Raw genomic sequence first — 57671 nt, forward strand, 5'->3', positions numbered from 1 at the left:
TTTTCTTCAGCCATCATTCCCACTCCTTTGTCTTGAAGCCTTCTGTTCTATTATGACCTTCTTGGTTTTATCCTATAAAATTTATAGGAAAACGTCCAAGTTTTTGCTCAACGAAGGTATTCATTCAATAATCGCAAATATTTTCTTAAAGTTGAGGTAGAGATTCCGAAATTTTTTGCAATTGTTGCTTGTGATACAGTCTCATTTCTTAGCTTATGCCAAGAGTAAGTGATTGCACCGGCATATGCATGAGGATTTTTAATCGTCACGCCAGCTTGGGTTAACTGTAAATACGCAGAAAACCACATTAAATACAAACTTGCTTCTTTTGCCCCAACAGGTGAGTAATTTTCATAAAGCAATCCAGCTATATCATGCGCTGTAGAGGTATCTTGAGATGCCTCACCAAATTTTAGATAAGCTAAATAATCCCTCTCTAACGCAGAGAACTTCCTATTTCCTTTTAAACGGTCAGATTCTAGTAATTGTTCTTTTTTACCTGAAACTGCTGTTAAAAACAAGGCAAACAGTCGTTCTTCTGGATAGTCACTTTCTAGCCTTTGTTGAATAGAAGAAACATGATCCTCGAATCCTTGAGCACTTTTTGAGGTATCGCTCCAAGGCTCCAATCCTTCTTTTTCCGGATTTAATTCAACAGCCCTTCTCCACGCCACTTGAGCCACTGACTCTTTACCAGTATGATAGGCAGCGTATGCGAGCCAGTAGTAAAAAGACGCGTCCCCATTAAACCCTAGTTTATAGAGACGACCGAGCCATGCATATGCTTTATCATATTCCCCTATAAGTGCTAACGTTGCCCCTAATTTAAATTGATGCTCAACAGAGATTGGATGTACTTTTAATAAAGCATCCTTTAGCGCTCGCACCTCTTTAAAGTCGTTTTCGTAAAAAGCAAAAACAAGCTTATTACAAAGGGCATGCAAATTCCCCGGATTGTCTTTAAATACTTGTTTCAACACATCCGAGGCTTTATCTGTTTCGCCTAGATAAAAATAAGCTAGGGCTAGATTATTATAAGCCGACCAATATTCTGGGTACTCTTCAATGACACCATTGAGCAGTTCCACAGCTTTTGGAAAATAACCGGTCTCAAGTAACTCCCTTGCTTGTTCTTGTTTGACCATTAAGTCGTCCTGCTCATATAGATGTTCGTTTAGATCGTCATCCTCTAACGTAAGGAGCTCCAACAACTCTTCTGTATCTTCAACAAACTCGCCTTCTGGATCTAGTTCTATATATAATGTAGCATGATGGTATGCGTCTTTGAAAAAGCCTAAATGTGCATAGTTATTAGCTAAAAAATAGTGGCATTCAATCATCTCTTCATCTAATTCCTCTAATATTAATCGGAGTAGCTGATTAGAATCTTGATATTCTCCCATTTCGGCATGCACCACTGCCAACTGACAAACAATCATCGGTTCGCCTGGCTCTAAATGCATCGCACGTTGGAGGTACTTCTTCGCTCTATGAAAATCCCTGCGGTGGTAAGCTTTAATGCCTTTTGAAAAATAATACTCACCCGTAGGGATAAATGATAAAATTTTTCCTTTATTGTCTCTTGCTTTAGAGTCTTTACGCATGGAATCCTCCATAAAATATATTAACTAATTGAGTATAACATACGACTAATCGCTCGAGAAGGGGGTGACAAGATAAGGAAAAAACTAATGATAGCATGATTATCTAACTCAGCTTAAAAAATCAACACTTTCAAAAATGTGACTATTTTATGATTTTTTTATTAAGAAAGTGTAACATGCTAGTAAAGCGCACGGATTTCTCGAACATCACTCTTTAATTAGCATTCATATAAATTGAACGAGAAGATAATACGAGACAGAATAAGTTTTGTATGTGCATATAATTGAGGTATATTTTGCTAATTTAAAAGTGGAGAAATAGTATTTGACCGTCCTTCTTGCCCGATTAAACTCATCTTAAAAACCCCCAACACCAGGCGCACTCAAAAAAGACGATTTCTATTCACAGAAATCGTCCCATTCTATCATTTATGAAACTGGCTTCTTCTCTTCATGCCTTTTATTCAAGACGTTTAATACTTCGGCAAAAGGCAGTTCTTGTTCACGTAAAAGCACCATTAAATGGTAAAGTAAATCCGCAGATTCCCATTTAAGTTCTTCACGATCACGATTTTTAGCTGCAATGATTACTTCTGCAGATTCTTCACCGACTTTCTTCAATATTTTGTCGACACCACTCTCGAATAAATAGGTCGTATAAGCTCCTTCAGGACGTGCCTGCTCGCGCTCAGCAATAACTTCTTCCAACCGTTTTAGAATTTGATAATCTGCAATTTCAGCTTGCTCTTCCCCCGTATAAATCGTTTCATGAAAGCAGCTAACTTCTCCTTTATGGCAGGCAACACCATTTGGTAAGACCTGTACTAAAATGGCATCCTGATCACAATCCCACTTCATTTCTACGACCTTTTGCGTGTGACCACTGGTTTCACCTTTATGCCAAAGTTCTTTACGTGAACGGCTGAAAAACCAAGTTTCCCCTGTTTCAATCGTCTTTGCTAAAGATTCTTTATTCATGTACGCAAGCGTTAAGACTTCTTTCGTTTCACTATCTTGGATAATTGCTGGCACAAGGCCTTGATCATTAAATTGCACTTGATCAATCATCTTACATACACTCCCTTATCTTTTATATATGCCTTCACTTCTGCGACGGAAGTTTCTTTATAATGAAAAATAGAAGCAGCGAGGGCTGCATCTGCCTTACCTTCAAGGAATATATCAGAAAAATGACTAGCTCCCCCTGCACCTCCTGAAGCAATGACAGGAACAGTTACTGCCGTACTTACAGCTTTTGTTAAGGCAATATCAAAGCCTTTCTTTTCACCATCACAGTCCATGCTTGTGAGAAGAATTTCACCAGCACCTCTTCGCACAGCTTCTTTAACCCAATCAAGCACTTTCCACTCTGTTTTTACTCTTCCACCATGTGTATAAACAACCCATGTACCGCAATCTTGATCGTACTTAGCATCGACAGCGACAACCATACATTGTGCCCCAAAAAAATCAGCACCTTCTGTAATTAACTCTGGCCGATTGACAGCTGCCGTATTTAATGAGACTTTATCTGCACCCGCTCGAAGAATCTTCTTCATATCATCAAGTGTATGAATACCACCACCAACTGTAAAAGGGATGGCTAGTTCTGCCGCTACTGCTTGAACAACATCAACCATTGTTTTTCTTCCCTCATGTGAAGCAGAGATATCAAGAAATACAAGTTCATCTGCTCCTTGCTCGTCATAAAAACGTGCTAATTCCACCGGGTCACCTGCATCTCTTAATTGAACAAATTGGATACCCTTTACGACCCTTCCTTCTTTTACATCGAGACAAGGAATAATTCGTTTAGTAAGCACGAAAAGTCCCCCCTTCCAATGCTTCCTTCACAGTAAAACGCCCCTCATAGATGGCTTTACCTACAATAGCTCCAGGAATACCTGCTTGGTTAATTAATTTTAAATCAGCAAGAGAACTGACTCCACCAGAAGCGATGACCTCTTTTCCTGTCGCTTGTGCTAATTGGACAGTTGCTATAATATTCGGCCCAGATAACGTACCATCTGTAGCAATATCTGTAAAAATAAACGTTTCGCAACCGACGTCAGCGAATTGTTTGCCTACCTCAACTGCGGTTGCTTGTGATGTATTCAACCAGCCATTTGTTGCAACAAAACCGTCTTTAGCATCTAAACCAATAACAATACGCTCTTTATACTTCTTAATCATTTCAATAGCAAATTTAGGGTTTGAAATGGCTACACTGCCGATAATTACTCTTGAGACCCCAGCATCTAGATAAAAATGTATATCTTCCTCGGTCCGAATACCGCCACCAATTTGGATATTTGCATTTAACTGCTTTGCTGCTTGAATGACATAACGATCGTTCTCCGGTTTACCGGCTTTTGCTCCGTCGAGGTCCACCATATGCACCCAGCTAGCCCCATCTTCTACAAAGGTTTTTGCCATATCAAAAGGAGAGTCCCCGTATACCGTTTCCTTATCATAGTCGCCTCGTAATAAACGAACACATTTCCCGCCCCGCATATCAATCGCAGGATAGATGGTCAGACTCATTTTAAACTCACCCCTTCTGATACAAGCACTGTAAAGTTTTCTAAGATTTTCATGCCAGTCATACTGCTTTTTTCCGGATGAAATTGAGTACCAAAGACATTATTTTTTCCTACAACTGCTGGGACACAAACATCATATAAGCTATCGGCCAAAATAATTTCATCTGTCTTTGTTGTTACATAATAAGAATGAACAAAATATGCAAACCCCTCTTCGACATCCTTTAAAATCGGTGATTGTCGTCGTAACTGTAATAAGTTCCAGCCCATATGCGGGACTTTATACATTTCACCTTGATTTGTTACACCAGGTATTTTCACAACCGTTCCAGGAAGCAATCCCAATCCACGGCATCCACCGTTTTCTTCACTTGCTTCAAACAGTAATTGCATCCCTAGGCAAATGCCTAATATTGGTTTACCACTAGCTGCATAGTCTCTGAGGACATCTGCTATACCCGTCTCATTTAAAAGTCGCATGGCATCACTAATTGCTCCAACTCCAGGGACAATCACACCATCGGCTAAAAGAATCTCATCCTTTTTATTTGTAATAAGATAAGGTTCGCCTAACCTTTCCAGTGCTTTACTGACACTGAATAAATTTCCCATTCCATAATCAATGATCGCAATCATTTATAACATCCCTTTCGTGGAAGGAATGCCTTTTATTCTTGGATCAATCGTTGTTGCTTCATCTAAGGCTCGACCTAGTGCCTTAAAGACTGCTTCAATCATATGATGGGTATTCTGACCATAGTGAACGATCACATGAAGATTCATTCTCGCCTCAAGTGCGAATTTCCATAAGAATTCATGCACTAGTTCGGTATCAAATGTACCTACCTTTTGATTAGGAAAGATAGCACGCATTTCCAAATGTGGTCGATTACTTAAGTCGACAACCACTTGTGCTAGCGCTTCATCCATCGGAACAAAGGCATTGCCGTACCTTTTAATTCCTCTTTTTTCACCAAGACTCTCTCGCAATGCCTGCCCGAGACAAATCCCTATATCCTCTGTCGTGTGGTGATCATCAATTTCGACATCGCCTTTTGCATCAATCGTTAAATCGAATTGCCCATGCTTAGCAAATAAATCAAGCATATGTGTCATAAAAGGAACACCTGTCTCCAAATCACTTGTTCCTTCTCCATCAATATTGAGTGATAGTTGAATTTCTGTTTCATTAGTCTTTCTTTGCAACTCAGCCGTTCTTGTCATTTCCCTTCTTTCCTTTCACTTTGGAGTCTTTTTTCAATCGATCTTGCATGAGCTTCTAAACCTTCTAGTCTTGCAAATGAAGCGATTTTTTCCGCATTTGCTGTAAATCTACTTTCACTGTAGTAAATAATGCTCGATTTTTTTCGAAAATCATCCACATTCAACGGGCTTGAAAATCTTGCTGTGCCGTTAGTTGGTAAGACATGATTAGGACCAGCAAAATAATCACCAACAGGCTCAGGGCTATATCTACCTAAGAATATTGCACCCGCATGGCGGATAGCTCCTAAAAGTGATAATGGATTGACTGTTAAAACCTCCAAATGTTCAGGAGCAATTGTATTAATCACTGCTATCGATTCTTCTATCGTCTCTGTCACATAAATACGACCAAATTGTTGAATCGATTGGCTGGCAATATCGTATTTTGGTAGAGTAGCTAACTGTTCTTCCACCTCGATGGCAACTTCGTTAGCGAGTTGTTCGCTATTCGTCACAAGGATGCTACAAGCCATTTCATCATGTTCTGCTTGTGATAATAAGTCTGCTGCTACTTCAGTTGGAATTGCTGAGTCATCAGCAAGAATAGCAATTTCACTTGGTCCAGCAATCATATCGATATCGACCTCACCATACACTTCTCTCTTCGCCAATGCGACGTAAATATTACCTGGGCCTGTTATTTTATCCACTGGTGCGATTGTCTCTGTACCATAGGCAAGTGCAGCTACCGCTTGAGCTCCACCTACTTTATATATATCTGTTACCCCGGCAATATTCGCTGCAACAAGGACAGCAGCTGGTATTTTTCCTGTTTTGCGCTCTACAGGAGAAACCATCACAATTCTTTCTACTCCTGCTACTTTTGCCGGCAAAACATTCATTAACACAGAAGATGGATAAGCAGCTTTCCCACCAGGCACGTATACACCAACAGAATCAAGCGGCGTTATTTTTTGTCCGAGCAAGGTGCCATCGACTTCAGTCGTCATCCATGAATTTTGCAATTGCTTCATATGATAGTTTCTTATATTTTCTGCTGCTTCTTTTATAATTGAAATGGTTTCTTTAGATAATTCTTTATAAGCTTGGTCTATTTCTGCTGCTTTCACTTGATAATCATCTAATAGAATCCCATCAAATTTTTGTGTATAACGAATGACCGCTTGATCACCTTCTTGACGTACAGCTGCTATGATTTCCTTTACTGTTTGCCTTTGTTCTTCTGTACCACCGTCTATGGAACGCTTAATAGAAAGGTCGTTTGTTACTTTTAATATGTCCACCTTTACTTAACCACCTTTTCCTGCTCGATCACTTCTGTCAGTCTCTCAACCACATCACTTATACGTGCGTCTTTCATGCGGTAACTAACCGGATTGACGATGAGCCTTGATGTAATATTGACGATGTCTTCATATTCTATTAATCCATTTTCTTTTAAGGTTCTTCCTGTAGAAACAATGTCAACAATCCGATCAGCTAAACCAATAAGCGGTGCCAATTCAATCGAACCGTTCAATTTAATTATCTCGACTTGCTCGCCTTGTTCACGGAAATACGCTGCTGCTACATTCGGGTATTTCGTAGCGATTTTCGGTGCGACATCATTCATTTGCGTATGAGGCAAGCCAGCAACTGCTAAATAGCAAGCACTAATCTGTAGATCAAGCAATTCATATACATCACGTTCTTCTTCAAGCATGACATCTTTCCCGGCTATTCCAAGATCGGCAACACCATATTCCACATATGTGGGCACATCCATCGGTTTAGCTAAAATAAAGCGGAAACACTCTTCAGGTACATCGATAATTAATTTCCGCGAATCATCGAATTCAGGTGGCAACTCGAAGCCAGCCATTCTCAACATCTCCACTGCCTCAGTAAAAATTCTTCCTTTTGGCATCGCAACTGTTAACCAATCCTTCATCGCGATCCCTCCTTCTGTTTACCAACTAAATAAGTGATATCTTCATAAAGTGCTGAACAGGCATCAATATCTTCTACGCCATTAATATCTTGCAAAACGACTTTCTTCCCTTCAAGTCGTTGCTGTTCAGCTAACATAAAAGCTTCTTTTCTTCTTTCTAAACTAAACACAATACAGGCAAGAGGTGGTTGTTCAAATGGTTTGTCTAACGATTCAAGTAAATGATCTAATCGAATGGCAAAGCCAGTTGCACTTTTGGCTTTCCCAAACTTTTCTAGTAATAAATCATACCGCCCACCGCTGCCAATTGGAAAACCAACATTACCTGCATACACTTCATAAACAATACCTGTGTAATAACTCATATGACTGACTAATGTTAGGTCTAATTTTATGAGGGCATCCTGTTGATAGTCAGCTATAATTCCCCATAAGGTTTTCAATTCATTTAACGCTTCAACGCCTGCGTTGCACTCTAATAAGTCTTCTGCTTCCTTAATGACTTCTGGTCCGCCTCTTAATTTTAGAAACTGTTTTAACCTTTGTTTATCAATAGATGACAATGATAGCTGATCTACATGTACACGATAACCAACATAATTTTTCTCATAGAGGAATCGCATCAATTGCTCCACTCTTTCATCTGTACCGAGTATCTCTTGGAAAAAACTCCTTACAAAGGCAATATGACCAACGGAAATCTGGAACTGCTCCAATCCTGTTTTCATTAGAGCGAAGGATATTAATCCTAAGCACTCTCCATCCGCACTAACTGTTGGATCACCAATACATTCGACACCGATTTGCTCAAATTCTGCCGGTCGTCCACCTTCTCGCTGTTGTGCCCGAAACACATTAGCTGAATAAGCTAAACGCTGTGGCAACTTTTCCTTTAATAACTTAGACGCAGCCACACGAGCAATAGGGGCTGTCATATCTGGTCTTAGTACAAGTGTATGTCCCTCATGATCCAGCAGTTTAAACAATTGTGTATCGAGAATAGCTGAAGCTGTACCAACTGTCTCGTAATATTCCAACGTAGGAGTTTCAATAAATTGATAGCCCCAGCGTTTCATTTCATTGGCCATTGTCACCCGTACTTCTTCTTTCATCATATATAGATTAGGCAATGTATCCCTCATGCCTAAAGGCTTTTCAAACATAAATAACCGACTCAACCCGTTCACCTCATTTTTACTTTAGTTCGCTACCATGCTAATAAATTGAAGTTACTTAGTAGTGTACGCTTCTCACCTTTAAACGTCAACCCTAAACACTTAATTTTGAGAAAAATGAAAGAAATCCACAACAAAGGGGTGTAATCTAAAATATTCTAATGGGGGATGTAAAGATTCCGCCTGTTGGCATATCTCAACTTCAGGGCGTTTACGATAATGGAGGGTTCTGGTTCTACTTTTGTTCGACGTCCTTATCTTTAGAGGGGCAGGTATGAGAAAATAAAACAGGAGGAGTGCAAAAGCTCGTTTCATTGCTAAAAAGGGGGACGAGGGAATCAGATCCTTATTTACGATAATTTAAACGGTCAGTAGGAATTTCCCTTTTGCGTTGCTCTTAGCTTCGATCGACCTCACGAAACTGGTGAATCTTCATGTCATGTGATAGCATGGCACCTTGGTGCTGAATCTCTCCGTAAAAATCTTTTTACGTACTGTAGTCTTTTTTCTTGTTACCATCATCCGTAACAAAAAAACATCCGCTATCCCACTTTCTTTTCGAAAGCGAAGTTAGCAGATGCTTATGACCGTTGTTCCATTTCTTCTTTTGTAAATATGATTTGCATTGGGTTACCACCGACGAAAGCACCAGCGGGTACGTCTTTATGTACAAGTGTACCAGCGGAAACAATCGCACCATCTCCGATTACTATTCCTGGAAGTATCGTGCAGTTGGCACCAATCATGACTTCGTTACCGATTTCTACAGTTCCCAGGCGATATTCTTTAATCAAATATTCATGGGCTAAAATAGTAGTATTGTATCCAATCACACTATTGCGCCCCACACTGATTTTCTCTGGGAACATGACATCGAGCATTACCATAAGCGCAAATGACGTCTGTTCACCGATTTTCATCCGTAAAAAGGTACGATAAAGCCAGCTTTTCATCCCTAAGAACGGGGTATAGCGTGCCAGCTGAATCACAACAAAGTTCTTTACTACTTTCAAAAAAGGGACCGTTTTATACACATGCCAAAGGGAGTTCGCTCCTTCAACAGGATAGCGTTCGGTTCTCCTCATCTGTTCAATTCCTCTAAGATTGTTAATAAATCCGGCATTGTCTCTAACATATAGTCAGGATCGAATTGAAGAAGATGATCCCTTCCTTTACTTGACCAAGCAACACCTGCTGTCACCGTCCCTGCATTTCTGCCACCTATAATATCATGATGATTATCACCAATCATGATGGCTTCATGTGGTTCTGAGTCCAATAGTGATAATGCTTTTAAAACAGGCTCAGCATCCGGTTTCGGCTTTTCTACATGATCAAGGGCAACAATCACTTCAAAAAATTCATCCAGCTTTGTTAAGCGTAAACCCTTTTCAACAACGTCTAGCATCTTTGTTGTTACGATGCCCAATTTATAACCCGATTCCTTTAGTGTGCGGACCGTCTCATACACGCCTGAAAACTCTTTCACTAATACATCATGGTTTTCTTTATTAAATGTACGATACATATGAACCATCTCATCCGCACGGTCACTATCAATTGATGTAAATGTCTCGACTAATGTTGGACCCATAAAAGGTAGTACATCCTGACGCTGATAGCTATCTGGATAATAATGATTTAATGTATGCAAAAATGAAGAGATAATTAGTTCATTCGTATCTATTAACGTTCCATCTAAATCGAATAATATTGTATCAATTTTAGCCATAATACGCTTCCTTTCTCGGTGTTGCTTCAAGCTTCCTCCAAATCATCCCGACAATCATTGTTAAAATCACAGCGACTACGACGCGAATAAGAAGAAGGGGTAACACAGGTATTCCTAAAGGTATAAAGATAAGAGTATCCTCAACAACCGCATGACAAGCTACTAAGAAAATAAACGCTAAAGTGACATCTTTTTGACTAACGCCATCCTCTTCTACTGCTTGAATCATCACACCGGCTCCAAATGCTAAGCCAAACAATAATCCTGATGCTAAAGTTGTCGATGTATTTTCTCTCATCCCTAGCTTTCTTGTTAATGGAGCCATCCATTTAGAAAATACTGCAAGCCATTTACGGTCTTTCATAATCTGTACGATTACCATTAATGGAATTACAATGATCGCTAATTGAAAAATACCAAGACCTGCTTTTTCTACTGCATTCCATACAATTGGCCATATGCCTTCAATCGTTTCTTCGCTTGCTCCAACAAAACCATACTCTGCCATCTCTGAACCGCCATTCCAAACGAGATTAATAATAATCCCCGATAGAAAGGCTAAACCGAGCCGAACAGCGAGCACAATCCATAGTTTAACGCCTACTTTCATGGCTACACTTGTTTCAATCAGTAAGTTATGAGAAAACGACAGCATGACTGCTAATATAAATACTTCTTTAACGGTTAAATCCAACGTGAGAATCGCACCAATACCAGCATAAACATTCAAGAAGTTTCCTAAAACTAAAGGAATGGCCGCATCCCCCGATAGACCAAATATTCCCATAATCGGTGCGATTAATTCAATCACCCATGGTAAAACTGGCGTATGTTGCAATAACGCCACAATTAACGTAACAGGAAAGATAATTTTCCCCAATGTCCAAGTCGTCTTAAAACCAACCTTTAATCCTGCTTTAACAGAATGTATCACCTGGTACTCCCCCTCTGCTGACCCTTACTTTGCTTTTGCTTGTTTCTGTGGAGGATCTAAATACCTCTCTTTTGCATTCCCACTTACTCTTCTATATATAATAATTACGATAGCCCCAACTATTAATATGATCGATAGCATTTGCGCTGCTCTTAACATTTCAGTCACCATTAAGCTATCGGTTCTCATTCCCTCGATAAAGTATCTACCGATAGAGTACCAAATCACGTAGCTAAGGAATAATTCCCCTCTTTTTAAATTAGCACGTCTTAGTAGTAGTAGCAGTGCAAATCCAGCGAAATTCCAAACTGACTCATATAAAAATGTCGGATGATAATAAGCCCCATTAATATACATCCCGTTAATAATGAATTCTGGTAGATGCATGTTTTCTAAGAATTGTCGACTTACTTCACTACCATGCGCCTCTTGGTTGACGAAATTCCCCCAACGTCCAATGGCTTGACCGAGAATAATACTAGGTGCAGCAATATCCGCTAATTGCCAAAAGGATACACCACGCTTCTTTGCAAAAATAATCGCAGTGACAACTGCTCCGATTAATGCACCGTGAATGGCGATGCCTCCGTTCCAAATTTTAATGATTTCACCTGGATACTGAGAATAGTAGTCCCATTCAAAGATTACATAATAAATCCTTGCACAAATAATCGAAATCGGAATAGCCCATAACAATAAATCAGCAAATAAATCCTTACCTAGTCCCCTTTTCTCTGACTCTCTCATCGCCAAAATAAGACCGAGTGCAATGCCGATACCGATGATTAAGCCATACCATCTAACAGACAATGGCCCTAAACTAAAGGCAACCGGATCAATTGGCGCCACTGTTAACAACATAGTCATATCTCCTTTAATTATGTATTAATAAATCTCAACGATCTTCATGATCGCCATCTTCAATTACATCCGTTAAACGATTTGTAAATTGCTCTGCTGCATTTACACCCATACGCTTTAATCTAAAATTCATTGCCGCTACCTCGATAATGACCGCTAAGTTTCGACCTGGGCGGACAGGAATGGTCATTTTAATTAACTCCGTATCAATAATTTTCATCTTTTCTTCTTCTAAACCTAAACGATCATACTGTTTTTGAGCATCCCATATTTCTAAGTCCATCACAAGAGAAATCTTTTTAAATCGGCGAATGGCACCTGCACCAAATAAAGTCATGACATTAATAATACCGAGTCCCCGAATTTCTAATAAATGCTCAATGAGTTCTGGTGCACTACCGACTAATGTGTCCTCATCTTCTTGTCTAATTTCTACACAATCGTCCGCTACTAAGCGATGTCCTCTTTTGACAAGTTCTAATGCCGTCTCACTCTTACCGACACCACTCTTTCCTGTAATGAGGACTCCCACGCCATATATATCGACTAACACTCCATGAATGGCAGTAGTAGGGGCTAACTTACTTTCTAGGAAATTCGTCAAAAGGCTAGAAAAACGCGTCGTTTTTTGCTTTGTTCTTAAAATCGGTACGGCTTCTCTTTCAGCCGCTTCAAGTAATTCTTCTGGTACTTCTAGCTCTCTCGTAATAATGATTGCTGGAGTAATGTCAGAGCATAGCATCTCCAGTCTTGCTTCTCTCTCTTCGTCATTTAGTTTTTCAGCAAATGACAGTTCTGTTTTCCCTAATAATTGTATGCGTTCTGCCGGAAAATAATCAAAATAGCCAGCCAATTCAAGGCCTGGTCGAGAAATATCACTCGTAACAATCGGACGGTTGATACCTTCTTCACCGCTTAGTAATTCTAACCCGAATTTTTCGATAACATCCTTTGTGCGAACCTTTGCCACTCTTACCCCTCCTTATCCTGTAGTTATCTATTCTTCTTTCATCCATTCTCATCTGATACGTTTTTTATTTTAGCACTTTTTACGCGAGAACCAAACGCTTTAAATTGAAACTGTCATTGTATACGAAAAAACCCGTTCCATATCATTGTCGACTCTCGTTGTTTATTATACACTGAAACGAAATAAATGGAGAGAATGACTAATCAATACATTGAACAAAAGGGAGGGATTTTAGTTAATGGATAAGAAGACCCTTTTTATTAATGCCGATATTATTTTTCAACATTATGTTTCACCAAACAGTTATCTGACATTAAATGGCCATCTGATTGAAGATTTCGGTGAAATGGCTTCATGTCCACAGACTACTCGCTACGATTACATTTATGATTTAAAAAACAGTAGCTATATAAGTCCTGGCTTTATTGATCTCCATATACATGGTGTGGCTGGTGCGGATGCAATGGATGGGACAGTCACTGCCTTAAAGACCATTTCACAAATATTACCTAAAGAAGGAACAACAAGTTTCTTAGCAACAACCATTACTTCTCCAACAAAAAAAATAAGTCAAGCCATTGAAAGCATCGCCCATTTTCATTCTTATAAAGGGGCAAAAATTCTTGGCATACATCTAGAGGGCCCTTTTATCAATCTACATCAGGCAGGTGCACAGCCAAAAGCAGATATACAAGAGTCCAATCCCCATTTATTTTCCTACTGGCAATCACTCGCTCAAGGTCAAATAAAACTGGTTACATATGCACCCGAAATGGATCCACGCCAAAGGTTATTACAACAAATAATTGCAGACGGAGCCATCCCATCAATTGGTCATTCAGAAGCTACTTACGAACAAGTCGAAACCGTTCATTCTTACGGCGTATCCCATATGACTCACCTATTCAATGGTATGCTCGGCATACATCATCGCGAAATTGGGACAGCAGGTGCCGCACTTTTGCTTGATTCCTTTACTGCCGAAATCATCGCTGATGGTCTACATATTAGCCCAGAAATGATTCAACTGCTGTTGAAGGTTAAAGGATATCAAAGCCTGATATTAATTACTGACAGTATAAGGGCAAAGCATATGGAAGATGGAGAATATGAGTTAGGTGGACAAACAGTTCATCTGCAATCAGGTGTAGCGACATTAGTCGATGGAACGCTTGCTGGAAGTATACTAAAGATGAATGATGCGATTAAAAATATGATACATTTTACTGATATCGCTTTGCATGAAGCCGTCCATATGGCTACCGTCAACCCAGCAAAGAAAATCGGACAGTTTCATTGCATCGGTAGTATCGATCGTGGCAAGGAAGCTGATTTAGTGATTTTAAATAGGGAATTAAATGTAATAGATACCTTTTGTAAAGGTGAAAGGATGTAATTAAGGCATTCTGCCCTGGGATTCAAAGACTATTCTATATTGTACGGTGATTTATAGGCTCTTTGGTAGTCGACGTGGTTTTTGCTTGAAACGAAGGTGTTATTAGATTTTAAGCTCAAAAAAGCAGGAAGATGTCTCATCTCCCTGCTTCATTCATCATTATTAATATTTATAAGATTGTCCACCATCGATCGGTACAACCGTTGCATTAATGAAGTCTGCTTGGTTTGATAGTAAGAATGCTACTAGGTAGCCGACTTCTTCTGGTTTACCAAAGCGTTTCATTGGATTGACGCTAACAAATTCTTTTCCTGCTTCTTCCCAATTGTCTCCGCCCATTTGTTTCAATGATCCTTCAACCATCGGCGTCATAATCGCACCAGGAGCGATTGCTTTAATACTTACACCAAATTGGCCATATTCGATTCCAGAGTTTCTTGTTAAGCCTACTACACCATGTTTACTTGCAGCATACCCTGATTGATTACCAACTCCACGGATTCCACCAACGGAAGCGGTATTAACAATTGAACCATGACCTTGTTCTTTCATCACTTTTAACACATGCTTCATACCGTAAAATACACCGTTTAAGTTAATATCAACTACACGTTGGAATTCTTCGATACCGAAGTCTTCTGTTAAGTTTTGTTTCCCTTCGATGCCTGCATTATTAAAGAAGCCATCGATTTTACCAAATTTCTCAACAGCAAACGCCACGTATTTTTTTACATCTTCTTCATTCGCTACGTTCGCTTCGATTGTTTCTATCTCTGCTTGAGGTGCTGCTGTAAGTATTTCTTGTTTACTTTCCTCTAAGCCTTTTGCATTTAAATCTACTAAAACAAGTTTACCGCCTTCTACTGCTACTTGTTTTGCTGCCGCTCTACCAAGTCCAGATCCCCCACCTGTAATGATAACGACTTTATCTTCAAAACGATTCATATAAAACTACCCCTTTCATATGCGTTGTGGTACTATTTTCACAACTTCTCTTTTAGTGTAAACGGATTCATAATTAGCAACAATCAGTAATTCTTTTGAATTTGTCGATAGAATCTACACATTACTATAATGTGTTTATTTTAGGAGGAAAAATACATTGGTTGAGTATAAAAGTAGTATCTCTAAGCAAAGTGAGCGGACGAAATCCTCTTTCAAAAAAGCTTTCATTGACCTTATTCATGAAAAAGGCTATAGCCATGTAACAGTGACGGATATTATTAAACGAGCCGATTATAATCGCACGACTTTTTATCTTCATTTTCAAGATAAGCAAGGTCTAACGGATGAATTGCAAAGAGAAATGTTCGAACAAGTAAAAGAAAAAAGCATGAATAAATATGAAAAAGGCAAAGCCATTAGTATTACCGAGATGGATCCAAAATCATTCGAACTAACACACTTCATATACTCTGAGCAAGCTTATTTCAATCTTTTATTAAAAAACGATACCATCCCAGGATTGCATCGAGATCTACCTAAAGCGATTTATGAAGTATTGGAAGAGAGCTTTATCTTATCAGCGATTAATCAACTAGATATTAACTACTCGGTCCATAAACTCTATATGGCCCATGGGACAGCAGGACTACTCGTCAACTGGATTGAAAATGGTTATGATGTCAGCCCTGATAACATGAGTCTCCGCTTAATTCAAATATTACATTCATTTGCTAAGGAGTTTTCAATTGCAACTAAAAGCAAAAACACACCACCCATTTAAAAAAGGCGGTGTGTTTTTACTTAATCCCAGAGAACCTTTTGTATAATTAAATTTGCTACAGACATAATAATTGCCACCAGAATAGCTGTGCCAAAACCGGCAATCTCAAAAGTATCTCCCATTAATCCACTCGTAATCATTAAGGTTACTGCATTGATAACGAATAAAAATAACCCTAACGAAATGACCGTAATTGGTAATGTCAATAAAATCAATATCGGTCTAACAATTATATTAAGAATGGATAGGATAAAACTAGCTAACAAGGCAGACCCGAAGCCTGATAAATAAAAAGAATCTCCTATAAAGCCAGATAAAGCAATAAATAATATGGCATTAATAACAATACCAATTAACCATTTCATACATATGACACCTTTCCATTAGAAAACTGAGCTAGATTTTTTTACTGTGACAGACCCTGTTTTTGTATCTGCATTTAACCTTAAACCACCTTGAGGATCTTTAATAGAGCGGAAACGAAGCACCTTCTGAATAACATCACTCTTTTCCTCTAATATCTCAATTCCCTCAATATGAATATCAAAACTTCCTAAATTCGTTTTTAGTTCACCACTTACTTCTGCAAATGGGGGAAGCGTTACTTCTACATTGCCAGTTGTTGCTTTTGCTTCAATCGATTCACAACGGGAACCCCCAACAGCACAAGCTACATTCCCATTAAAAGAATGTGCATTCACTCTCTCATAATCTCCATCTACATGTACAGCACCGTTTATCGTCTCTGCTTCAAGTATATCAACCGTACCGTTTTCAACATGAATTTTTCCATGAACGGTTTCTAACTCTGCATGTTTACTTTGTAATTGCTTTGCTGTAATTTTACCGTTTGCCGTTTTTGCCTTAAAGGTTTTCGCTTTTAGCTTTTCACTTTCAATCGGTCCATTAAAGGTACGAAGTTTTAATTTATTATATTCCTTCTCAGGTACATATAGTACCGCATCTAACTTTATCCATTTTTGTTGAGTAGAGAACTTCAGTTTATCATCTACAACGGTAAATACAGCATCCTCCAAGAATTTTTTCCGAGCCTCATCTTGAGACTCCGCACGATACACTTTTACTTCACACTCTGCTCTTACATCAGTCTGTGACCACGGTACAACTTTGATAGCTCCGTTTGCGACATCTACTTCAATTTCATTAAAGGTACCGTCAGATTGATGGAAAATATGGGATATACTATGTGACTGTCCGAAGTTAAAGTCTAAATCGACATCTTTAATCTTTTTAAATGCAGAGTCGACAAAATCAATGATCTTATCTTTTGCTGAATTAAATTTATAATTAAAAGGCTCTTCTTTTTTCTCTTCTTCAAATTTTACTGCTGTAGATAATTCTTTAATAATTTCTTCTTGCTTTTGCTCAGCCGTATCTTCGGCTTTTTCTAATTTCTCTAATAAAGTTAAAGCTTCTTCAACAGATAATTTTCCATCCTCCACCATTTTTAAAATGCGTTTTCTTTCTTCCTTCATTCTATTCCCTCCATAAGGTTCATTTTGTCTATGCCCTATTATCCTTTTTATCTTAGGCTAAATAAGTATCAATATCTAATAAGTATGCTTAGGACAATCTCCAGCATGATTAGTATTGAAAAATGAAAGTTGGTTATATTTCATTTTTACCCTTAATCAGCGAAAATTAGGCTTATACTTCAATTTTTCTTTACTCAATTGTACGATAGTCAGGGGCAAAAGTTTCACTTAAATAAAAAAACCAGTCTCAAGTCTGACTGGGATTTATGTCATGAGGTCTAGATTTGAAGGTTCGTTTTCTGTGGTATAGGGGAAAATGAAGAGTAAAGAAGGTAAATCGTTGCTAATTAAATTTTAGTAAAACCCAAACAGGTCCTGGATATTTATGACCTAGGACCTGCTTAAGCTATGTACCTTTAAAAATTTATTGATAGGCCGCCAAGTCAGTTGTGCGAGGAGATTCCTTACGCTTAACCTCATCAATCTTGTTAACGAACATTTGAAATACTTTTCTTTTTTCTTCCAAATCTTTTGCATGCTCTTTCAAATCATTATACTTCTCTTCAAACGGTCTGTGATAACGTTCTCTTATACTTTCAATAATCTCATCGTTGACAGTAGATTGAATGACTTGTTTAGTTATTCCATATTTATAGGAGTAAAGTTTTAGCTCAAGCTTAATTTGATCATATTCCTCATTAATTTGACTAAGCACTTCAGAGATATCTTCTTTCCATTCCTCTAATGATTTAGCTAAATAATCTTCCATAATCGTATAGTCACCCTCTCCCCTTATAATACTATGATTATAACGAAGGATAGTTACATCCCTTTTGCTATAGAGTTACAAATCTTTATCTTTTTTAATAGGAAATACCACGAGCCGATAGACCCGTGGTATTTTCTATTAAAACCATTAAGCATTCGTTACACTTGCTTCTTTATGCTCAATTTGCTCTTTCATTCTTTTGCGATCACGTTCAAGAATCGGTTTTAAATATTTTCCTGTATAAGACTCGGCTGTTTCTGCAATCACTTCAGGGGTACCTGTAGCTAGGATTGTCCCCCCCTTAAGTCCACCTTCAGGACCTAAATCAATTAAATGGTCAGCAGCTTTAATTACATCTAGATTATGTTCTATCACGAGCACAGTATCCCCATTTTCAACAAGACGCTGCAAGACATTAAGTAAACGAGCGATATCATCCACATGCAAGCCCGTTGTTGGTTCATCTAATATATAAAATGATTTACCATTAGAACGACGATGTAGTTCAGAAGCCAGTTTTACCCTTTGTGCTTCTCCACCTGATAAGGTTGTCGCTGGTTGGCCCAATTTGACATAACTCAATCCAACATCATAGATGGTTTGCAACTTACGACGAATTTTAGGAATATTTTCAAAGAAGGTAAGTGCATCTTCCACTGTCATTTCTAAGATTTCTGCAATACTCTTCCCTTTATATTTTACTTCTAACGTCTCGCGATTATAACGTTTTCCATGGCAGACTTCACATGGCACATATACATCAGGAAGAAAATGCATTTCGATTTTAATAATCCCATCTCCACGACAGGCCTCACAACGGCCACCTTTGACGTTAAAACTAAAGCGCCCCTTCTTATAGCCCCTAACTTTTGCTTCATTTGTAGAAGCATACACATCACGAATGTCATCGAATACTCCTGTATAGGTAGCCGGATTAGAACGTGGCGTTCTTCCGATAGGCGATTGATCAATATCTATGACTTTGTCTAATTGATCAATTCCTTTCACTTCCTTATGTGCACCCGGCTTACTTTTCGCTCGATGTAGTTTTTGCGCTAAGCTTTTATGGAGAATCTCATTGATTAACGTACTCTTCCCTGAGCCTGAGACACCAGTCACAGCCGTGAAAGTACCAAGAGGGAACTTGACGTTCACATTCTTCAAGTTATTCTCTTTAGCCCCTTTAATCTCAATAAAACGACCGTCACCTTTTCTTCTTTCTATCGGCAGTGGGATAAATCTTTTCCCTGATAAATATTGACCGGTTAAAGAGTAATCATCTTTCATTACTTCTTCTGGTGTACCTTTGGAAACAATTTCACCACCATGCACCCCTGCACCTGGACCCACATCAATTAAATAATCCGCTGCAAGCATCGTATCTTCATCATGCTCTACCACAATTAACGTATTACCGATATCACGCATGTTCTTTAACGTTTCGATTAATCGGTCATTATCCCTTTGATGCAATCCAATAGAAGGTTCATCAAGAATATACAACACTCCAGTCAACCGTGAACCAATTTGGGTGGCTAAACGAATTCGTTGGGCTTCCCCACCTGAGAGAGTTCCAGCAGCCCGGCTCAGCGTTAAATAATCCAAGCCAACATTAATAAGAAATCCAAGACGTTCTTTAATTTCTCTCATGATCAAATTAGCAATTTTCATTTCTTTTTCTGTTAAGTGTAATTGCCCAAAAAAGTCATAAGCTTCTTCAACAGATAAATCTGTAAGCTTCCCAACATGATGACCATCAATCAAGACTGCTAAGCTTTCTTTCTTAAGACGGTAGCCTTTACACGTAGGACATTTATGTTCCCCCATGTACTTCTCCATCTGTTCACGAATATAATCAGAGCTTGTCTCCTTATATCTTCTCTTGATATTATTCATCACACCTTCAAAGACAATATGTGATTCACGCACTTGGCCATAATCATTTTCATATTTAAAATATATTTTTTCCTTACCAGAACCATAAAGGATTTTATCTATTTGTTCATCTGGAATAGCTGATACGGGGATATCCATATCAATGCCATAGTGCGTACATACTGCTTCCAAAAGCTGCGGGTAGTATTGTGAGCTATTCGGTTCCCAAGGTGCAATCGCATGCTGCTTCAATGTGAGATCTTTATTAGGGATGACTAAATCCGGATCTACTTCTAACTTTACACCTAAGCCATCACAATCGGGACAGGCACCGAAAGGACTATTAAAAGAGAACATTCTCGGTTCAAGTTCTCCAATTGAAAAACCACAAATAGGACATGCATGATTTTCACTGAATAATAATTCCTCTTCTCCAATCACATCAACTATGACTTTTCCTTCTCCCATTTTCAGTGCTGTTTCGAGCGAGTCAGCTAATCTGGCCTCCACGCCTTCCTTCACAACAATTCTGTCAATAACCACTTCAATAGAATGTTTTTTATTTTTCTCAAGCTCGATTTCTTCTCCTAAATCGAGCATATCACCATCAACCCGAACACGAACAAACCCTTGTTTCTTTACCTCTTCTAATACCTTTACATGTGTTCCTTTTCTACCAGAAACAACAGGTCCCAGTACTTGCAATCTTGTTCTTTCCGGATATTCCATAATACGATCTACCATTTGTTCAACAGTTTGAGAAGAAATTTCTATATTATGATTAGGGCAGGTTGGGTGTCCTACTCTCGCAAATAATAGACGCAAATAATCATAGATTTCTGTTACAGTTCCTACCGTTGAACGAGGGTTTTTACTAGTTGTTTTCTGGTCTATAGAAATCGCAGGAGATAAACCTTCAATCGTATCCACATCCGGCTTATCCATTTGTCCTAAGAACTGTCTTGCATAGGCAGAGAGGGATTCAACATAACGGCGCTGTCCTTCTGCATAAATCGTATCAAACGCTAAGGACGATTTTCCCGATCCTGATAATCCCGTTAAGACAACAAGCTTATCCCTTGGGATTGTTACATCGACATTTTTTAAATTATGTGCCCTTGCACCTTTAACAATCAATTTCTCCATTGCCATTTCCGTTCATCATCCTTCCGCCTTCAGTTCAAGAATAAGATCACGAAGCTCTGCCGCTCGTTCGAAATTTAAATCCTTTGCTGCAGACTTCATCTCTTTCTCCATATCTGCTATTAATTTTTGACGTTCTTTTTTATTTAATTGACTTAATTTATCAGCACTATTATACTCCTCTGGCGTTTCCGCTGCTTGTGTCGCTCTAATCACATCACGAATTTCTTTTTGTATCGTCTGTGGCGTGATACCGTGTTCTGTGTTGTAATCTTCTTGAATGCTACGGCGGCGTTTTGTTTCACTTATAGCTTTTGTCATGGAGTCTGTCATTCGGTCAGCATACATTATAACTTGACCATTTGCATTACGAGCAGCACGCCCAATCGTTTGGATAAGTGAACGTTCTGAACGTAAAAATCCTTCTTTGTCGGCATCAAGAATCGCTACGAGTGAAACTTCTGGAATATCAAGCCCTTCTCGCAACAAATTAATACCTATTAACACATCATAGGTACCCATACGAAGCTCCCTAATAATCTCGATTCTCTCAAGGGTTTTCACTTCGGAATGTAGGTATTGAACCTTCATACCAATTTCCTTTAAATAATCCGTTAAATCCTCAGACATTTTTTTCGTTAAAGTGGTAATGAGTACACGTTCATTTTTCTCAATTCTATCATTAATTTCACCAATTAAATCATCAATCTGTCCCTCTATCGGTCGGACATCAATAATAGGATCTAACAATCCAGTAGGTCTAATGATTTGTTCAATCATTTCAGGTGTTTGTTCTAATTCATACGGACCTGGAGTCGCAGAAACATAAACAATCTGGCTAATATGATCTTCAAACTCAGAAAAAGTAAGAGGACGGTTATCCATTGCAGAAGGAAGACGAAAACCATGTTCTACTAATACATTCTTACGGGCTTGGTCACCATTATACATCCCTCTTATTTGCGGCAATGTCACATGAGATTCATCAATAACAAGTAAGAAGTCCTTTGGGAAGTAATCAAGTAAAGTATAAGGAGTCGAACCAGCTGGACGAAGAGTTAAATGACGGGAGTAGTTTTCAATCCCTGAACAAAAACCCATCTCTCTCATCATTTCTAGATCATATCGCGTTCTTTGTTCTAGGCGTTGTGCCTGTAATAAATGGCCTTCTTCATGTAAGGTAGCCAGCCTTTCTTCTAATTCTTTTTCAATATTTTCGATGGCTACACGCATTTTCTCTTCTCTGGTAACGAAGTGAGATGCCGGGAAAATGGCTACATGATCACGATCACCTAAAATTTCACCGGTCAAAGCATCGACTTCACGAATCCGATCTATTTCATCTCCAAAAAACTCCACACGTAAACAGTGCTCGTCTCTCGAAGCAGGGAATATCTCTACGACATCACCGCGTACACGAAATGTCCCACGTATAAAGTTCATATCATTGCGCTCATATTGTATGTCGACTAGCTTCCTTAATAATTGATTTCGCTCTATTTCCATTCCCGTCCTTAAACTTAAGACAAGCTCTCTATATTCTTCAGGAGATCCCAAACCATAGATGCAAGAAACACTGGCGATGATGATAACATCATTTCTTTCAAATAATGAGGAGGTAGCTGAATGGCGGAGCTTATCTATTTCATCATTAATACTCGCATCTTTCTCAATAAATGTGTCAGTGGATGGTACATATGCTTCTGGTTGATAGTAGTCATAGTAACTAACAAAATACTCTACCGCATTATTGGGAAAGAACTCTTTAAATTCACTATATAATTGACCTGCTAACGTCTTATTATGAGCAATTACTAACGTTGGTTTGTTCACTTCTTTAATGACGTTAGAAACAGTGAACGTTTTCCCGGTTCCAGTTGCACCTAGTAATGTCTGATGCTTTTTCCCCTCTTGAATCCCATTTACAAGCTCTTTAATAGCTGCAGGTTGATCACCTTGTGGGGAATATTTTGAAACTAACTCAAATGTTTGATCCAAATCAGAAACCTCCTCTATGTAAAAAGTAAAGCGTGTCTAATCATTATTGCATTCCGATTTTCTATATCCTCATTCTACCACAAATCCTCTTATCTAAACCACAAAAAAGCGAACAAATATTCGATATCCATTCGACAAAGAGATGAAAAGAAGGTTAGGATTAAAATAAACGGGTATGAAGGTACAAATTAACTTTTCATTTATTTTGAAACTTTATTCTATATAAAATCGTCTTTTGTTATATGGCGAAATAGACGAGGTGATTTTTTGTTTGGTTTTATTTTTGCATTTGCGTGGCTAGCCGTTTTTATTTATGCCCTAAAAACCATTAAAGATTATATAAACAGTAATGACGAGGAAAAAGCATATGAAAAAGACTTCGTCATTAAAATTGTTGGTGCTGTATGCCTTTCGGGGCTTTTTGTTATAGCAGAAATACTTCGTGTCACAAACTTGGGCTTCGTTGATATGAAATGGCTCTTTCTCATTACATTTCTACTGCTTTTCGTTGTCAGTTACGTCTTTTTCACCTACAGGATACTCTTCTCTAAAAACACCTTTGACCGTAAAAAAGGAGATTATACTTTTAGTTATAAATATCGAAAATGGCTTATCCCTGTCTTTTTTCTATTCCCAATAGGTGTATTTAGTATTTGGATTTGGGTTAGCTAAATGAAATTTCCTTCTACATAAATGAGTTATAGAATTAGTCCATAGTTGGGGGCATCTAGTAAATTTGAATAGATAAACAGGTTTAATTGAACACATACAATGATTGAATCAAGGAGTTATACAAGTCAATTACACCTACCCACTAAAACCCTTCTTATTAATCAACAACACACACGTCAGCTCATATTTCTCATTCTAATTAGTTAACCTTTCTTTTTATTAAAAACTTAAAAACTAAACGCTTTTCCCTAAGAAAAGTAGAACCCCATCTCACTTTGATGGGGTTCTACTTATTTATATATCTGCTGGATGCGGACCTTTTTCTGCTTCCATCTCTTTTGCCATTTTCCTTGCTTTTATAAATTGAACACCGCTTAATACAATGGTTTTCCCAACGGCGTATGTTGGTACAGCAAGTAACATGCCTAATATACCAGCTAAGTTTCCTGCTACCAATAAGATAATAATGATTGTTGCTGGATGAGTATTTAATGTTTTCCCTAAAATTAATGGTGAAATTAAATTACCTTCTAATTGTTGTGCGGCGACGATGACTATTATTGCTAAAATCGCCATCGTAGGTGATTCAAATAGCCCAACTATAACCGCCGGTGCACCACCAATAAATGGTCCAACATAAGGAATAATATTCGTTACTGAAATAATTAATGCCAAAACAATTGCGTATGGTAGGTCAATAATTAAGAAACCGATAAAAGACGCTGTCCCGACGAATAATGCGACCGTAATCTGACCTTGAATATAGGAAGAAAGAGTTTTACCTGTTTCTTTTAATGTATCAATTGCTTCAGCACGATAACTTTTGGGAACAAATTTCCCTAGTGCAGGTGGGAACTTCTCCCCGTCTTTTAACATAAAGAATAAAAGGAATGGTACAGTAATAATCGTAATGGCTATATTTGCAACTAATCCAACTAAATCGCTGAGACCATTCGTAATCCTTTGTGGAAGTTGATTAGCATAATCAACTAAATAACCCATTATTTCTTCTTGTGTTACATAATCTTGATTCATTAACCAGCGATAACCCTCAGATTGCGAGAAGTTGTTAAAGAACTGTTCTGTTTGTTTAACATAGGTAGGTAGTTCATTTAATAACCCTGCCAATTGGGCTGAAATTTTTGGTACAAAAATACTAACGACAAGCACCAGCAATCCAGCAACAATTGCAAATAGTAATATGATCGATAATATCTTAGGAATTTTTGCTTTTTCAATTAAATGCACAAATGGATTTAAAATGAAGAATAAGAACCCCGAGATAATAATAGGGAAGAACAACGTGGAAAAAAAGATTCCAATCGGTTCAAATAAAAAAGAAATTTTTGAAGCTACAAAAATGACGGATACAATAATTAGAATTTGAAGAGACCAGTACTGGAATTTCTTCTTGTTCACATTCTCACCTTTTCCCAAAAAATAAATTTTTCTCTATAGACTACATTTTCATTCGTAGTTCCCTTTTTCCAAAAAAGTAAAACCACTAGGATTTATTTGTATGTATTATTGTAATGCATTCCACCACAAAATGTCGCCTCATAAGGATATTTTCCGTGAATTTTTTTCGACAAATATTTCCTTTTGGTTATTTTAACCAACAGATATTTATATAATCAGCCATGTGTTAAGGAAATCCTTTTATCCATTCACACAACGACATGGCAACTAGATAGAAAATTTCACTTATATCCCCAAGTTAAAAAAAGGTATCTTAGGAGTCTCCCTAAAATACCTTTTTAAAGCATGATTATTCTTGGCCTTTTTGAATCCATTCAGCAACAGTTGCCGTACGTTTGGCTTGATGTTTAACTGCTGCTTCATTATCTTCAACGATTTTACCATCTTGTCCTTGAGTTGAACTTGCGCCGTAAGGATTTCCGCCACCAGCAAATATGCTTGGGTCAGTGAAGCCGGGTGCGGCAACAATCGCGCCCCAATGGAACATAGTTGTATAAAATGAAAGAAGGGTTGCTTCTTGACCTCCGTGAGGATTAGAAGCAGAGCTCATTGCACTCACTACTTTGTTCGCAAGTTTGCCTTGTGCCCAAAGGCCCCCAGCAGTATCAATAAAAGCTTGCACTTGTGAAGCAATGTTACCAAAACGAGTTGGGAAACTAAAAACAATCGCGTCTGCCCATTCAAGGTCAGCAAGTGTAACTTCTGGTACATCTTTCGTAGCATCAGCATTGGCACGCCATGCAGGATTGGAATCGATGGCTGCTTCAGGTGCTGTTTCAGGAATCTTTAACAACTTCACTTCAGCGCCGGCTTCTTTTGCCCCTTGTTCTGCCCACTGTGCCATTTGGTAGTTGGTACCTGTTGAACTATAATAAATGACTGCTAATTTAATACTCATTTGAATAGAATCCTCCTTGATATCTCACATACATCTATATTGTTTCTATTCCTTTCAGCTCTATACATTAAACTTATCTTAATGTTTTTAATGCACCGCTCCATGCTAGCACTTGATCAAGCATCATTTTCATATTTGCTTGGTGCAAGTCCTGAGGCTTAAATTCATTACCATTTACGAAATCAGTAAAAAGGGAAAGTGTTGGATGTGTGCGTACATCTGCGACTTGTAGCTCGCCTAAAATGCCACGTAGATGTTCTGCCGCACGGGCACCACCAGTAGATCCATAACTGACAATACCTGCTGCTTTATTCGCCCATTGATCGCGAGCAAAGTCGATCGCATTTTTCAAAGCACCACTAATACTATGGTTGTATTCCTGTACGATAAACACAAACCCATCCATACTATCTAATTTATCTCCCCATGCTGCAATACCAGGCTCTGTGCCATCTGTTGTACCAAGGAACGGAAGATGAAAGTCAGCAATATCAATAATTTCATAATTTGCATCCCCACGTGCATCAGCTATTTCTTTCACCCATTGACCTACTTGTGGACTTACACGACCTTCTCTTGTACTTCCTAAAATAATACCGATATTTAATTTTTCCATTTTCATTTCCTCCTTAGGATGTGGATTATTTTTATTGAATAATTTATTTAAAAAGCCCATATTGTTTCTCCCCATTTCTTAGATGCTGGCTTTAAACCATTTTGCTGCTTCTTCAACTTCTTTGAATGAAAGCTGATGTCCCATATGTTCCCAATGAAGATGAACATCGGCTCCCGCTTTTTCTAATAATCTCTTTAACTCTTCAGATTCTTCGGGTGAACAAATCGGATCATTTGTCCCTGCTCCAATGAACACCTTTTGTCCTGTTAAATCAGGCAATTCTATACCTCTTCTTGGTACCATTGGATGGTGTAAGATTGCTGCTTTCACAGCATCTTTATAATGGAACATCATACTGGCCGCAATATTAGCACCATTTGAATATCCTAAAGCGACGATATTATGGCGGTCAAAACCATATTTGTCAGCTGCTTCATCTAAAAATTGATAAAGCTCTTTCGTACGAAAGATTAAATCCTCCTCATCAAAGACCCCTTCTGCTAACCTTCTAAAAAAGCGCGGCATTCCATTTTCAAGCACATTACCTCGAACGCTTAGGACTGATGCACTTTCATCTATTTTGCCAGCTAACGGTAGAAGGTCTAGCTCATTTCCCCCTGTACCATGAAGTAATAATAGGGTTGGTTTTGATGTGTCACTACCCTTTTCAAAAATATGTTTCATGTAAATCCCCTCCATTATTTCGGTCGAACCATTGTAAATACTTCTCCTACTTTCGCATAATCATTTCCAGCCAAGCGACTGATTGCCCCTAAATTCTCAGCGTTGATTTTGCCCGCTTCATAAATTTCATTATCGAAATGGAAGTAGACAACTTTACCGATAAGAAGATCAGCATTCCCTTCAAGTTCAATATGATGAGCAAGCTGACATTCCATCCTCACTTTCGCTTTCACGATTCCTGGTACATTGACAACTGTACTTGAAATTGTCTCTAATCCACTGAGCTTTAATTCATCCACATTTGGTGAGACAGTAGCCGCTGTTTCATTAATTTGCGTAACATTTGACTCATCAACAATATGAACGACAAACTCCTTCGTATCACACACATTTTTAGCAGTATCTTTCATCTCACCCGCTCTTCTTGCTACTGAAACAGCAATCATTGGCGGATTAGAAGACACGATATTAAAGAAACTAAATGGTGCACCATTCATCACACCAGTGTTTGATTGTGAAGTGACGAAGGCAATCGGCCTCGGGATAATACTTCCGATCAATAATTTGTAATTCTCCCTCTCGGTTTGCGCGTTCGGATCAATACTTACCATTGCGTAACTCCTCCTTTTGCAATTACACTTCCCTCACATCAATCGGAATTAACCTTCTCTGTAATTGTCCACGGTATTTTTCATATTGCTCAGGAAGCATTAATTCTGTTCCCATCGTTTCCTGACTTTCATCATGAGCAAAACCTGGCGGATCAGTAGCAATTTCAAAAAGAATGTCGCCGTATTCTCTGAAGTAAATCGCATTAAAATAGTTTCTGTCTTGCACGGGTGTGACACCATAACCAAAGCTTTCAATATATTTCTTCCAATCTAATTGGTCAGCATCATCTGCTGCGCGCCATGCAATGTGGTGGACAGTTCCTACACCCATTCTTCCTTTTCCAGAGCTTGTTATCTTTACATCGACAATATTACCTATGTCGCTTTTTGATTGATATCTGACGAATACTCCTTCTTCAGCCACTTTGGTTAAACCCATTGTTTCAATTAGCTCACCTGTTTTTCCACCATTGCTAGAATAAAGAACAGCCCCGGCGAAACCTTTAATCGCCACATCCGGAGTTATCCCATTAAATGTCCAAGTATTCTCGTCCCCAGCTTCTCTTTCAACAAGCTCTAAATGTAAGCCATGTGGATCATCGAAGCTTAGTACTTGTTCGCCAAAACGTACTTGTTTTTCAAAAGAAATGCCTTTACTCGTTAAGCGTTCCTCCCAAAATGGTAGGGCGCCAGATGGAACAGCATATGCAGTAATTCCCACTTGCCCATCACCAATGATGCCAGGGTACGCATCTGCCCATGGGAAGAAAGTAATAATTGTACCTGGTTTACCTCCCTCATCACCGAAATAAAGATGATACGTTCCTGGGTCATCAAAGTTAACTGTTTTTTTAACAAGACGTAAACCTAAAATACCAGCATAAAAATCAACATTTTCCTGTGGATGGCCGACAATAGCTGTAATGTGATGAATTCCCATCGTTTGTTTTTCCATTTTGAACATCCTTCCATGTCCCTAACCTTCAAGTATCTCGAAATTGAGATATTAGGTGTGAGTTAGTTTATTTTGTGTTATTTTATGAAGAATATGAATTAATAATTGTTGTTCTTCTTCAGTTGTTTGTTGAAATAAGGTTGAAATCTGTTCTAATAAGTATGGACTGATTAGATCCATTAATTCCTTCCCCGCATTTGTTATAGTTACAAAAACAACCCGGCGATCCTCTTTGCAATCACTTCTAGATAAATAGCCCTTTTCTTGCAAGCGGTCAATCACATAAGTCATACTGCCGCTCGTTAACCAAACGCTTTTACTAATTTGCTGGACCGATTGTCTCCCCTTTTGATGCAGCACTTGGAGTACGGAATACTCTGTAAAGGTGAGCTTATATTTGTGTAACCAGTCTTTCATCTGATCTTGCATGTATCTGTTGGTTTGCATTAAGCAAGCGAATGAATCTAATGTCTTCTTATGAACCATTTTCATCGCCTCACTTTTTATCTTTAATTTAATTATCTTGAATATGAGATAATAATATCTCGAATTCAAACTAATGTCAATCCCATTTTCAACTTTTTTTAAATTTCTAACCATAGTGTTCATTCTAGGGGCACTTGCTCTTCTAATATAGGTAGAAAAAACTAAATAACTAAGTCGTTTTACTGCTTTTAGAATAGGTAGCATCCTTATCTTCTAGCAAAGTTTTCAATAGGTAAAGGACGCCTACTCATATTGCTGGTGCATCATTTTCAAATGACTTTCTCTACATTTTAAGATCCGGTTTTTACCTTGTAAAAACAGAGACATTTTTCTTCACCCCGACTGGCCTAGACAACAAACATATTCCGTTTGAATGAAAAAAAAATATTGCTAACTTCTATTAATACATACGATATAAACGATTCGCTGTCGATAGATAAATAGCAATAACTGCATTGTTTTTTTCCTATCCGCTTCTTCTCTTGATAATATATTCCCTATAACATGATGCAAGAACCTCTATTCGTAGGGAATTAATGATATCGTCTTTGTTGCAATTGCATTTATGTAAGATTCATTATGATCAACTGCAATCATCGTCGGCTGATACACCTTAATCGTCTCAACTAATTGCTGAATGACAAATATGTCTAAGTAATTGGTGACTTCATCCCATATAAATAAATTATTTTCCCCTAATAAAGCATGAGCTAAAAATACTTTCTTCTGCTCGCCAGCACTCCAATGCTGACTAGATGTATCAGTGAAACTGTGTCTATCTATGCCTAACTGATACAGCAAATGCCAAAAAGCTTGTTTTTCTTCTTTTATAGTCAATTGTTGTAAATAAGAAGCATAATCTACATCTTGCTCATTTTTTTGATTTAAAATGGATATCTTTCGCGGTAAATGAATGCGATACTCCCCTACTGTCTCTAAATACTTTACCCCTAATATAAATTGGAGTAGTGTTGACTTCCCGACACCATTACTCCCTTCAATAAATAAGCGATCATTAGGATACATATCGATGGAAATTGGTTGGAATAAGGGGGTTCCGTCTCTTAATATCGAAAAATCACGGAAGTATAAAACTTGCTTTTCAGGTTGTTTCACAAGCATTTTCAATTGTGAGACCCTCTCCCGATTATCGATAAGTCCTTCTTTTTCAGAAACCATCGCTTCTGTGCGTTTTTTTATTGCCTTTGCCCCTTTCATTTGTTTCGCGGCTAAACGTCTTTCCGACGCATCCTTTGTGCTGTTTTCTCGCTTCATTCCCCATTGGTTTACCTTACCAGATACTTCATTTAACCGTTTGATTTCTGACTTTAACTTACTATTTCTAGATTCAGCAAGCTGATCCGCATGCTCTTTCTCTCTTCGCCACACATCCACATTTCCCTTAATTAAGGTGAGCGACTGCTTTTCAATTGCTAACACATAATCGACGAATTGGTTTAAAAAGGATTCATCATGACTAATTACAATAAACCCTTCTTTCATTCTCAAATAATTCCCAATCATGTTACGTCCCTCTTTATCAAGATTATTTGTCGGTTCATCAATTAAAGGAAAAGCATCCTCATTTAAGAATAGCTCTACAAGTAACACTCTCACTTGTTCCCCACCACTTAATTGATGGAACTTTCTTTGACTAATATGAGGTGGTAATCCGATGAGTGATAATTCATAATCAATTCTCCACCGGTCAACATTAGGGTTTTCTTTAAGCAATAACTCTAATACTGTTAAATTCTCCTCTTGTAGTGGAAAGGCAGGGAAATATTTAAATGTCAGTGGCGTTTGAATCGTCCCTCTATATTGAAGTTTATTTGTTAAAATGTTCATAAATGTCGTTTTTCCGCGACCATTACGCCCTAGCAGCGCAAGCTTCCAGTGCTCATCAATACTTACATTCACATCACTAAAAATCCTTTTATCCATTGAATGATACTGAAAAGACATATTTTTAATTAAAATCGAATGGGTCAATGAAATACCTCCTTTTGATTAACTTAACACAAGTTATCTGAATTTTGTTATATTTTATATTAATTTCCTCAAATTAGGAATATAAATAGAATGAATTAAGGACATGTTCTTTTCACAATCTATTGAATAAAAAAACCGATTGCCCCATAGAGACAACCGGTAAAAATATTAAACTGCTTGGTGACTTTTCTTAAATTCCTCTTTAATAAAGAGAATACCTAATTCATGATGATCTGTTTTATAAAGTGCCCTTTGCACAAATCGATTTTCATTATTGGTGTCAATGACTTCAAGTTTGCAATGAGCTGCATTTTTTTGCAATGCTTGATAAAATCCCTTTTCGTCATTCACTTGCAAACCATTCACTTTAAGAACAGTTTCTCCTACTTTTAATCCCATTTTGTCTGCTGGTGAATGAGGAACAACACCAATAATCATTAAACCATCATTCTTTTTAGCAAAGTAAAACGCCGCCTTTGCATCTACAGATCGTTGGCGATAATTTAACCACTCTCTCCCTACTATTGCTAGTACTGGTATCGCTAAGCTTACAATTGGATAAACAAATGCGCCACTGGCAATAATGAGCAGCAATGCACCAAAGAAGATTACTTTTTTTCCATAAGCTGCGACGGCTACAGCTGGAAATTTGCTTTGGATTTGTTGTTGAAAACCAATAGCGAAAGGAACAGCTACTAAAGCATAAGATTGATCTCCAATTGAAAATAATGGCCACCATGTTGAGTCCAAACTAATGGCGTCACCAGGTATTAGTAAAAACAGTGGTAAAAGCCACATTCTTTTTGCTTCATGCATACCCACAACCTGACCACGGCGACTCTTCATTAGTCTTGGAGACGTCCCTTTTGGACCATTGATGGTGATCATTATTCCTTCAGCAATCACAAGCAAGGCAATGATCATTGCGGCAGCTGGCAGTAGGTACTCTACGCCTTCCACTTGTGATGAGATGAAGGCAGGCAGTGGCCAGTTCTGTTCTAATGCAAAGAAGGTAAGAATAAAACCAATACTTACCGTATAAGCCGGTGTCGCCCATCTTGCTTTTGGAGTCAGCATCAAGATAATTGTTGCAACAGTTGCAAAAACAAGTAACTCAATAGGAACAGTTAAACCAGCTAGTACGGTAATAAGGGAAAGAGAAACACCAAGAATGAACCCTAAAGGCAATAATTGCTTCAGCTCAAAATAGGCATTTTCAGCACGGACTAAGAAATGCTGTCTTTCCCTGTTGACTCTTTGTATACCGTAATAAGCAGCTGCTAGAAATACTAAATAAAAGACCGGGTTTAGAAATAACCTTCCTAACCCCTTGAATAACTCTATTGCCCAAGCCTCAGCCAAGCTTCCCACCAACCTCTACCATTAATCTAATCTACTAATCTGACTATATTCTACCAAATATCCCTTTAAAAACATAGCCAACCCATTGTCTTCTTCCTACTTGTAAATACATTTTCTTATAATAGAAGTGATGACAAGGAATAGGTGTCCGATATTCAAAATATAGACAAATAGTGAGAGAAAATCTCTTTCCGCTAGAATTTACTTTCGTATGGGAGAAGGGTTTCTTCTATCGCGCAGTTTCCGAGCTGTTTCTCGTTTCTGTTTTTTAACTTGAAGACACGCTAACGCTATTACCTTTTTATATTTGAGTAATTCGCAATTCCCAAAAAGCGATGATTTTCGCTTTCGTTCATCCACCATATACAGGCACTTCTATATTTGCTACATTTCCCCTATTTTACCATTTATTCCGGAGCCTTTTCATCAACCTCACATTAAAAAGCCGAACAAACATTGAGTTTGTCCGGCTTTGATATATAGAGTAAACACTATTGGTTTGCCATAATACGCAAGCCTGTTTGTAATTGCATATCATTGTCCTGGTTATTTCTTTGCTTAATGACTTCTTTCTCAAGAGATTCGGCTGTTTTTTCATCAATTTGTCCGTTTGCTGTTAGTCCGGCCGCATGTTGAAACGCTCTAACTGCTGTTGCAGTTGCAGCACTATAATAGCCATCCTCTCGACCAGGTGCATAACCTAAGCTTTTTAATATGAATTGCGCATTCTTCACTTGATCATTATTCATGTCCGTTTTTAACGTTTTCTCCACTTGGATCGGGTGAGTCTCATACAGTTCAGATTGTTTTACTTCATAAGTAGGTGCGACACCTTTTTTATGAATCCAATTTCCGTCAGGTGTAAGCCATTTATATAAGGTCAATTTAATATTACTGCCATCCCCCATTGGAACAGGTTGTTGAACTGTTCCTTTACCAAATGTTTGTGTACCAATTAACGGATAATCACCTGCTTCCTTGAGGGCTGCTGCTAATATTTCTGAGGCAGATGCACTACCCTTATCAATAAGAACGCCGATAGGGTACGATTTCTTCTCTTCTAAAGGAGAGAAATTCATCATTCTTTCACCGTTTCTTTGTTCTATCTGCACATATGGTTTATCCTTCGTAACCAACTCTTCCAATATTTCGTCAACTACTTTTAATAGTCCACCAGGGTTATTTCGTACATCAATTAACAAACTGTCCATTCCCTGTTCTTCTAGGTCCTTGAGAGCAATCTTAAATTCCTTAGCTGTATCTGTTGCAAAAGAAGTAATCTCAACATAGCCAACTTTTTCATTGTCGTGCATTATAACTTCAGAATTGACTGTAATATGAGGTATTTCTGCCCGAACAATTTCTATTTCTAACGGGTTTTGCAAACCTTCTCTCATAATGGTCAATTTGACTTTTGTCCCTTTTTTTCCTTTTATCTTTAAGGTCGCTTGCAATAAATTAAAGCCTTCAACACTCTCATCATCAATCTTGATGATTTGGTCATTTGGTTTCAAACCAGCTTGCTCTGCTGGTGAATTTTTTACTGGAGATACAATAATGATCTTACCATCTACTAAACTAACCTCGGCTCCAATTCCTTCAAATGAAGAATCGAGTGTTTCACTAAATTGTTTTGCTGTACTTTCATCCATATAAACGGAATAATCATCATTTAACGTGGTAAGCATTCCTTGAATCGCGCCTTCTGTTAACTTATGTGCATCAACTTCTTCAACATAATTTTTGTAAATGAGCTGATAAGCCGCGTTCATTTTCTCCAAATCAGATGCAAGCTGTTGACTACCTCCCATTTCTTCTAGCTGTTTTGTTTGCGATATATTTAACTTTAATTGAAAGCCTGCATAGGAACCTATCGCGCCCACAAGTAATGATATGACCATTAATATGACTACTTTCTTTTTGCCCACTTAACCGCCGTCCCTTCTTTAAGCAACTGTGGCTCTTTCATCAATATATGAATGAATAGGACGAGTTATGATTGAGAAATTGTTTAACCCCAAAGTAAGCGAAGAGAGCTCTGTTATATCCCACCTGTTCTTAAAAAAGGCAACACAAGTCTTTTAATATCCAAAAAAGTGAAAAATGACTCTTTTTCACCTCAGTTGAGGTATCAAAAGGGCCGTTTTTATGCTAAAATTGTTTTATATATCGTACGATGGGTAAAAGAAAAAAGAGAAGCTTTAAAAGCTCCTCTCTTACAATGGTACAATTCCAACTGGGTTAATTGCGTTGGATTTCGATTGGTTCCAACCACCTTTATGCAATTCAAAGTGTAAATGTTGTCCTGTCGATTGTCCTGTGTTACCCATTAAACCAATTTGTTGACCTTGTGAAACCGTTTGGCCATTACTTACAGATCTTGAGCCACTTCTCATATGTGCATAAACCGTTGTATACGTTTGTCCATTAATAGAATGTGCAATAAATACGACTTCACCATAGCTAGATGAATGGTAAGATTGAATGACCACACCATCAGCTGCCGCATAAATAGGCACTGTTCCTGCAGCTGCTAAATCAATTCCAGCATGATAAGAGCCCCATCTTTGTCCTAAACCTGAAGTTAATACACCTGCTGAAGGACGAATCCAATCTCCACTTGACGGAGGTGGTGTTTGTACTTGTTCTTGTCCACCACTAGATTCTGAAGAACTATCGGAACCACTGTTGCCGGAACTGCTAGTTGTACCTGCATTTTGTTTTGCTGATTTGGCTGCTTCAGCTGCTTTTTTTGCTTCCGCCTGTCTTGCGAGTTCGGCTTGTCTCGCTTCTTCAGCTTTTCGTGCTGCTTCAGCTTGACGATCTTTTTCTGCCTGTATTGCTTTTGCAACAGCTTTCTCTTGTGCAGCTAATAATTCTTTTTCTTCTTCACCACTTATTTTTTCAGCGTGATGATGGTCCTCTTCTTCTTTTAAGATTGTAATAAGATTAGCCTTCTCTTTTTTCTGGTTATCAAGATTTGCTTTCATTTTTTCTAATTCTTTACGCATACCTTCAAGCGAAGCTAAATCTTCTTTTACTTTTGCTTGTTTTTGTTCTAGTGATTTCTTATCTTCTTCTTGCTGTCTTACAATCTCTTGGTCAGCTTCAACAATTGTTGCTACTGCACCAACTCGTCCAATAAAATCACTGAAACTTTGTGCGCCAAGTAATACGTCTATGTAATTAACTGTTCCACCTGATTCTTGCATCGAACGTGCTCGGTCTTTTAAAAGTTCATTTCTTTGTTTAATACGTTCTTTTAAATCTTCTATTTCTTGTTCAAGCTTTTTAATTTCTGCTTTCTTTGCTTCAATTTCTTTGTTTTTCTCATCTATTTGCGCTTCTGCATCTGAGATTTCTTTCGTTAGTCTTTCTACAGCAGTCTTAGCATCCTCTTGTTCGCCTACTAATCTTTCAATCTCTTTTTGAGACTTATCAATCTGCGAATCAATATTAGATTGCTCTTTCTTAAGTTCTTCACTTTGACTTTCTAAATCCCCAAGCTTATCGGCAAAAGCATTCGTTGGCAATGTTGCCGTAACCGTTCCAACACTCATCATTGCGGCTAAAGATAATGTTACCATCTTTTTCTTCAATTTCATTTTCCCCTCTCGTATGTTTCTCCCCGTGGCAAATATGTATAAAGAGCTGAAGTCAGCATCTCATGCCAACCCAGCTCAAGCATCCTTATATTTTCAAAAACTTACGAACAGACATTAAACTTCCCCAAACGCCAATAATTGCGCCTAATAGTATGAGAATCGCACCTACTTGGTAAACAAATGGCGTTACCTCTAACAGTTGAATAAAATGGCCTTGAAGTTTTGGCGATACGTAATCATAAAAGTAATAATAAGCTGTACCTACAGCAGCGACTGGAATAATCGATCCGAGTAACCCTAGCCATAACCCTTCTAAAAAGAATGGCCAGCGTATAAAGGAATTTGTTGCCCCAACTAATCTCATAATCTCAATTTCGTGACGCCTTGAAACGATAGTGATTTTAATCGTGTTTGAGATTAAGAACATAGCGGTAAATAATAAACCAACAATTAAAATAATACCTATATTACGGCCAAAGTTAATGGTAGAAAATAAATTCTCAACCGTTCCTTGCCCATAATTCACGTTAGCAGTGAATTCCATTTCATCGATTTCCTCAGCTAATGGAATCGTATCACTTGGTGTTTTTGCTTGCACAACGTAAACATCATTTAATGGGTTGTCCTGTTGGAAAAGCTTAAACGCTTCTCCCTCTTCACCTAAGCTACTAATTAAACTATCTAGTTCTTCATCTTTCCCAGAGAATGTCACAGAATCAACTTTCGGCAGTGTAGCTATCTTCTCTTCTAATGCTGTGGCATCTTCTTCTGTTGCGGTTCGGTCAATATAAACTCGAATCTCAACATCACTTTCAATACTGCTAGCCATATGGTTAAGGTTCATCATAATGGCAAAGAATACACCAACAAGAATCAATGTAACCGTGACGGCACTTGCAGAAGCAAATGTCATCCAACCGTTACGACCTAAGCTTTTGAAACTTTCTCTTATATGCCTTAAAAAAGTATTAGATTTCATATCCGTAATCACCTCTTTGCTCATCACGGACAATTCTGCCACTCTCAATCGCTATGACACGATGCTTAATCGTATTAACGATCGTTTTGTTGTGGGTAGCCATGATAACCGTTGTACCTCTCGTGTTGATTTCCTCAAAGATATTCATGATTTCCCAAGATGTATCAGGGTCTAAGTTTCCTGTTGGTTCATCGGCAATAACCAACTTAGGCTGATTGACAATCGATCGTGCGATGGAAACACGCTGTTGCTCTCCACCTGAAAGCTCATCTGGAAACATGCGCACCTTATGCTTCAAACCAACTAAATCTAATGTATCCATTACTTTTTTCTTTATATTTTTCGGATTCTCTTCAATAACTTCAAGTGTATACGCTACATTTTCATATACATTCAACTTCGGTAGCAACTTAAAGTCCTGGAAGACAACTCCGATATTACGCCTAATGAGTGGAACTTTACTGTTCTTTAATGAACCCATATCTATTCCATTTAAAGTGATTGTACCGCTTGTTGGCTTTTCTTCTCGATACATCATTTTTATAAATGTAGATTTACCTGCACCACTTGGACCAACGATATAGACAAACTCACCTTGGTCGATCTTCACGTCAATGCCATTTGTTGCAGTAACACCATTTTTATATTTTTTATATACATTTTTCATTTCTAACATGTAGATCACCTTATATCCGGAGTTTATTTTTAGTAAAAATTGCGCAAGCCTAACCCAATTATTTTTTATAAAATAATCATCAGTTAAAGTGGGTTTCTTTTCCTTAGGCGGGGCAATTGCGGTGTGTGAATGATAAAGATGCATTTAATCGACATAAACTGACATCTTCTTCTAAAAACCATTGACTCGAGGGATCAAACAACATTTCTTACGTTTACTTCACCCATTATAACATCATATATTGTCAAAATAACGCATAAAATTATTACATTTTCTTTTCAACACAGTAATATTATAGGTAAATATGTCTACTTTTGAGGAATTATAATAGAATTATTTTCCAATATTAGATAATTAGACCTTTCTTTTGTCGCAATTTTCCGTTTAATATTATGTAAGCAGCTCTATTGTTGACTGGATATGCTAGTGACGTTTTTCACCCTAAGGTAATGTAACATTTGTCGATTTTTCTTTATTTTTCCCAAAGAAAAAACGCGCTGTGAGTGAGCGCGATTTTTCTCTTTTATTACTTTTTAGCTGCAAGCCATTCAGCAACTGTATTTGCTTCTTCTTCATTCAAGAGTCCGCCAGGCATTGCACCTTTACCGTTGATAATAATATCGTGAATTTCATCAGCAGAGTAGTTAGCACCGATTTTATCTAGCGCAGGTCCAGCGCCCCCTGAAAGATCGCCACCATGACAACTCATACAGTTATTGTCATACAGTTTTTGTGCATCTCCCGCATCTGCTGTTGACTCTTCACCACTCGTATTATCATCTGTTGCAGTGTCTTCACCTGCCTCATCATTGCCACCACATGCAGCGAGTGAAAAAACAAGAGCTGAGCCGAAAAGAATTGATAAAAGCTTTTTCTTCATTACATTTACCTCCCTTTATAGGAAAATTTACAGATTACAGTGAAATTATACCAATATTACGCCCGTTTAAAACCCTCTCCAAGTACCTCTGAAGCATCGCTAACAATGATAAAAGCAGATGGGTCAATTGATTGAACCAGTTGTTTCAATTTCGTGAACTCTGTCTGATCAACCACACACATTAAAACAGGACGTTCATGATCTGTATATCCACCGTATGCTGATAGTTTTGTCACACCTCTATCAATTTTATTCAAAATTCCATCACGAACTTCATCTTGACGGTTAGTAATAATAAGTGCCATTTTTTTCCTACCAAGGCCAACCTGAACTATATCAATGGTTTTACTCGTTACATATAGGCCAATTAATGCATATAAACCTTTTTCAATATCAAACACTACAGCAGCTGCTATCACAATCAATCCATCAATAAGTGCCACACATACACCGAGAGATAATCCCGTATATTTATGAATAATCTGAGCTGCTAAGTCAGTCCCACCTGTAGATGCCTTCCCGCGGAAAGTAATACCTAGACCCAAACCGACACCAATACAACCGAACAAAGAGGCAAGTAGCGGATCCATAGTCCAAGGCTCCAAGTCTTTTGTTAAGAAAACGACGAAAGGAAGGAATATGGTTCCTACTAATGTTTTAATACCGAATGATCCACCTAATAATATGACGCCAGCAATAAATAGGGGAATGTTTAGTGCCCACTGCACATAAGCTGGCTCCCATCCTGTAATTGCCTTCAATATTGTACTAATCCCGCTTACTCCCCCTGAGGCCACTTCATTTGGTAGTAAAAACAAGTTAAAACTGATAGCGACAAGTGCCGATCCAATCAATACGAATACGTATTCAACTAGCTTTGAGTTCCCTGATCCTGTCTTTCGTTTCTTTTTATTTACTTTTTGAGTATTCATTTATGTAAAATGCCTCCTTAGTGCCAAGTCTTATATGATGTTCATTTGCTAAAGGACACGAGGCAATAAGAAATCGTCTCAATTACGAGTAAATGCACACAATTCAATCTTTTCATCACCTTTGTCTTTTCAGAGAGTGAGTATAGCATGGCTTTTATCCTATGTAAATGACATTCAACTACTGTGTTAAAGGGGTAAATAAACAAAGATATAAATTTTATTATGAGTTGTGGTGGATGGGATTATGCGGGAAGACTATACGTTCTCTATTTAGATTTATTTTAGGGATACATGTGGTGGGGGTAAGGAGAGGCTTACTTTAAAGGGAGCTGCTTGGTCTCAGCTAGTTGTATTTTTTGGTTTTATGTAGCCATGAATAGCCGGATAATTCTAATTCGTATAGAAACTCAATCCTTTTTCCATTGTGGAATCTTCTTGACTGGATGCGCTAATTGTTCTTCCTCAACATAGATGTGAAAACCTTTCAAGGGATACGGTAGCTGTGCTTCCGCTTCTGATTTCATTTTGAGTGACTTGCTATTTCAGTTTGTGAAGCTCTCAGCTTCGGTTTTCTTTCTGAGGGACTTGCTATTCCTGTTTGTGAAGCTCTCAGCTTCAGTTCTCTTTCTGAGGGACTTGCTATTCCTGTTTGCGAAGCTCTCATTTTCGGTTCTCTTTCTGAGTGACTTGCTATTCCTGTTTGCGAAGCTCTCATTTTCGGTTCTCTTTCTGAGTGACTCACAATTCCAGTTTGTGAAGCTCTCATTTTCGGTTCTCTTGCTGAGTGACTTGCTATTCCTGTTTGTGAAGCTCTCAGCTTCGGTTTTATTTCTGAGTGACTCACAGTTCCAGGTTGTGAAGCTCTCATTTTCGGTTTTCTTTCTGAGTGACTTGCTATTTCAGTTTGTGAAGCTCTCTTTTTCGGTTTTCTTTCTGAGTGACTTGCTATTTCAGTTTGCGAAGCTCTCATTTTCGGTTTTCTTTCTGAGTGACTCACTAATCCAGTTTGCGAAGCTCTCATTTTCGGTTCTCTTTCTGAGTGACTTACTATTCCTGTTTGTGAAGCTCTCAGCTTCAGTTCTCTTTCTGAGTGACTCACAATTCCAGTTTGCGAAGCTCTCATTTTCGGTTCTCTTGCTGAGTGACTTGCTATTTCTGTTTGCGAACCTCTCATTTTCGGTTCTCTTGCTGAGTGACTTGCTATTTCTGTTTGCGAACCTCTCATTTTCGGTTCTCTTGCTGAGTGACTTGCTATTCCGGTTTTGTGAAGCTCTCAGCTTCGGTTCTCTTTCTGAGTGACTTGCTATTTCTGTTTGTGAAGCTCTCATTTTCGGTTCTCTTTCTGAGTGACTTACTAATCCAGTTTGTGAAGCTCTCAGCTTCGGTTCTCTTTCTGAGTGACTCACTAATCCAGTTTGTGAAGCTCTCATTTCCAATTTTCCTGCTGAGTGACTTACTAATCCAGTTTGCGAAGCTCTCATTTTCAGTTCTCTTTCTGAGTGACTTGCTATTCCTGTTTGCGAAGCTCTCATTTTCGGTTCTCTTTCTGAGTGACTAACAATTCCAGTTTGTGAAGCTCTCATTTTCGGTTCTCTTGCTGAGTGACTTGCTATTCCTGTTTGTGAAGCTCTCAGCTTCGGTTTTATTTCTGAGTGACTCACAGTTCCAGGTTGTGAAGCTCTCATTTTCGGTTTTCTTTCTGAGTGACTTACTATTCCTGTTTGCGAACCTCTCATTTTCGGTTTTCTTTCTGAGTGACTCACAATTCCAGTTTGTGAAGCTCTCATTTCCAATTTTCCTGCTGAGTGACTTGCTATTCCAGTTTGTGAAGCTCTCAGCTTCGGTTTTCTTTCTGAGTGACTTGCTATTCCTGTTTGCGAAGCTCTCAGCTTCCGCTTTCTTTCTGAGTGACTCACAGTTCCAGTTTGCGAAGCTCTCATATTCGGTTCTCTTTCTGAGCGACTTGCTAATTCAGGTTGTGAAGCTCTCATTTTCGGTTTTCTTTCTGAGCGACTCACAGTTCCAATTTGCGAAGCCCTCATTTCCATTTTTCCTGCTAAGTGACTCACAATTCCAATTTGCGAAGCTCTCTTTCCCAATTTTCCTGCTGAGCGGCTCACTAATCCACTTTACAAAGCTCTCATTCTCATTCCCCTTCTTCTTTCCAAGTGACTCACAAACCCCGCTTCACATAGCGTTCATCCCCCCTCACTTCTGCCCCACTTACCAAACCTCGTTTCCAACATAAAACTATCACCAATATAAGAAAAGCAACGTCCTCCATTGCGGACGCTGCTTTCCTTCTTATTCACCTAAGCTCAATTTAGAGCGTAGGTAAGCGTTGATGAAGATGTCTAGGTCTCCGTCCATGACGCCTTGTACATTGCCTGATTCGGTGTTTGTACGGTGGTCTTTGACCATAGAGTATGGGTGGAAGACGTAGGAACGAATTTGGCTTCCCCAACCAATTTCTTTTTGTTCTCCACGGATCTCTAGTAATTCTTGCTCTTGTTCTTCGATTTTCTTTTGGTAAAGTTTCGCTTTCAACATTTTCATTGCTTGTTCGCGGTTTTTAATTTGGGAACGTTCTGACTGGCATGTAACAACGACATTTGTCGGTAAGTGCGTAATCCTTACCGCTGAATCCGTTGTATTGATATGCTGTCCACCTGCTCCACTGGCACGGTACGTATCAATTTTCAAATCCTCTGTCCGGATATCAATTTCAATTTCATCGTTGAATTCTGGCATTACTTCACAAGATACGAAGGAAGTATGGCGACGGCCAGAAGAATCAAATGGCGAAATACGTACGAGTCGATGAACGCCTTTCTCCGCTTTTAAATAGCCGTATGCATTATGTCCTTTAATAGACAATGTTACGCTCTTAATTCCCGCTTCGTCACCTGGCAGGTAATCTAATGTTTCTACTTTAAATCCTTTTTTCTCTGCCCAACGAGTGTACATACGTAATAACATCGAACCCCAGTCCTGAGACTCTGTACCACCAGCACCTGGATGAAGTTCTAAAATCGCGTTATTTTTATCGTATTCTTCACTTAAAAGCAATTGCAGCTCAAAATCAGCTAAACGCTTAGATAAAGCGACGATCTCCGTTTCAAGCTCTTCTTGTAGCTCTGCATCTGCTTCTTCTTTTACTAATTCATATGTTAATTCGAGATTCTCGAACGTCTCATTTAAATCATTGAACTCATTGACTTGTTCTTTTAATGCATTGGACTCATTGATCACTACTTGTGCGGCTTGTTGATCATCCCAAAAACTAGGATGAAGCATCTCGTTATCAAGTTCTGCAATACGTGCCTCTTTGTTTTCTAAGTCAAAGAGACCCCCTAAAGTCCGCTAAAATTTTAGCTGTTTTCTCTAACTCATGACGAATCTCTGCTAATTCCATCTTGGTCACCTCTACACATATTTTTAACCTTTATATTATATAACTTCTCCCGGCAAAGTGAAACACTTCGTGTAAAAAGCCGGCAGCGACCCTTATAAACAGGTTTTTGCCGGCTCTTATTCAGATATTGTTAACCTTTTGCACCACAGCAGTTTTTATATTTTTTTCCACTGCCGCAAATACATGGATCATTACGACCAACATCCATTTGTTTGACAACAGGCTTTTTCTTCTTCTGTTTACCGTCTTCACTTTCTTTCGGGTTGACAGCTTGGCCTTTTGCTACTTCTTGACGTTGAAGATTGTCACGAATTTCTGCTTTCATCACATATTTCGCTACATCTTCTTCAATAGCAGCAATCATCATTTCAAACATGTGGAATCCTTCTTTTTGATATTCGCGCAGTGGATCAATTTGTCCATACGCACGCAGGTGAATCCCTTGACGAAGTTGATCCATGGCATCAATATGATCAATCCATTTTGTATCAACAGCACGAAGCATAATTACTTTTTCGAATTCGCGCATTTGTTCACTTTGCATTTTTTCTTCTTTTTCATTATAGAAGGCAATGATTTTATCCCAAATATGATCGATTACTTCATCCGCTTCTTTTCTGCGAATATCTTCCACCGTAACCGTTCCTTCTGGAAGAAGATTTCCTTTAACGTAATCAATTAATCCTTCATAGTTCCATTCATCGTCACCATCTTCTTCTGTTTGTGAAGCAAAAGCGTGGACGTTCCGTGTTAAGACGCTATGAACCATACGCTCGACAATTTCTCTTAAGTTCTCTGAATCAAGCACTTCATTTCTTTGTGTATAAATAATCTCACGTTGCTGACGCAAAACATCATCATATGAAAGCAATTGTTTACGTGCGTCGAAGTTATTTCCTTCTACACGTTTTTGGGCGGATTCAACTGCACGTGAAACCATTTTACTTTGAATCGGTTGCGAATCATCCATGCCGAGCTTCGACATCATGTTTTTCATATTATCCGAGCCAAAACGACGCATTAATTCATCTTCCATTGATAAATAGAACTGGGTGACACCAGGATCACCTTGACGACCAGAACGACCACGGAGCTGGTTATCAATTCGACGACTTTCATGTCGCTCTGTACCGATAACAGCTAAGCCGCCAACTTCTTTGACACCTTCACCAAGTTTGATATCAGTACCACGACCAGCCATATTTGTAGCAATCGTAACGGCGCCAGACTTACCAGCATCTAAAATAATATCTGCTTCACGACCATGGTTTTTCGCATTCAAGACATTATGCGGAATCCCTTTTTTCGTTAAGTATTTTGAGATAATTTCAGACGTTTCAATGGCAACTGTACCAACAAGGACTGGTTGCCCATTTTTATGGCGTTCTGCTATGTCTTCCACTAAAGCACGATATTTTCCATCCACCGTTGCATAAATTAAATCAGAACGATCATCACGTGCAACAGGACGGTTTGTCGGAATTGCAATGACATTCATATTGTAAATGTTACGGAATTCCTCTTCTTCTGTTTTTGCTGTACCTGTCATACCTGATAATTTCTCATACATACGGAAGTAGTTCTGGAATGTAATGGAAGCAAGGGTCATACTTTCATTCTGAATTTCTAAGCCTTCCTTCGCTTCAATTGATTGGTGAAGACCATCACTATAACGACGACCTTTCATGAGACGGCCAGTGAATTGGTCGACAATCACAATTTCGCCTTCTTGTACAACGTAGTCCACATCTTTATGCATACTTGTGTGTGCCTTTAGCGCTTGCGTAATATGGTGATTCAAAGAAACATGAGAAACATCAAACAAATTTTCAATGCCAAAAGCTTTCTCGGCCTTTGTCATCCCTTCTTCCGTTAATTGCACACCTTTTGTTTTTTCATCGTAAGTGAAGTCTTCCTCTACCTTTAAGCGGCTAACAAAGGCATTCGCTTGTAAATAAAGTTTCGTTGATTTTTGTGCGGATCCAGAAATAATTAATGGTGTACGCGCTTCATCAATTAAAATCGAGTCAACCTCATCAATAACTGCAAAATTTAACGGCCGTTGCACTTTTTGCTCTTTATAAAGCACCATATTGTCTCGTAAATAATCAAAACCTAATTCATTGTTTGTACTATAAGTAATATCAGCTGCATAGGCTGCTTGTTTTTCCTCTTTAGACATACCATTTAAGTTCAAACCAACAGTTAGTCCAAGGAAATCATATAGTTGTCCCATTTCAGTAGCATCACGAGTCACTAAGTATTCATTGACTGTTACAACATGTACACCTTTTCCTGAAATCGCATTTAAATAAACCGGCATCGTCGAAGTTAAAGTTTTACCTTCACCGGTTTTCATTTCAGATATGTTGCCATCATGAAGTGCTGCCCCACCCATTAACTGTACGGGATACGGGTATAAGCCAAACACACGTCTTGACGCTTCTCTTACCACAGCAAATGCTTCTACTAGTAAATCCTCAAGCGATTCACCTTTTTGATGACGCTCTTTGAACTCACCCGTTTTCGCTTTTAAGTGTTCATCACTCAGCGCTTCCATCTTCGAAGCTAATGCTTCTATTTGTTCCGCCGTTTTCGTTAGGCGTTTTAATTCACGTTTATTCACATCAAAAACCTTATTTAAAATCCCAAGCATACAAACGCTCCTTTATCTATTGGAGATGTCTATTTAATGTGTCATCCTGAAACAATGATATATGGTATTAATGATACCACTTCGCATGGGTAGAGACAACTTTTGTCAGGTGTGAGGGTGTAATTTTTGTCATATAGGGCGGCGAAATAATAAAGAAAGAAGCTAGATTCATTACTAGCTTCTCTCCCATTTAAATATCTTGCTTTGTTTTATTAAAAATATCGTCAATAAATGCAGCTACTTGGCTCTGAATATCCCTATAGTAAGTGGATACGCGGCCAGCTGTTAGCCCGTATTTTTCCCCAAGCTCTTTTTGTGTCATACTTGATTCGACACCTGACTGTTCATAAACAAAATAACGTAGGGCAGCAATATAATTTTCTGCTTTTTGAATACGTTTATTCGTTTGTTTAATGTATTCTACCCACACACCTACACCGAAATTAATGACCCATTGCGGTTCTCCCGCTGCAGTCATATCTTTTTCAAATTGCTCTGCCACTTGTTTAGCCCCTTCGGTTGGCCATTCATAAGCATCCATATCTACACTTGCTGCTGCCTCTGGAAGGCGATGCATGAGCTCCAAGAAATGATCTTCGAGATATTGGATAGCATGATTATTTCCGATTGCTGCAAAATCATCTTTTAGATAACCTTCATAATCTGCTGCTTTTCCTTCTGATACTTCGAATAAGCAAGGGAAAGCGGTATATTTGTCCTCATATGGGAATAATACACCGAAAGCAAACCAACCTTCAGAAAAATCATTCATTGCTTCATCTAATACGACTGTATACGATTCATTTGTCAGTGTATCAACAAAATGTAGGTCTCTATCATCAAGTCCAATCACTTTCCCAGCTACCGGGATCGCCACTTTCCAAGATTGTAGAATTTCTTGTAATCTTGGTCTTAAGACAGCTGATTCTTTATGTTCAATAAACTTATGAAGAATCGTTTCACCGTCTTCAACCGTTTTAAATGGAATATACCAGAAAGGCATCATAAATTCGAAAAATTCCGCGTCATCTTTATCGGTATCTTCCAGTTTTTCCATTAGTTGTTGATACTCACTTCTAATGGCGTTACCATATCTTTGATACGCAAAAATACGTAATTCTTTTTGTAACTCGCTCACTTCATTATCAATGAGTTCTGTAATAGTAATTGTTTCCTTTTTCGCACAGCATTTTTTGTATTTTTTTCCACTGCCACAAGGACAAGGGTCATTTCGATTAATTTTCACAGCTGTTTGCATATTTCATTCTCCTCTCATCACCTAGGAACAGCTTGTTCTATTATATATGATTAGTTATCTACTTTCGTTGATCGCGGATATACCAACTCAACTAAAAGCCGACTCACAATAAGTGCCCCCGGCTAACCTACAAAATTATCGCTATTCTATACTAACATTAATCTAGGGCTAAGGTCATTTAATAGAAAATTATAAAAGATGGAATGATTCAGTATAATTCAACTGATAGAGTAAAGGATATCTTCTAAAGAGTAGGGGTAATGAACATAAACAGCATTTAGATTGTCAATAATCGTCTCAACAGGTATGATGAGGGAAATAACAGACAACAATCGGAAAGGAAGAGGAAGATGAAGAAATTCTTTAAACGTGTTGGGTTTGTCCTAACCTTCTGGAGATTCATTCCTTTTTTCTTTGAATACTTAGCAGCTAAAGATATTCCTTTATGGAAGAAACTACTTCCTGTAGGCGTATCGATTGCCTATATTCTCATTCCAATAGATCTCATTCCAGACTTTCTTTATATCATCGGTATCACAGATGATGTACTCTTCACAACCTTTATCCTCCAAAGCATGGTTAAATATGCACCGGACCGGTTGAAACTGAAGTACTCGAAGCTCTTGGATGACAACCAGAAACCCGTGAAGAAATAAATGCTTATATGTGGATTGCCCTCTGTTCTTGTTGAGGGCTTTTTTTGCGTTTAATTAAGACAATGAATCAATGTAAGCTATTGAAGCAAAAATCTTGTTTACTCAAGGCTGTCGGTAAGAAGTGAAGTCGAAGTGACTTTTGAAAGAATATTCCTTTCGTAATCTCCTATGAAGGGGAATCTAAAGAAACTTATGCCTGTTGATTTTCCCAGGCAGATAAAGGCTATGGTAGAGGGTACTTATTAACACTATTTTCGGATTATCTAAAGTATGAAGTTAAGAGAGAGCTTAAATGCTTCTCTTTTTTTTACGAAATAGAAGGTGTAAATCTGTTTTAGTAGAAATATAGAAATAAAGTTTGATACAAGGTATACAAATAAATATTCTGTAGTAAAAAAATGAGACGATGAGGTGCTAAAAATGATTGTAGCAGTAAACCCTTATGTAGTAACAAACGGAAATGGAAAAGAAGCAGTGCAATTTTATGTTGATGTCTTTAACGCAGAGCTTATTTCGTTGCAAACATTTGGAGAGATGCCAGAGGATCCGGATCACCCACTTCCAAGTGAAGCACAGGACCGTGTATTGAATGCTCAATTTAAAGTAGGCAATACCACTATGATGCTTTCCGATAATTTTCCTGGAACTCCTTATACGATTGGAAATCAAGTAACCATTGCCATTCAAATCGATTCAGTGGATTCATCAAAACAAATATTTGAGAAATTGTCTAAAGAGGGGAAAGTTACAATGCCTCTACAAGAAACGTTTTGGAGCCCATCATATGGACAAGTAACTGATAAATATGGAGTAGAGTGGCAAGTTTCAGCTCTTCCGCAAGACTAATGTAAATCAGCCCTTTCTTCTACTTTAGAAGGGGCTTTTGTTTATTCAGCTTTTTGATCATGTATCCTAAAATAAGCGATATTTAGCAAAGGTTGTGAGCGATACAACAAACGTCGAAATTTTACTGTGGGGGCACAAATAAAAGAAGCACCAGAAAAAATTCGATTCGGCAAATGAATAATTCCCGGTGGCCCCTACAAAACTTAAAAAAGCGCAATCTCCTACCTGGAATTGCGCATACCTGTTATAAAACTACTGGTTCTCTTCTATTATTACTTACCTTCATATCTGCTAAAAGATTTTCTACCAAATTAACATCTCTCACTCTTTCCCCACTCTTATCAAATACCAAGACATCTTCTTTTGAAAATGCGATTAGGGATTCTTTAGTAGGTGTTTGCCAAGTGGACTCACCTTTTACAAAAACTTTCCCCCAATCCGTTGTAAGACAATAGATAGATTCTCCACCTAAATGTTCAGTAGAAACAACGGCACCTGTTAATACATAATCAGCATTCACATTAAGGTCATCTTCCTTCATACTCATATTTTCTGGTCGGATACCGATGGAATAATCACCATAAGACAATATATTTGTGGGGGGTGAGCCGATAAATTGTGCTACGAATAGATTGGCTGGATTTGTATAGATCTCCTTCGGTGTCCCTTTTTGCATGATATGACCATTGTTCATAATAATGATATATGACCCCATTGACATCGCTTCAATTTGGTCATGTGTGACATAAAGAAAGGTAGTTTGTAATTCTTTTTGTAATTCAATAAGTTCTTGTCTCATTTGATTCCTCAGTTTTGCATCCAAGTTGGACAAAGGCTCGTCCATTAGAAACGCGTGCGGCCTTTTAACAATAGCCCTCGCTAACGCCACCCTTTGCCTTTGCCCCCCTGATAACTCACCTGGACGCTTATTAGCGTGTTCTGTTAACTCCACCATCTCAATCACTTTATTTACCATGATCAGACGTTTGTTTTTCTCTATTTTTTTTATTTTTAATCCGTATTCAATGTTCTTAAATACTGTCATATGCGGATACAATGCATAATTTTGAAAAACCATGCCGATATCACGGTCTTTAGGCTCGCTATAGGTAATATCTTGGTCATTAATAAAAATAGACCCACTTGTCGGTTCTTCTAAACCAGCAATCATACGCAATAGCGTTGACTTACCGCATCCTGAAGGACCTAGTAAAATGGCAAAGGATCCATCTGGTATATCAACATCGATTCCTTTTAGTATTTCTTTTTGACCGAAAGATTTCTTCATTTGTTCAACTTTAATACTCCCCATAATTTACGCCTCCAGCTTATTTATTTGATGCCAAATCGAACAAAAGAGTCAACGATATGTTTTTGTAAAAATAAGTAGATAAGTAATATCGGTATACATGAGATAGTTGTAGCTGCCATCAGTGATCCCCACATATTCACATCCGAATTGACAAAAGACTTCAATCCAATTTGAATGGGTGCATTCTCCATTTCTTTCGTCACTAACATTGGCCATAAATACTCATTCCAAGCATTAATAAAAAGAATAATGCCCAATGAAATGACGGTCGAACGAATATTTGGAAGGATAATTCTTAATAAAATACCGAGGTCAGACTCTCCATCTAACCTTGCCGCATCAATTAGTGCTGTAGGAAATGACTTAAAACTTTGATAGATTGATAAAATAGCAAAGGTTGATGCAGCGAATGGTAAGACAATACCTAATGGATTTTCATTTAAGCCTATTTGATTAATCAACACATAGTTTGGAATCATTACCGCTTGAAAAGGAATCAGCCAAGTTAAGCTAAGTAATGTAAAAATTAAAAGTTTCCCTTTAAAACTCCATCGGACTAATGCATACCCCGCTAATAAACTGGTTGACAACTGCAAAATCGTCATTAAAGTAGCAACTACAAATGAGTTAAATAACATTTGTATGATAGGCATTTCTGCGAATGCATATAGATAATTTTGCCATGTTGGTGCCTGTGGTATAAAAGAACTTGTGAAAATTTCAGATTCATTTTTAAATGAAGAGATAATCATCCAATATAGTGGGAAAATAGCGATGATACTCATCATTATTAATAGAAAATGCTGAAGTACCGTTACTGATTTTATCCGTTTCATCACTTTTACTCCCTTAATTATCATAGAATGCAAATTTTTTCGTTAACACATTTAAACCGATAGCAATGATCGCAAATACAATAAAAAATAACGTCGCGGCTGCTGAACTTAATCCTGCATTTAAGTTACTGAATCCATATTTATACATCTCATAATAAATATTCGTTGACGTACCGAACGGACCGCCTGCTGTTAAAATATCAATATAAGCGAAGGTAAATTGACTAGAAAATAGAATACTCATTGTGAGCATAAACAATATTGTTGGTGACAATAAAGGAATAGTGATCGTCATTAATTGCTTCCATTTCGTCGCACCATCTAAAGCTGCTGCTTCGAAATAATCTCTGTTAATATTGGTCAATGCTGCAGAGAAAATAATCGTACTAAATCCAATCAAGCCCCATCCTGTCATCAAAAGAATGAGCCATTTCGCATAGACTGGATCAGTAAAGAAAGAGATGTTTGCATCGGTGATTCCAAGTTTTTGTAATGTAATATTGACTAATCCATTGGCAGGATGAAAGAGCCATCTCCAGATTGCCCCTACAGTTACTGGTGCCAATATCATTGGGATGAAAAACATTGCCCGATACACATTTTTCACTCTGCCATTTAACCCATTTGTTGCTACAGCTAAAAGCATTGGAATGATGATAGAGAAAGGTAGTATACCCACTGTATAAAAAACTGTATTTTCGATAGATTGAACGAAGTCCTTAGTTTGGAACAAGCGAATAAAATTATCTAACCCTACTGCAATAGGTTCTGTGCCTGGGACCATACTCCACTTTTGAAAGGCTAAAACAAAAGTAGATAGTAACGGTTTATACATCCAAACCCCTAATAAAAGAATTGCAGGTAGTAAAAATAAATAAGGTTTCCATTTTATAAGTGAACGAGCAACACGTCTGTTTTTCTGCCCGTTCACTTTTTTTCCTTGCTCTGATACGATTATGCTTTTTACCTCACTCATAAGATTCCCTTCTCTCATGAACACCTATTGTATTAATTGGTTAATTTCTTCTTCTGCTGCTTTTAAAGTTTTTTCTACATCTGCATCCGTTGAAACCGATTGAACAATCGCATCTCTAAATATATTGGACATTTCAGTTGCATATTCCGCTGGCCAAATTACTGCTGGTTGGATGTTTTTCAATTGCTCCAAGTTGATTTTATATAATGGATTTTCGTCAATAAATCCTTTTAAATAATTGGGATCATCAGCTAACTCTGTTCTGAGCGGTAAATAGCCTACCTCAGAAGTTATGATTGTATAGCCTTCATTACCAGTAACATATTTAATAAACTCCCACACCGCTGCCTTTTTCACATCATTATCTGGTCTAACAGCTAAAACACTTCCAGAGTTCACTGGTACAGACGGATTGTTTCCGAATGATGGTAAACCAGCGCCGTAAAGTTCCCAGCCACCTGCTTCGGAAGCATTTTTAAATCCGCTATGCAATGCAGTAGAAGTAATGTACATTCCTAGATTACCAGCCATAAATTGCTCGGGTAACTCCGTATCACTCCCAACTGCATGGGCACCGTTTTGATAGAGATCCTTCCACATTTCAATCGCTTCAATACTTTCTTGATTTGCGAATTGCGCTTCCTTACGATCATCAGAAAGTACTTTGCCTCCATTACTTAATATCACACCTTCAGTTGTCCAACCATTATCCGGTGCTAACGCAAAGCCATCTTTGCCTGTCGCTTCATTTATTTTAAGTGAATATTCCTTAATCTCATCCCACGTTTGTGGTGGCTTTGTTGGATCTAAGCCTGCTTCTTCGAATAATTTTCCATTCATAAAAACAATCGGTGTGCTAAATGTAAATGCCAACCCATATGTCTTTCCATCAATTTTCCCTAAACTCAATGCATTATCTGAAATGCCATTGAAATGATTGTTTAATTCTTCTGCTGGAAACACATCTTCATAAGCTTGGAATCCGAGAGTTTCTCTTGAATTATCTAATGTTGAAAAAGTATGTTGAACAATATCAACCGCTTTTCCAGCCGCAATATCTGCCTTAAACTGTTGATAAGAGGCATCAGCAACCCCTTCAACAATGACACCCTTTTCTTTTCCAATTGTGTCATTGAACTCATTAATTAGATGTTCCATCCCCTCTTTCATTGTTGGAGCAGCTAAACTATAAGAATAAAAAGTTATCTTTGTAGGGTTCTCTGGGTCTAATTCTCCCATTTCCTGTGAGACGGTTGAAGCGTCAGAAGAGCTACAAGCACTTAACACTGAAGCGATACCTAACAATAGAGTGAGCATAATAAAGAGCCTCTTACTTTTTAATTTAACCATTTACCTCTCCCCCTTCACTTAAGAATGCTGAAGCATCTGCTTCAATTCTACTGATAAAAATGTATCAAACTTATCTGGGTACCTAACATGTTCTACACTTGCACCATTTTCGCCTAATGTACATATGCTATAGCCCGTACGATTATTAAACGAAGCTAATTCTTGACCAATTTCCATACTAAAAGAAGTTCCTCCCGCAGTAGATAATAGAATATTTTCATAGGTAGTTACTTTATTCTGATGAGTATGACCACTAAGAACTAGTTTGACATCGGTATTTTTTATAATAGCCAATACCTCTGCTGAATTCGATAAGCTATGGCCATCGACCACATGTCCAGCTTCCAATGGATGATGGACAACAACAATCGAACCATTAGGGGCAGGCTGAGCTAATGTCTCCTTTAACCATTGTAGTTGTTCCTCACTCACTACACCTTTTCCACTATGATCATAGCTAGAATCTAGTACGATTAGGCGATAGCCTTGAATAATTGCTTCGTAAAATAAGTCCCGCTTCTCTCCTTTTACGTTGCCTATACCTTCCCAGTAAGCTTCTGTCACATCATGATTCCCTAAAGCTAAATAATAAGGAATATCTATGATATGATCTTCTAGTAATTTAGCTAAGAAAGCATAATCTTCAACTGTCCCTTCGTGAACAAGGTCCCCACTAATTAAAATGAAATCTGGCGCTTTTTCATCTTGTGTGATTGCTTGTAGTATTCCTTTCAACGTTTCAGTTGGGTTATTGTCAACACCTGTTAATGTTTCAATTAAACTGCCTTTATATTCTCTTAGAATATGTGTATCTGATAAATGAGCAAACCTTAATTTATCCATGTTCATTTCCCCCTTTAGAAAATTACTCTTGCAAGCAGAAATCTTTTATTTTTTTCCTTATTTCATTTGTTATTCCAAACTCTAGGTACAAATAAGTGTCAAAATCGCCGTATATTTCTTCTATAGCAGATTTAGTTGCAAGTAAATATTCTTCTTGCAATAAAAAGGCTGCTTTTAATTGCAAGAACTCCTCTTCCACAAGTGCTGCTTCTGCCTGCAGAAACATTTGCTCATGAAAGGTGGCTAAAGCAACATTAGAATAAAGGTAATCTTCCATCACAGTTGAAAATGGCACACCGAGTGTAAGTAAAATAATCATAGCGCCTATACCTGTTCGATCCCTTCCTCCAGCACAATGATGGATTAGCGGCAAGTTTTTCTCTGGTTCTTTTAATAAATTCATCAAAGCTTGGTAAGAAGCATTTCGAACCGGAAAAGTAGAATAGAGTGTTAAAAATGTTTCTTTAGTATAGTGTTTGAATACATCTTCTTTTTTCTTTACTTTCGATACTTGCTCGGCGATATTATCCTCAGCGATTACCGGTACTCGTAAAAGCTTGGCACTACCAATTTCCGGATCAGGTTTTTCATTTGCTTCATCTTCTCTACGATAGTCAAATATATATTTAATCTTTTGTTTAGACAGTTGAGCAATATCATCTGTCGTTAATCCACTTAAATCTCCCGCTCTATATATGATGCCGCTTCGTACTTTTCGACCATCTACGGTAACGAGCCCTCCCATATCACGAAAATTCAGAGCCCCTTTTAGGGGAACAGTTTGTGAATAAAGTCCAGTTGTTGTCATTGATTCACCTCATACTTTTCCAAATCACTGACACCATCTAGTTCGATAACTTGAAAACCAACTTCGCCATTTTTTACTGTTACAAAAAGAATATGATCGATCGATCCAACACTATCACCGTGCCAACATGCACCCGTACGACCCATTTGAATATAATTTCTGTTATTTTTTTTCGTTACTTCCAATTGATGAAGGTGTCCTGCAAACATCGTATACATTCTTGATTCAAGCATATTCTCAAATTGGCTGAACTTAGGATCCTTCGTTTTCCAAGCTGGCTTATGCATAAATACAAAAGTATGTTTCACATCATTATTTTCATGTAACACTTCAGCAAAAAACTGTAATTGCTCATCTGAAATATGAGGTAAGTTACCCTTCTCAATATCTTCCTCCGAAGCCCCTTCAGTCATTTGTCCGAAGAATTCTTCAATGTACCCTCTAGCTTTTGCTGGATTTTCAACTACTTGATTGGTAATATCCCTAAAACTCTTTACAAAAGATTCAGGCATACCTAAAGGATTTTCCTCTGTATTCAGCACTAAAAATAAATAATCATTTAATCGAAAAGCGTAATACTCAAAACCTTTTCGCTCACGCCAAACTTTAACCATAGTGTCATTTCCATAGTCATGGTTACCAACTGTTAAATAAAATGGGATGTCTACCTCTTTAATTAACTGATCAATATAGTCCCACTCTCCATGGGCCGCTTCCTCTTGATCCCAATAACCTTCAATGAAATCACCTACTGAAAGGACAAAATCAGGATTAAGGCCTTTTACCACCTGCAAACCTTTCTCAAAAATGCCTGGTGTTGTAATCCCACAGCGATCACCAACAACTGCAAACGAAAAATCATTTTCAAGGTGAGTGGACATGTCTCCAAACCAAGGTCTCTTACCATTCTTAGAAAAATCTTCTTTAAAATAATGTTGCGTCCCAAGCTTTTTTTGATCTATAACATGCATCCAGTTGTCCTCCTTTATTTAAATACAACTGAAGTATACAACTAGCATGTTAATAAGATGTTAATCTAACATGAATCATTTTATGAGTTTGGTGAATTTTTTAAATTTAGTGTAAATTCAAAGGTTACATGATGTATTATTAGGAAATCATCGCTATAATTGTATAATCATAGGATGTTCAATTAATGGATTTAGACAGAGAGGAATTAGGACAATGACAAAATCTTTAATAGATACCGCTTATCACACCATTCGAACGAAAATTCTTACTTGCGAATACCTACCGGGAAGCCTACTATCCATATATAAATTATCAGAGGAATTAGCTATGAGTCGAACACCCATCTCTAATGCGATTGCTAAACTTGAACTAGAAGGGTTAGTGATCTCCTTAAAAAATAGAGGTGTGATGGTGAAGGAAGTATCATCTAAAGAGATACTAGATATGTTCGAAGTCATTTTCACCCATCAAATGTATGCGCTTGAAAAGGTAGAAACAAATCCGCTTTATTCATTTAATTTATCACTTTTAAATGAACATTTAGAGCAACAACTACTAGATAAAGAGAACGATCGTTATTTCTCTTATGCGACTCACTCATTACAATTCATAAGACAAATCATAGCTGCTGGACAAAACCAAATCATGCTTCAAATTATGGATCAGCATATGGACAAAATCATCATTGGTTCTATGGCCAGTTACTTGCTTTACCCAGAAAAACGGATTTTTTCTGGTGCTCATTATAATGAAGCACTTTACCTATCCATTGAAGCAAAGGAATACGAACAAACAAAAGAACTACTAAAAGAATGGCGAGCTCAAATTAGAGAACGTATCTTAATAATGGGAGCTATATGAATACTTGCATGACTTACGAAGGGAAGACATATTAATGTTCTGCTAGTATTTATCTTCTGTGGTATAAACTTCTTTCGCACATGAAAAAAGCAGGCAGCGCCATAGCACCTACCTGCTTCCTTTTATATTATTGCGCTTCGATGAGTCCGTAGCGCCCATCTTTTCGTTTGTATACAACGTTTGTTAAGCTTGTGGCTGCGTTGGTGAAGACGAAGAAGCTATGGCCGAGCATGTTCATTTGTAAAATGGCCTCTTCACTGTCCATTGGCTTAAGGTCAAAGTGCTTTTGGCGAACGACCTCTAAGTCATTGTCTTCTTCTGGGTGTTCTTCAGGCTCCTCAAAAGTAGCGAATAATTCGTTAATGCCGCCTTTTTCGCGGAATTTTCGATTGACTTTCGTTTTATGTTTACGAATCTGTCTCTCCAACTTGTCGTTGATTAAGTCGATGGCTGCATACATATCAGCATGAGCCTCTTCTGCTCGAAGTACAAGATTCGTCATCGGAATCGTTACTTCAACTTTTGACGTTTTATCATTATTGGTTTTCAGGTTTACGTTTACATTTACATTAGGAGTTTCAGTAAAATATCTTTCCAACTTCATAATTTTCTTCTCGACGTAGTCTCTGATTGCTGGAGTTACCTCAATGTTTTCACCCCGAATGTTAAAATTCAT

At 38.0% G+C, this 57671-nt stretch carries 55 protein-coding genes (1 of these 55 only partly in view); 6 read left to right on the forward strand and 49 right to left on the reverse strand.

Going from position 1 to position 57671, the window contains the following annotated elements; translation table 11 throughout:
• The 15 genes from trxB to hprK all read right to left on the reverse strand — a co-directional run.
• Window positions 1–14, reverse strand: the start of a protein-coding gene (trxB, locus tag MKY26_RS14140; RefSeq protein ID WP_095371887.1) for a thioredoxin-disulfide reductase. It extends 940 nt beyond the left edge of the window; only the first 14 of its 954 coding nucleotides appear in the window; its start codon is at window positions 12–14; its stop codon lies beyond the left edge, outside the window.
• 93 nt (window positions 15–107) lie between these two features.
• The gene (locus MKY26_RS14145; RefSeq protein WP_095371886.1) at window positions 108–1604 is read right to left on the reverse strand and encodes a tetratricopeptide repeat protein; all 1497 of its coding nucleotides are present in this window, start codon (window positions 1602–1604) and stop codon (window positions 108–110) included.
• 429 nt (window positions 1605–2033) lie between these two features.
• On the reverse strand, window positions 2034–2672 hold the full coding sequence (gene hisIE, locus MKY26_RS14150) for a bifunctional phosphoribosyl-AMP cyclohydrolase/phosphoribosyl-ATP diphosphatase HisIE (protein ID WP_095371885.1): 639 nt from the start codon (window positions 2670–2672) through the stop codon (window positions 2034–2036).
• On the reverse strand, window positions 2669–3427 hold the full coding sequence (hisF, locus tag MKY26_RS14155; protein WP_095371884.1) for an imidazole glycerol phosphate synthase subunit HisF: 759 nt from the start codon (window positions 3425–3427) through the stop codon (window positions 2669–2671). The genes hisIE and hisF overlap by 4 nt, the downstream gene beginning before the upstream one ends.
• Window positions 3417–4148: a 1-(5-phosphoribosyl)-5-[(5-phosphoribosylamino)methylideneamino]imidazole-4-carboxamide isomerase gene (gene hisA / locus MKY26_RS14160; RefSeq protein ID WP_341052168.1), complete on the reverse strand. Its 732-nt coding sequence runs from the start codon at window positions 4146–4148 to the stop codon at window positions 3417–3419. Before hisA ends, hisF begins: the two co-directional genes overlap by 11 nt.
• On the reverse strand, window positions 4145–4783 hold the full coding sequence (gene hisH, locus MKY26_RS14165; protein ID WP_095371882.1) for an imidazole glycerol phosphate synthase subunit HisH: 639 nt from the start codon (window positions 4781–4783) through the stop codon (window positions 4145–4147). Before hisH ends, hisA begins: the two co-directional genes overlap by 4 nt.
• Entirely contained in the window at window positions 4784–5371 is a 588-nt protein-coding gene (gene hisB / locus MKY26_RS14170) for an imidazoleglycerol-phosphate dehydratase HisB (protein ID WP_095371881.1), read from the reverse strand.
• Window positions 5368–6657, reverse strand: coding sequence for a histidinol dehydrogenase (hisD, locus tag MKY26_RS14175; RefSeq protein WP_307318851.1), 1290 nt, complete (start codon window positions 6655–6657; stop codon window positions 5368–5370). The genes hisB and hisD overlap by 4 nt, the downstream gene beginning before the upstream one ends.
• A gap of 2 nt (window positions 6658–6659) precedes the next feature.
• Entirely contained in the window at window positions 6660–7304 is a 645-nt protein-coding gene (gene hisG / locus MKY26_RS14180; protein WP_095371879.1) for an ATP phosphoribosyltransferase, read from the reverse strand.
• Window positions 7301–8482 carry an ATP phosphoribosyltransferase regulatory subunit gene (locus tag MKY26_RS14185; protein WP_341097889.1) on the reverse strand — a complete coding sequence of 394 codons (1182 nt, stop codon included), beginning with the start codon at window positions 8480–8482 and terminating at the stop codon, window positions 7301–7303. The genes hisG and MKY26_RS14185 overlap by 4 nt, the downstream gene beginning before the upstream one ends.
• A gap of 578 nt (window positions 8483–9060) precedes the next feature.
• Window positions 9061–9564: an acyltransferase gene (locus MKY26_RS14190; protein ID WP_095371877.1), complete on the reverse strand. Its 504-nt coding sequence runs from the start codon at window positions 9562–9564 to the stop codon at window positions 9061–9063.
• A complete protein-coding gene (gene ppaX, locus MKY26_RS14195) occupies window positions 9561–10211 on the reverse strand; it encodes a pyrophosphatase PpaX (RefSeq protein WP_307318858.1) in 651 nt (216 codons plus the stop codon). Before ppaX ends, MKY26_RS14190 begins: the two co-directional genes overlap by 4 nt.
• Window positions 10204–11142, reverse strand: a complete 939-nt coding sequence (locus tag MKY26_RS14200) for a nucleoside recognition domain-containing protein (protein WP_095373601.1) — start codon at window positions 11140–11142, stop codon at window positions 10204–10206. Before MKY26_RS14200 ends, ppaX begins: the two co-directional genes overlap by 8 nt.
• 27 nt (window positions 11143–11169) lie before the next feature.
• Entirely contained in the window at window positions 11170–12006 is an 837-nt protein-coding gene (gene lgt, locus MKY26_RS14205; protein ID WP_095371875.1) for a prolipoprotein diacylglyceryl transferase, read from the reverse strand.
• A gap of 34 nt (window positions 12007–12040) precedes the next feature.
• The gene (gene hprK / locus MKY26_RS14210; RefSeq protein ID WP_095371874.1) at window positions 12041–12976 is read right to left on the reverse strand and encodes an HPr(Ser) kinase/phosphatase; all 936 of its coding nucleotides are present in this window, start codon (window positions 12974–12976) and stop codon (window positions 12041–12043) included.
• Between the two features lie 238 nt (window positions 12977–13214).
• Here hprK and nagA point away from each other — a divergent pair, with 238 nt between their 5' ends.
• Window positions 13215–14372 (forward strand): N-acetylglucosamine-6-phosphate deacetylase, encoded by a 1158-nt coding sequence (gene nagA, locus MKY26_RS14215; RefSeq protein ID WP_307318863.1) that lies wholly within the window; start codon window positions 13215–13217, stop codon window positions 14370–14372.
• Between the two features lie 162 nt (window positions 14373–14534).
• Here the strand turns inward: nagA and MKY26_RS14220 are convergent, their stop codons facing one another.
• The gene (locus MKY26_RS14220; protein WP_307318865.1) at window positions 14535–15317 is read right to left on the reverse strand and encodes an SDR family oxidoreductase; all 783 of its coding nucleotides are present in this window, start codon (window positions 15315–15317) and stop codon (window positions 14535–14537) included.
• A gap of 157 nt (window positions 15318–15474) precedes the next feature.
• Here MKY26_RS14220 and MKY26_RS14225 point away from each other — a divergent pair, with 157 nt between their 5' ends.
• Complete coding sequence (locus MKY26_RS14225; protein ID WP_095371871.1) at window positions 15475–16098, forward strand: TetR/AcrR family transcriptional regulator; 624 nt, start codon at window positions 15475–15477, stop codon at window positions 16096–16098.
• 20 nt (window positions 16099–16118) lie between these two features.
• On the opposite strand, the gene MKY26_RS14230 is transcribed toward MKY26_RS14225, so the two are convergent.
• From MKY26_RS14230 to uvrB, 5 genes are all read right to left on the reverse strand, one after another.
• Entirely contained in the window at window positions 16119–16463 is a 345-nt protein-coding gene (locus MKY26_RS14230; RefSeq protein ID WP_095371870.1) for a phage holin family protein, read from the reverse strand.
• An 18-nt stretch (window positions 16464–16481) separates the two neighbouring features.
• Window positions 16482–17594, reverse strand: a complete 1113-nt coding sequence (locus MKY26_RS14235) for a DUF4097 family beta strand repeat-containing protein (protein ID WP_307318869.1) — start codon at window positions 17592–17594, stop codon at window positions 16482–16484.
• A gap of 424 nt (window positions 17595–18018) precedes the next feature.
• Window positions 18019–18363, reverse strand: a complete 345-nt coding sequence (locus MKY26_RS14240; RefSeq protein WP_095371868.1) for a hypothetical protein — start codon at window positions 18361–18363, stop codon at window positions 18019–18021.
• Window positions 18364–18510: 147 nt separating this feature from the next.
• A complete protein-coding gene (gene uvrA / locus MKY26_RS14245) occupies window positions 18511–21390 on the reverse strand; it encodes an excinuclease ABC subunit UvrA (RefSeq protein WP_095371867.1) in 2880 nt (959 codons plus the stop codon).
• A 9-nt stretch (window positions 21391–21399) separates the two neighbouring features.
• Window positions 21400–23379 carry an excinuclease ABC subunit UvrB gene (uvrB, locus tag MKY26_RS14250; protein ID WP_307318874.1) on the reverse strand — a complete coding sequence of 660 codons (1980 nt, stop codon included), beginning with the start codon at window positions 23377–23379 and terminating at the stop codon, window positions 21400–21402.
• A gap of 267 nt (window positions 23380–23646) precedes the next feature.
• Between uvrB and MKY26_RS14255 the strand changes: the two genes are divergently transcribed.
• The gene (locus MKY26_RS14255) at window positions 23647–24051 is read left to right on the forward strand and encodes a hypothetical protein (RefSeq protein ID WP_307318878.1); all 405 of its coding nucleotides are present in this window, start codon (window positions 23647–23649) and stop codon (window positions 24049–24051) included.
• A gap of 294 nt (window positions 24052–24345) precedes the next feature.
• On the opposite strand, the gene MKY26_RS14260 is transcribed toward MKY26_RS14255, so the two are convergent.
• The 20 genes from MKY26_RS14260 to MKY26_RS14355 all read right to left on the reverse strand — a co-directional run bounded on the left by MKY26_RS14260 (window position 24346) and on the right by MKY26_RS14355 (window position 47535).
• Window positions 24346–25470 (reverse strand): AI-2E family transporter, encoded by a 1125-nt coding sequence (locus MKY26_RS14260; RefSeq protein WP_095373600.1) that lies wholly within the window; start codon window positions 25468–25470, stop codon window positions 24346–24348.
• A 349-nt stretch (window positions 25471–25819) separates the two neighbouring features.
• The gene (gene wrbA / locus MKY26_RS14265) at window positions 25820–26428 is read right to left on the reverse strand and encodes an NAD(P)H:quinone oxidoreductase (RefSeq protein WP_095371864.1); all 609 of its coding nucleotides are present in this window, start codon (window positions 26426–26428) and stop codon (window positions 25820–25822) included.
• A 73-nt stretch (window positions 26429–26501) separates the two neighbouring features.
• Complete coding sequence (locus MKY26_RS14270) at window positions 26502–27104, reverse strand: NADPH-dependent FMN reductase (protein ID WP_095371863.1); 603 nt, start codon at window positions 27102–27104, stop codon at window positions 26502–26504.
• 18 nt (window positions 27105–27122) lie between these two features.
• Entirely contained in the window at window positions 27123–27728 is a 606-nt protein-coding gene (locus MKY26_RS14275) for an alpha/beta hydrolase (protein ID WP_322909689.1), read from the reverse strand.
• Between the two features lie 14 nt (window positions 27729–27742).
• Window positions 27743–28339: a flavin reductase family protein gene (locus tag MKY26_RS14280; protein ID WP_322909690.1), complete on the reverse strand. Its 597-nt coding sequence runs from the start codon at window positions 28337–28339 to the stop codon at window positions 27743–27745.
• Between the two features lie 22 nt (window positions 28340–28361).
• Window positions 28362–29303: a ring-cleaving dioxygenase gene (locus MKY26_RS14285; RefSeq protein WP_157733894.1), complete on the reverse strand. Its 942-nt coding sequence runs from the start codon at window positions 29301–29303 to the stop codon at window positions 28362–28364.
• Window positions 29304–29345: 42 nt separating this feature from the next.
• Complete coding sequence (locus tag MKY26_RS14290; RefSeq protein ID WP_322909691.1) at window positions 29346–29780, reverse strand: MarR family winged helix-turn-helix transcriptional regulator; 435 nt, start codon at window positions 29778–29780, stop codon at window positions 29346–29348.
• A gap of 519 nt (window positions 29781–30299) precedes the next feature.
• Window positions 30300–31772 (reverse strand): ATP-binding cassette domain-containing protein, encoded by a 1473-nt coding sequence (locus MKY26_RS14295; RefSeq protein ID WP_341097894.1) that lies wholly within the window; start codon window positions 31770–31772, stop codon window positions 30300–30302.
• A 168-nt stretch (window positions 31773–31940) separates the two neighbouring features.
• Entirely contained in the window at window positions 31941–33143 is a 1203-nt protein-coding gene (locus tag MKY26_RS14300) for a PDZ domain-containing protein (RefSeq protein WP_445293125.1), read from the reverse strand.
• Window positions 33144–33625: 482 nt separating this feature from the next.
• The gene (locus MKY26_RS14305; protein ID WP_180316931.1) at window positions 33626–35062 is read right to left on the reverse strand and encodes a S41 family peptidase; all 1437 of its coding nucleotides are present in this window, start codon (window positions 35060–35062) and stop codon (window positions 33626–33628) included.
• Window positions 35063–35350: 288 nt separating this feature from the next.
• Window positions 35351–36733 carry a murein hydrolase activator EnvC family protein gene (locus tag MKY26_RS14310; protein WP_307318912.1) on the reverse strand — a complete coding sequence of 461 codons (1383 nt, stop codon included), beginning with the start codon at window positions 36731–36733 and terminating at the stop codon, window positions 35351–35353.
• Between the two features lie 91 nt (window positions 36734–36824).
• On the reverse strand, window positions 36825–37718 hold the full coding sequence (gene ftsX, locus MKY26_RS14315; RefSeq protein WP_341097896.1) for a permease-like cell division protein FtsX: 894 nt from the start codon (window positions 37716–37718) through the stop codon (window positions 36825–36827).
• Window positions 37708–38394, reverse strand: a complete 687-nt coding sequence (gene ftsE / locus MKY26_RS14320) for a cell division ATP-binding protein FtsE (RefSeq protein ID WP_095371854.1) — start codon at window positions 38392–38394, stop codon at window positions 37708–37710. Before ftsE ends, ftsX begins: the two co-directional genes overlap by 11 nt.
• Window positions 38395–38920: 526 nt before the next feature.
• The gene (cccB, locus tag MKY26_RS14325) at window positions 38921–39274 is read right to left on the reverse strand and encodes a cytochrome c551 (protein WP_095371853.1); all 354 of its coding nucleotides are present in this window, start codon (window positions 39272–39274) and stop codon (window positions 38921–38923) included.
• A gap of 56 nt (window positions 39275–39330) precedes the next feature.
• The gene (locus tag MKY26_RS14330) at window positions 39331–40206 is read right to left on the reverse strand and encodes a YitT family protein (protein WP_095371852.1); all 876 of its coding nucleotides are present in this window, start codon (window positions 40204–40206) and stop codon (window positions 39331–39333) included.
• Between the two features lie 520 nt (window positions 40207–40726).
• Window positions 40727–41227 carry a hypothetical protein gene (locus MKY26_RS14335; protein WP_341097898.1) on the reverse strand — a complete coding sequence of 167 codons (501 nt, stop codon included), beginning with the start codon at window positions 41225–41227 and terminating at the stop codon, window positions 40727–40729.
• Window positions 41157–42326 carry a hypothetical protein gene (locus MKY26_RS14340; RefSeq protein ID WP_341097899.1) on the reverse strand — a complete coding sequence of 390 codons (1170 nt, stop codon included), beginning with the start codon at window positions 42324–42326 and terminating at the stop codon, window positions 41157–41159. The genes MKY26_RS14335 and MKY26_RS14340 overlap by 71 nt, the downstream gene beginning before the upstream one ends.
• Before the next feature lie 184 nt (window positions 42327–42510).
• Window positions 42511–43621 (reverse strand): peptide chain release factor 2 gene (gene prfB, locus MKY26_RS14345; RefSeq protein ID WP_157733891.1). Its coding sequence is split into 2 segments (ribosomal slippage): window positions 42511–43548 and window positions 43550–43621, totalling 1110 coding nucleotides; the frame shifts between segments, so codons are not numbered across the junction.
• A 130-nt stretch (window positions 43622–43751) separates the two neighbouring features.
• Window positions 43752–46277, reverse strand: a complete 2526-nt coding sequence (gene secA, locus MKY26_RS14350) for a preprotein translocase subunit SecA (protein ID WP_322909696.1) — start codon at window positions 46275–46277, stop codon at window positions 43752–43754.
• Window positions 46278–46467: 190 nt separating this feature from the next.
• Entirely contained in the window at window positions 46468–47535 is a 1068-nt protein-coding gene (locus MKY26_RS14355) for a YecA family protein (protein ID WP_095371848.1), read from the reverse strand.
• 350 nt (window positions 47536–47885) lie between these two features.
• On the opposite strand from MKY26_RS14355, the gene MKY26_RS14360 reads away from it, so the two are divergent.
• Both MKY26_RS14360 and MKY26_RS14365 read left to right on the forward strand, forming a co-directional pair.
• On the forward strand, window positions 47886–48191 hold the full coding sequence (locus tag MKY26_RS14360) for a YkvA family protein (protein ID WP_095371847.1): 306 nt from the start codon (window positions 47886–47888) through the stop codon (window positions 48189–48191).
• 420 nt (window positions 48192–48611) lie between these two features.
• Window positions 48612–49037 carry a VOC family protein gene (locus tag MKY26_RS14365; protein WP_307319557.1) on the forward strand — a complete coding sequence of 142 codons (426 nt, stop codon included), beginning with the start codon at window positions 48612–48614 and terminating at the stop codon, window positions 49035–49037.
• 244 nt (window positions 49038–49281) lie between these two features.
• Here MKY26_RS14365 and MKY26_RS14370 read toward each other — a convergent pair whose 3' ends face one another.
• Genes MKY26_RS14370 through MKY26_RS14400 form a run of 7 tightly spaced genes read right to left on the reverse strand, consistent with a single transcriptional unit; the run spans window position 49282 to window position 56133 of the window.
• Window positions 49282–50349: an ABC transporter ATP-binding protein gene (locus tag MKY26_RS14370; RefSeq protein ID WP_095371845.1), complete on the reverse strand. Its 1068-nt coding sequence runs from the start codon at window positions 50347–50349 to the stop codon at window positions 49282–49284.
• A 20-nt stretch (window positions 50350–50369) separates the two neighbouring features.
• Window positions 50370–51185: a carbohydrate ABC transporter permease gene (locus tag MKY26_RS14375; RefSeq protein ID WP_328198144.1), complete on the reverse strand. Its 816-nt coding sequence runs from the start codon at window positions 51183–51185 to the stop codon at window positions 50370–50372.
• Between the two features lie 13 nt (window positions 51186–51198).
• A complete protein-coding gene (locus MKY26_RS14380; RefSeq protein ID WP_095373598.1) occupies window positions 51199–52161 on the reverse strand; it encodes a carbohydrate ABC transporter permease in 963 nt (320 codons plus the stop codon).
• Window positions 52162–52185: 24 nt separating this feature from the next.
• Window positions 52186–53511 carry an ABC transporter substrate-binding protein gene (locus MKY26_RS14385; protein WP_341097901.1) on the reverse strand — a complete coding sequence of 442 codons (1326 nt, stop codon included), beginning with the start codon at window positions 53509–53511 and terminating at the stop codon, window positions 52186–52188.
• 18 nt (window positions 53512–53529) lie between these two features.
• Window positions 53530–54354 carry a metallophosphoesterase family protein gene (locus MKY26_RS14390; RefSeq protein ID WP_341097904.1) on the reverse strand — a complete coding sequence of 275 codons (825 nt, stop codon included), beginning with the start codon at window positions 54352–54354 and terminating at the stop codon, window positions 53530–53532.
• 22 nt (window positions 54355–54376) lie between these two features.
• A complete protein-coding gene (locus tag MKY26_RS14395; RefSeq protein ID WP_095371841.1) occupies window positions 54377–55162 on the reverse strand; it encodes a tyrosine-protein phosphatase in 786 nt (261 codons plus the stop codon).
• Complete coding sequence (locus tag MKY26_RS14400) at window positions 55159–56133, reverse strand: metallophosphoesterase family protein (protein ID WP_328198148.1); 975 nt, start codon at window positions 56131–56133, stop codon at window positions 55159–55161. The genes MKY26_RS14395 and MKY26_RS14400 overlap by 4 nt, the downstream gene beginning before the upstream one ends.
• A gap of 214 nt (window positions 56134–56347) precedes the next feature.
• On the opposite strand from MKY26_RS14400, the gene MKY26_RS14405 reads away from it, so the two are divergent.
• The gene (locus MKY26_RS14405) at window positions 56348–56995 is read left to right on the forward strand and encodes a GntR family transcriptional regulator (protein WP_095371839.1); all 648 of its coding nucleotides are present in this window, start codon (window positions 56348–56350) and stop codon (window positions 56993–56995) included.
• A 127-nt stretch (window positions 56996–57122) separates the two neighbouring features.
• On the opposite strand, the gene hpf is transcribed toward MKY26_RS14405, so the two are convergent.
• The gene (gene hpf, locus MKY26_RS14410) at window positions 57123–57671 is read right to left on the reverse strand and encodes a ribosome hibernation-promoting factor, HPF/YfiA family (protein ID WP_095371838.1); all 549 of its coding nucleotides are present in this window, start codon (window positions 57669–57671) and stop codon (window positions 57123–57125) included.

This window comes from Cytobacillus sp. FSL R7-0680 (assembly GCF_038009245.1).
Lineage (GTDB): Bacteria > Bacillota > Bacilli > Bacillales > Cytobacillaceae > Cytobacillus > Cytobacillus kochii.

Excerpts from the sequence above, each read along its gene's own strand:
- MKY26_RS14145 (WP_095371886.1), bottom strand. The coding sequence starts at position 1,604 with ATGCGTAAAGACTCTAAAGCAAGAGACAATAAAGGAAAAATTTTATCA.
- hisIE (WP_095371885.1), bottom strand. The coding sequence starts at position 2,672 with ATGATTGATCAAGTGCAATTTAATGATCAAGGCCTTGTGCCAGCAATT.
- hisA (WP_341052168.1), bottom strand. The coding sequence starts at position 4,148 with ATGAGTCTGACCATCTATCCTGCGATTGATATGCGGGGCGGGAAATGT.
- hisH (WP_095371882.1), bottom strand. The coding sequence starts at position 4,783 with ATGATTGCGATCATTGATTATGGAATGGGAAATTTATTCAGTGTCAGT.
- hisB (WP_095371881.1), bottom strand. The coding sequence starts at position 5,371 with ATGACAAGAACGGCTGAGTTGCAAAGAAAGACTAATGAAACAGAAATT.
- hisG (WP_095371879.1), bottom strand. The coding sequence starts at position 7,304 with ATGAAGGATTGGTTAACAGTTGCGATGCCAAAAGGAAGAATTTTTACT.
- MKY26_RS14190 (WP_095371877.1), bottom strand. The coding sequence starts at position 9,564 with ATGAGGAGAACCGAACGCTATCCTGTTGAAGGAGCGAACTCCCTTTGG.
- ppaX (WP_307318858.1), bottom strand. The coding sequence starts at position 10,211 with ATGGCTAAAATTGATACAATATTATTCGATTTAGATGGAACGTTAATA.
- lgt (WP_095371875.1), bottom strand. The coding sequence starts at position 12,006 with ATGTTGTTAACAGTGGCGCCAATTGATCCGGTTGCCTTTAGTTTAGGG.
- nagA (WP_307318863.1), top strand. The coding sequence starts at position 13,215 with ATGGATAAGAAGACCCTTTTTATTAATGCCGATATTATTTTTCAACAT.
- MKY26_RS14220 (WP_307318865.1), bottom strand. The coding sequence starts at position 15,317 with ATGAATCGTTTTGAAGATAAAGTCGTTATCATTACAGGTGGGGGATCT.
- MKY26_RS14230 (WP_095371870.1), bottom strand. The coding sequence starts at position 16,463 with ATGAAATGGTTAATTGGTATTGTTATTAATGCCATATTATTTATTGCT.
- MKY26_RS14235 (WP_307318869.1), bottom strand. The coding sequence starts at position 17,594 with ATGAAGGAAGAAAGAAAACGCATTTTAAAAATGGTGGAGGATGGAAAA.
- MKY26_RS14240 (WP_095371868.1), bottom strand. The coding sequence starts at position 18,363 with ATGGAAGATTATTTAGCTAAATCATTAGAGGAATGGAAAGAAGATATC.
- uvrA (WP_095371867.1), bottom strand. The coding sequence starts at position 21,390 with ATGGCAATGGAGAAATTGATTGTTAAAGGTGCAAGGGCACATAATTTA.
- wrbA (WP_095371864.1), bottom strand. The coding sequence starts at position 26,428 with ATGAGTATTAAATTAGCAGTCATTTATTATAGTTCAACAGGTACCAAC.
- MKY26_RS14270 (WP_095371863.1), bottom strand. The coding sequence starts at position 27,104 with ATGGGCTTTTTAAATAAATTATTCAATAAAAATAATCCACATCCTAAG.
- MKY26_RS14275 (WP_322909689.1), bottom strand. The coding sequence starts at position 27,728 with ATGAAACATATTTTTGAAAAGGGTAGTGACACATCAAAACCAACCCTA.
- MKY26_RS14280 (WP_322909690.1), bottom strand. The coding sequence starts at position 28,339 with ATGGTAAGTATTGATCCGAACGCGCAAACCGAGAGGGAGAATTACAAA.
- MKY26_RS14285 (WP_157733894.1), bottom strand. The coding sequence starts at position 29,303 with ATGTTCAAAATGGAAAAACAAACGATGGGAATTCATCACATTACAGCT.
- MKY26_RS14290 (WP_322909691.1), bottom strand. The coding sequence starts at position 29,780 with ATGGTTCATAAGAAGACATTAGATTCATTCGCTTGCTTAATGCAAACC.
- ftsX (WP_341097896.1), bottom strand. The coding sequence starts at position 37,718 with ATGAAATCTAATACTTTTTTAAGGCATATAAGAGAAAGTTTCAAAAGC.
- ftsE (WP_095371854.1), bottom strand. The coding sequence starts at position 38,394 with ATGTTAGAAATGAAAAATGTATATAAAAAATATAAAAATGGTGTTACT.
- cccB (WP_095371853.1), bottom strand. The coding sequence starts at position 39,274 with ATGAAGAAAAAGCTTTTATCAATTCTTTTCGGCTCAGCTCTTGTTTTT.
- MKY26_RS14330 (WP_095371852.1), bottom strand. The coding sequence starts at position 40,206 with ATGAATACTCAAAAAGTAAATAAAAAGAAACGAAAGACAGGATCAGGG.
- MKY26_RS14335 (WP_341097898.1), bottom strand. The coding sequence starts at position 41,227 with ATGAGAGCTTCGCAAACTGGATTAGTGAGTCACTCAGAAAGAAAACCG.
- secA (WP_322909696.1), bottom strand. The coding sequence starts at position 46,277 with ATGCTTGGGATTTTAAATAAGGTTTTTGATGTGAATAAACGTGAATTA.
- MKY26_RS14355 (WP_095371848.1), bottom strand. The coding sequence starts at position 47,535 with ATGCAAACAGCTGTGAAAATTAATCGAAATGACCCTTGTCCTTGTGGC.
- MKY26_RS14360 (WP_095371847.1), top strand. The coding sequence starts at position 47,886 with ATGAAGAAATTCTTTAAACGTGTTGGGTTTGTCCTAACCTTCTGGAGA.
- MKY26_RS14365 (WP_307319557.1), top strand. The coding sequence starts at position 48,612 with ATGATTGTAGCAGTAAACCCTTATGTAGTAACAAACGGAAATGGAAAA.
- MKY26_RS14370 (WP_095371845.1), bottom strand. The coding sequence starts at position 50,349 with ATGGGGAGTATTAAAGTTGAACAAATGAAGAAATCTTTCGGTCAAAAA.
- MKY26_RS14375 (WP_328198144.1), bottom strand. The coding sequence starts at position 51,185 with ATGAAACGGATAAAATCAGTAACGGTACTTCAGCATTTTCTATTAATA.
- MKY26_RS14380 (WP_095373598.1), bottom strand. The coding sequence starts at position 52,161 with ATGAGTGAGGTAAAAAGCATAATCGTATCAGAGCAAGGAAAAAAAGTG.
- MKY26_RS14385 (WP_341097901.1), bottom strand. The coding sequence starts at position 53,511 with ATGGTTAAATTAAAAAGTAAGAGGCTCTTTATTATGCTCACTCTATTG.
- MKY26_RS14390 (WP_341097904.1), bottom strand. The coding sequence starts at position 54,354 with ATGGATAAATTAAGGTTTGCTCATTTATCAGATACACATATTCTAAGA.
- MKY26_RS14395 (WP_095371841.1), bottom strand. The coding sequence starts at position 55,162 with ATGACAACAACTGGACTTTATTCACAAACTGTTCCCCTAAAAGGGGCT.
- MKY26_RS14400 (WP_328198148.1), bottom strand. The coding sequence starts at position 56,133 with ATGCATGTTATAGATCAAAAAAAGCTTGGGACGCAACATTATTTTAAA.
- MKY26_RS14405 (WP_095371839.1), top strand. The coding sequence starts at position 56,348 with ATGACAAAATCTTTAATAGATACCGCTTATCACACCATTCGAACGAAA.
- hpf (WP_095371838.1), bottom strand. The coding sequence starts at position 57,671 with ATGAATTTTAACATTCGGGGTGAAAACATTGAGGTAACTCCAGCAATC.